Origin of the sequence: Paraburkholderia strydomiana (assembly GCF_031456815.1) — a bacterium.
Classification (GTDB): domain Bacteria; phylum Pseudomonadota; class Gammaproteobacteria; order Burkholderiales; family Burkholderiaceae; genus Paraburkholderia; species Paraburkholderia caledonica.
Genome location: NZ_JAVDVL010000013.1, coordinates 57,672 through 115,342 on the forward strand (window position 1 = coordinate 57,672; position 57,671 = coordinate 115,342).

At 63.7% G+C, this 57,671-nt stretch carries 51 protein-coding genes (1 of these 51 only partly in view); 39 read left to right on the forward strand and 12 right to left on the reverse strand.

All coding sequences use genetic code 11. The features are described 5' to 3' along the window. The 7 genes from J2W46_RS27715 to J2W46_RS27745 all read left to right on the forward strand — a co-directional run. Positions 1 to 392, forward strand: partial view of a tetratricopeptide repeat protein gene (locus tag J2W46_RS27715; RefSeq protein WP_310358181.1) — the final stretch only. Its footprint begins 3,505 nt before the window's first position; only the last 392 of its 3,897 coding nucleotides appear in the window; the start codon falls outside the window, past its left edge; the stop codon is at positions 390 to 392. A gap of 76 nt (positions 393 to 468) precedes the next feature. Further along, positions 469 to 1,020: a hypothetical protein gene (locus tag J2W46_RS27720; RefSeq protein ID WP_020069901.1), complete on the forward strand. Its 552-nt coding sequence runs from the start codon at positions 469 to 471 to the stop codon at positions 1,018 to 1,020. Positions 1,021 to 1,079: 59 nt separating this feature from the next. Next, entirely contained in the window at positions 1,080 to 2,483 is a 1,404-nt protein-coding gene (locus J2W46_RS27725) for a PelD GGDEF domain-containing protein (protein ID WP_310358005.1), read from the forward strand. Beyond that, positions 2,476 to 3,525, forward strand: a complete 1,050-nt coding sequence (locus tag J2W46_RS27730) for a tetratricopeptide repeat protein (protein WP_310358007.1) — start codon at positions 2,476 to 2,478, stop codon at positions 3,523 to 3,525. Before J2W46_RS27725 ends, J2W46_RS27730 begins: the two co-directional genes overlap by 8 nt. Further along, positions 3,522 to 5,159 (forward strand): GT4 family glycosyltransferase PelF, encoded by a 1,638-nt coding sequence (gene pelF, locus J2W46_RS27735; RefSeq protein ID WP_310358010.1) that lies wholly within the window; start codon positions 3,522 to 3,524, stop codon positions 5,157 to 5,159. The genes J2W46_RS27730 and pelF overlap by 4 nt, the downstream gene beginning before the upstream one ends. After that, positions 5,159 to 6,532, forward strand: a complete 1,374-nt coding sequence (gene pelG, locus J2W46_RS27740; protein WP_087753155.1) for an exopolysaccharide Pel transporter PelG — start codon at positions 5,159 to 5,161, stop codon at positions 6,530 to 6,532. The genes pelF and pelG overlap by 1 nt, the downstream gene beginning before the upstream one ends. Before the next feature lie 14 nt (positions 6,533 to 6,546). Next, on the forward strand, positions 6,547 to 7,449 hold the full coding sequence (locus J2W46_RS27745; RefSeq protein WP_310358015.1) for an endo alpha-1,4 polygalactosaminidase: 903 nt from the start codon (positions 6,547 to 6,549) through the stop codon (positions 7,447 to 7,449). Positions 7,450 to 7,509: 60 nt separating this feature from the next. Here the strand turns inward: J2W46_RS27745 and J2W46_RS27750 are convergent, their stop codons facing one another. Beyond that, a complete protein-coding gene (locus tag J2W46_RS27750; protein ID WP_088175111.1) occupies positions 7,510 to 8,130 on the reverse strand; it encodes a LysE/ArgO family amino acid transporter in 621 nt (206 codons plus the stop codon). A 97-nt stretch (positions 8,131 to 8,227) separates the two neighbouring features. On the opposite strand from J2W46_RS27750, the gene J2W46_RS27755 reads away from it, so the two are divergent. Beyond that, the gene (locus J2W46_RS27755) at positions 8,228 to 9,121 is read left to right on the forward strand and encodes a LysR family transcriptional regulator ArgP (RefSeq protein ID WP_310358020.1); all 894 of its coding nucleotides are present in this window, start codon (positions 8,228 to 8,230) and stop codon (positions 9,119 to 9,121) included. A 110-nt stretch (positions 9,122 to 9,231) separates the two neighbouring features. On the opposite strand, the gene J2W46_RS27760 is transcribed toward J2W46_RS27755, so the two are convergent. Continuing rightward, positions 9,232 to 10,488, reverse strand: coding sequence for an MFS transporter (locus tag J2W46_RS27760; RefSeq protein WP_020069893.1), 1,257 nt, complete (start codon positions 10,486 to 10,488; stop codon positions 9,232 to 9,234). Continuing rightward, positions 10,485 to 11,468, reverse strand: coding sequence for a PRC-barrel domain-containing protein (locus J2W46_RS27765; RefSeq protein ID WP_087753151.1), 984 nt, complete (start codon positions 11,466 to 11,468; stop codon positions 10,485 to 10,487). The genes J2W46_RS27760 and J2W46_RS27765 overlap by 4 nt, the downstream gene beginning before the upstream one ends. A gap of 466 nt (positions 11,469 to 11,934) precedes the next feature. Here J2W46_RS27765 and J2W46_RS27770 point away from each other — a divergent pair, with 466 nt between their 5' ends. The 3 genes from J2W46_RS27770 (at position 11,935) to J2W46_RS27780 (ending at position 14,859) form a co-directional block, all read left to right on the forward strand. After that, positions 11,935 to 13,317 (forward strand): NCS2 family permease, encoded by a 1,383-nt coding sequence (locus J2W46_RS27770; RefSeq protein WP_027804926.1) that lies wholly within the window; start codon positions 11,935 to 11,937, stop codon positions 13,315 to 13,317. Between the two features lie 251 nt (positions 13,318 to 13,568). Then, complete coding sequence (locus J2W46_RS27775) at positions 13,569 to 13,994, forward strand: ArsR/SmtB family transcription factor (protein WP_310358023.1); 426 nt, start codon at positions 13,569 to 13,571, stop codon at positions 13,992 to 13,994. Between the two features lie 91 nt (positions 13,995 to 14,085). Next, complete coding sequence (locus J2W46_RS27780; RefSeq protein ID WP_310358026.1) at positions 14,086 to 14,859, forward strand: DUF899 domain-containing protein; 774 nt, start codon at positions 14,086 to 14,088, stop codon at positions 14,857 to 14,859. Positions 14,860 to 14,893: 34 nt separating this feature from the next. Here the strand turns inward: J2W46_RS27780 and J2W46_RS27785 are convergent, their stop codons facing one another. Beyond that, positions 14,894 to 15,076: a hypothetical protein gene (locus tag J2W46_RS27785; protein WP_027777354.1), complete on the reverse strand. Its 183-nt coding sequence runs from the start codon at positions 15,074 to 15,076 to the stop codon at positions 14,894 to 14,896. Between the two features lie 129 nt (positions 15,077 to 15,205). Then, positions 15,206 to 16,117, reverse strand: a complete 912-nt coding sequence (locus tag J2W46_RS27790) for an NAD-dependent epimerase/dehydratase family protein (RefSeq protein WP_310358028.1) — start codon at positions 16,115 to 16,117, stop codon at positions 15,206 to 15,208. Between the two features lie 105 nt (positions 16,118 to 16,222). Here J2W46_RS27790 and J2W46_RS27795 point away from each other — a divergent pair, with 105 nt between their 5' ends. The 8 genes from J2W46_RS27795 to hutG all read left to right on the forward strand — a co-directional run bounded on the left by J2W46_RS27795 (position 16,223) and on the right by hutG (position 25,866). Beyond that, complete coding sequence (locus J2W46_RS27795; RefSeq protein ID WP_288827560.1) at positions 16,223 to 17,155, forward strand: LysR family transcriptional regulator; 933 nt, start codon at positions 16,223 to 16,225, stop codon at positions 17,153 to 17,155. A gap of 343 nt (positions 17,156 to 17,498) precedes the next feature. Beyond that, positions 17,499 to 19,022, forward strand: coding sequence for a histidine ammonia-lyase (gene hutH / locus J2W46_RS27800; RefSeq protein ID WP_020069885.1), 1,524 nt, complete (start codon positions 17,499 to 17,501; stop codon positions 19,020 to 19,022). Between the two features lie 103 nt (positions 19,023 to 19,125). Further along, entirely contained in the window at positions 19,126 to 19,821 is a 696-nt protein-coding gene (gene hutC / locus J2W46_RS27805; RefSeq protein WP_087753145.1) for a histidine utilization repressor, read from the forward strand. Positions 19,822 to 19,885: 64 nt separating this feature from the next. Next, positions 19,886 to 21,574 (forward strand): urocanate hydratase, encoded by a 1,689-nt coding sequence (hutU, locus tag J2W46_RS27810; RefSeq protein WP_310358031.1) that lies wholly within the window; start codon positions 19,886 to 19,888, stop codon positions 21,572 to 21,574. A 2-nt stretch (positions 21,575 to 21,576) separates the two neighbouring features. Beyond that, complete coding sequence (locus J2W46_RS27815) at positions 21,577 to 22,260, forward strand: HutD/Ves family protein (protein ID WP_310358033.1); 684 nt, start codon at positions 21,577 to 21,579, stop codon at positions 22,258 to 22,260. Between the two features lie 84 nt (positions 22,261 to 22,344). After that, positions 22,345 to 23,574, forward strand: a complete 1,230-nt coding sequence (gene hutI / locus J2W46_RS27820; RefSeq protein WP_310358035.1) for an imidazolonepropionase — start codon at positions 22,345 to 22,347, stop codon at positions 23,572 to 23,574. Positions 23,575 to 23,589: 15 nt separating this feature from the next. Continuing rightward, positions 23,590 to 24,987 carry a formimidoylglutamate deiminase gene (locus J2W46_RS27825; protein ID WP_310358039.1) on the forward strand — a complete coding sequence of 466 codons (1,398 nt, stop codon included), beginning with the start codon at positions 23,590 to 23,592 and terminating at the stop codon, positions 24,985 to 24,987. 66 nt (positions 24,988 to 25,053) lie between these two features. After that, positions 25,054 to 25,866: an N-formylglutamate deformylase gene (hutG, locus tag J2W46_RS27830; RefSeq protein ID WP_131321031.1), complete on the forward strand. Its 813-nt coding sequence runs from the start codon at positions 25,054 to 25,056 to the stop codon at positions 25,864 to 25,866. 326 nt (positions 25,867 to 26,192) lie between these two features. Here hutG and J2W46_RS27835 read toward each other — a convergent pair whose 3' ends face one another. Continuing rightward, positions 26,193 to 26,333, reverse strand: coding sequence for a hypothetical protein (locus tag J2W46_RS27835; RefSeq protein ID WP_164701943.1), 141 nt, complete (start codon positions 26,331 to 26,333; stop codon positions 26,193 to 26,195). A 308-nt stretch (positions 26,334 to 26,641) separates the two neighbouring features. On the opposite strand from J2W46_RS27835, the gene J2W46_RS27840 reads away from it, so the two are divergent. Together J2W46_RS27840 and J2W46_RS27845 are read left to right on the forward strand one after the other, a co-directional pair. Continuing rightward, positions 26,642 to 27,307, forward strand: a complete 666-nt coding sequence (locus tag J2W46_RS27840; RefSeq protein WP_020069878.1) for a hypothetical protein — start codon at positions 26,642 to 26,644, stop codon at positions 27,305 to 27,307. Between the two features lie 31 nt (positions 27,308 to 27,338). Continuing rightward, positions 27,339 to 29,258: a DUF3857 domain-containing transglutaminase family protein gene (locus tag J2W46_RS27845; protein ID WP_310358043.1), complete on the forward strand. Its 1,920-nt coding sequence runs from the start codon at positions 27,339 to 27,341 to the stop codon at positions 29,256 to 29,258. An 8-nt stretch (positions 29,259 to 29,266) separates the two neighbouring features. Here J2W46_RS27845 and J2W46_RS27850 read toward each other — a convergent pair whose 3' ends face one another. From J2W46_RS27850 to glgC, 5 genes are all read right to left on the reverse strand, one after another. After that, on the reverse strand, positions 29,267 to 30,418 hold the full coding sequence (locus J2W46_RS27850; RefSeq protein WP_020069876.1) for a branched-chain amino acid ABC transporter substrate-binding protein: 1,152 nt from the start codon (positions 30,416 to 30,418) through the stop codon (positions 29,267 to 29,269). A gap of 412 nt (positions 30,419 to 30,830) precedes the next feature. After that, a complete protein-coding gene (locus tag J2W46_RS27855) occupies positions 30,831 to 31,292 on the reverse strand; it encodes a hypothetical protein (protein ID WP_020069875.1) in 462 nt (153 codons plus the stop codon). A gap of 156 nt (positions 31,293 to 31,448) precedes the next feature. Further along, positions 31,449 to 32,315, reverse strand: a complete 867-nt coding sequence (pdxY, locus tag J2W46_RS27860) for a pyridoxal kinase PdxY (RefSeq protein WP_020069874.1) — start codon at positions 32,313 to 32,315, stop codon at positions 31,449 to 31,451. A gap of 262 nt (positions 32,316 to 32,577) precedes the next feature. Beyond that, positions 32,578 to 34,038, reverse strand: coding sequence for a glycogen synthase GlgA (gene glgA, locus J2W46_RS27865; protein ID WP_310358048.1), 1,461 nt, complete (start codon positions 34,036 to 34,038; stop codon positions 32,578 to 32,580). A 103-nt stretch (positions 34,039 to 34,141) separates the two neighbouring features. After that, positions 34,142 to 35,407 (reverse strand): glucose-1-phosphate adenylyltransferase, encoded by a 1,266-nt coding sequence (gene glgC, locus J2W46_RS27870; protein ID WP_027777340.1) that lies wholly within the window; start codon positions 35,405 to 35,407, stop codon positions 34,142 to 34,144. 640 nt (positions 35,408 to 36,047) lie between these two features. On the opposite strand from glgC, the gene J2W46_RS27875 reads away from it, so the two are divergent. Further along, on the forward strand, positions 36,048 to 37,184 hold the full coding sequence (locus J2W46_RS27875; protein ID WP_310358051.1) for an alpha/beta fold hydrolase: 1,137 nt from the start codon (positions 36,048 to 36,050) through the stop codon (positions 37,182 to 37,184). A 100-nt stretch (positions 37,185 to 37,284) separates the two neighbouring features. On the opposite strand, the gene J2W46_RS27880 is transcribed toward J2W46_RS27875, so the two are convergent. Continuing rightward, positions 37,285 to 38,280 carry an LLM class flavin-dependent oxidoreductase gene (locus J2W46_RS27880; protein ID WP_027805161.1) on the reverse strand — a complete coding sequence of 332 codons (996 nt, stop codon included), beginning with the start codon at positions 38,278 to 38,280 and terminating at the stop codon, positions 37,285 to 37,287. 289 nt (positions 38,281 to 38,569) lie between these two features. Here J2W46_RS27880 and J2W46_RS27885 point away from each other — a divergent pair, with 289 nt between their 5' ends. From J2W46_RS27885 to astE, 17 genes are all read left to right on the forward strand, one after another. After that, positions 38,570 to 39,685, forward strand: a complete 1,116-nt coding sequence (locus J2W46_RS27885; RefSeq protein WP_310358058.1) for an LLM class flavin-dependent oxidoreductase — start codon at positions 38,570 to 38,572, stop codon at positions 39,683 to 39,685. Between the two features lie 11 nt (positions 39,686 to 39,696). Then, a complete protein-coding gene (locus J2W46_RS27890) occupies positions 39,697 to 40,542 on the forward strand; it encodes a class II aldolase/adducin family protein (RefSeq protein ID WP_310358061.1) in 846 nt (281 codons plus the stop codon). A 259-nt stretch (positions 40,543 to 40,801) separates the two neighbouring features. After that, positions 40,802 to 41,410, forward strand: coding sequence for a cysteine dioxygenase family protein (locus J2W46_RS27895; protein ID WP_087750353.1), 609 nt, complete (start codon positions 40,802 to 40,804; stop codon positions 41,408 to 41,410). Then, entirely contained in the window at positions 41,407 to 43,008 is a 1,602-nt protein-coding gene (locus tag J2W46_RS27900) for a rhodanese-related sulfurtransferase (protein WP_310358066.1), read from the forward strand. Before J2W46_RS27895 ends, J2W46_RS27900 begins: the two co-directional genes overlap by 4 nt. Before the next feature lie 372 nt (positions 43,009 to 43,380). Next, entirely contained in the window at positions 43,381 to 44,367 is a 987-nt protein-coding gene (locus J2W46_RS27905) for an ABC transporter substrate-binding protein (RefSeq protein ID WP_204521056.1), read from the forward strand. Positions 44,368 to 44,952: 585 nt separating this feature from the next. Then, complete coding sequence (locus J2W46_RS27910; protein ID WP_310358071.1) at positions 44,953 to 45,504, forward strand: hypothetical protein; 552 nt, start codon at positions 44,953 to 44,955, stop codon at positions 45,502 to 45,504. Positions 45,505 to 45,542: 38 nt separating this feature from the next. Beyond that, positions 45,543 to 46,496: a patatin-like phospholipase family protein gene (locus J2W46_RS27915; protein ID WP_027777331.1), complete on the forward strand. Its 954-nt coding sequence runs from the start codon at positions 45,543 to 45,545 to the stop codon at positions 46,494 to 46,496. A 332-nt stretch (positions 46,497 to 46,828) separates the two neighbouring features. Further along, on the forward strand, positions 46,829 to 47,518 hold the full coding sequence (locus J2W46_RS27920; protein WP_027805164.1) for an ABC transporter permease: 690 nt from the start codon (positions 46,829 to 46,831) through the stop codon (positions 47,516 to 47,518). A gap of 4 nt (positions 47,519 to 47,522) precedes the next feature. After that, entirely contained in the window at positions 47,523 to 48,236 is a 714-nt protein-coding gene (locus tag J2W46_RS27925) for an ABC transporter permease (RefSeq protein WP_020071452.1), read from the forward strand. A gap of 78 nt (positions 48,237 to 48,314) precedes the next feature. After that, on the forward strand, positions 48,315 to 49,106 hold the full coding sequence (locus J2W46_RS27930; RefSeq protein WP_131321428.1) for an ABC transporter ATP-binding protein: 792 nt from the start codon (positions 48,315 to 48,317) through the stop codon (positions 49,104 to 49,106). A gap of 24 nt (positions 49,107 to 49,130) precedes the next feature. Beyond that, positions 49,131 to 50,180 (forward strand): GlxA family transcriptional regulator, encoded by a 1,050-nt coding sequence (locus tag J2W46_RS27935; RefSeq protein ID WP_027805165.1) that lies wholly within the window; start codon positions 49,131 to 49,133, stop codon positions 50,178 to 50,180. Between the two features lie 186 nt (positions 50,181 to 50,366). Continuing rightward, positions 50,367 to 51,602 carry an aspartate aminotransferase family protein gene (locus J2W46_RS27940; RefSeq protein ID WP_027777327.1) on the forward strand — a complete coding sequence of 412 codons (1,236 nt, stop codon included), beginning with the start codon at positions 50,367 to 50,369 and terminating at the stop codon, positions 51,600 to 51,602. Between the two features lie 82 nt (positions 51,603 to 51,684). Next, positions 51,685 to 52,743 carry an arginine/ornithine succinyltransferase subunit alpha gene (aruF, locus tag J2W46_RS27945; RefSeq protein ID WP_020071456.1) on the forward strand — a complete coding sequence of 353 codons (1,059 nt, stop codon included), beginning with the start codon at positions 51,685 to 51,687 and terminating at the stop codon, positions 52,741 to 52,743. Next, positions 52,740 to 53,777, forward strand: coding sequence for an arginine N-succinyltransferase (gene astA, locus J2W46_RS27950; protein WP_310358074.1), 1,038 nt, complete (start codon positions 52,740 to 52,742; stop codon positions 53,775 to 53,777). Before aruF ends, astA begins: the two co-directional genes overlap by 4 nt. A gap of 2 nt (positions 53,778 to 53,779) precedes the next feature. After that, on the forward strand, positions 53,780 to 55,243 hold the full coding sequence (gene astD / locus J2W46_RS27955) for a succinylglutamate-semialdehyde dehydrogenase (protein ID WP_310358076.1): 1,464 nt from the start codon (positions 53,780 to 53,782) through the stop codon (positions 55,241 to 55,243). Positions 55,244 to 55,252: 9 nt separating this feature from the next. After that, on the forward strand, positions 55,253 to 56,593 hold the full coding sequence (astB, locus tag J2W46_RS27960; RefSeq protein WP_020071459.1) for an N-succinylarginine dihydrolase: 1,341 nt from the start codon (positions 55,253 to 55,255) through the stop codon (positions 56,591 to 56,593). Further along, complete coding sequence (astE, locus tag J2W46_RS27965) at positions 56,577 to 57,629, forward strand: succinylglutamate desuccinylase (protein ID WP_310358077.1); 1,053 nt, start codon at positions 56,577 to 56,579, stop codon at positions 57,627 to 57,629. Before astB ends, astE begins: the two co-directional genes overlap by 17 nt. The last annotated feature ends 42 nt before the right edge of the window (positions 57,630 to 57,671 follow it).

Sequence of the window (57,671 nt, forward strand, 5' to 3'; positions counted from 1 at the left end):
CGCAGTACCCGGATTACACGCTGCGCGCGCTGATCACGCACGGCGGCTATGGGGCGAGCGGGCAGGCCGACGGCCTGATCTCGCGTCTGTTGCCGGTCGCGCTGCAACCGGCCACGCCGCGCGACTTCATGCCCGACACCTATACGCAATACGGCTTCTTCTTCGGCGCGGGCAACGATCTGCTCGAGCAGTACACGCACCGCTGGCGGCCTTTCTTCGACGTCGGCCTGCTGCACGATTCGATACAGGGCTGGGGGCCGCAAATGAGCGTGGGTATCGCGGGCACCGTGTTCGGCGGCGATCATGCCGCGGTGTTCCTGCAACACCAGCGCGTGTCGAAGATCGGCACGCCCGTCACGGTGCTGGGCGCGCGCTACAGCTGGTACTACTGATTACCGATTCTGTCCGACTGACACCGTGGGCGTATCGCGCCTGCGACGAATAACGACGTTACTGAGGAGTGGTTCGATGAACAACATGAAAAGATGGTCCGGCCTCATCAAATGGTCCGTGGCGGTGACGGCGACGGCACTCGTGCTCGGCGCGTGCGGTTCCATCCGCCAAACGGGCTCGCCGGCGCTCGGCGCCAAGGACTCGGTTGCGGTCGTGTCGATGGCGAACTTCACCGAAACGCCGGCGGCGGGCAGCAGCGCGGCTGCGATCGCGGCCAACACGCTGCGCGCGAACGGCCTGACGGATGTGCGGATCGCTCCCGCCGATGCATCGGCGAACGCGATGTTCGACACCGCGCAGCGCGATCTCGGCGAGAAGAAACTCGCCTGGGCGCGTGAACAGCATGTGAAATACGTGCTGACCGGCGCGGTGGAAGAGTGGCGCTACAAGGTGGGCGTGGACGGCGAGCCGGTAGCGGGCGTCACCTTCGAACTGATCGACGTCGCATCGGGTCAGGTGGTCTGGAGCGCCACGGGTTCGAAGAGCGGCTGGACGCGCTCCAGTCTTGCAAGCGTTGCTTCGTCGTTGATCGGCAGTCTGTTGTCGCCGCTGCGCTCGCGCGGTTGATCCACGCGCCGCGCAGGCACGCTGTCATTCGTATCTCGAGATGTCATGAGGAGTCGGCTGTGAATACCGTCACCGCGCAATCCGCCGCTAGTGCGGCGAAGCCGCGCCATTCGAATCCGCTCGGCAACCTGAGCGCGTTGCGGCGCATCGTTGCGCCCGCGGTGGCTCGGCCGTTTTCAATTGTCGAGACGATCGTGTTCGTTGCGGCGGCCGGCGCGTTGAGCTGGGCGCTCGACCGCAACGACCCGTTCCTGCTGCATACTGGTTTTCCGTGGCTATGGTTCGCGCCGCTGATCGTCGCGCTGCGCTACGGCACGCTGCTCGGCCTGCTCGCCTGCGCGATGCTGATCGGCGCGTGGCAGGTGCTGATGCGCGGCAGTCCCGACGCATGGCCGACGCTGTTCTTCACCGGCGGTCTGTTGCAGACCATCGTTGCCGGTCACTTCGGCGATACGTGGGGCAACCGGGCGCAACGGGCGAACGCGTTGAACGACTACCTGAACGACCGGCTCGTCGCGATTACGAACAGCCATTACCTGATGCGCCTGTCGCACGAGCGGCTCGAAAAAGATCTGTTGTCGAAGCCGACCACGTTGCGCGATTCGATTACCGAACTGCGCCGCCTGTCGGTCGCACATGGGCTCGATAGTGCGAAGGACGTGCCGTCGTACGATCTGCCGGGCGCGCACGCGCTGCTCGAATTCGTCGCGCAGGCATGTCAGATCGAAGTGGCCGCGCTGTACCCCGTGCACGGCGGCAAGCTCGGGCGTGAAACGCTCGCCCGGATCGGCGATGCGTTCGAGCTCGACCCGCGCGACGAACTCGTCGCCCGGGCGCTCGAAACCCAGGCCGTCGCGCATCTGAAGAGCGGCGAGCATCCTGTCACGAACACGGGCCTGCTCGTGTGTGCGCCAATGATCTCGGCGGACGGGCGGCTCATCGCCGTGCTGGCGATCAAGCGCATGCCGTTCCTGTCGCTGAACTTCGACAACCTGCAATTGCTGCTGGTGCTGCTCGGCTATTACGCCGACGGCGTCGAACACTCGCAGCAGGTACGCACGATTCTCGATGCATTGCCCGACTGCCCATACGAATTTGCGCTCGACGTGAGCCGCCTCACGCGCCTCGAACGCGCGGCGGGCATTACGTCGTCGCTCGTCGCGCTGGTGTTCCCGCACGACGACGAGGGCGACTCGTTCTTCGAACACGTGATGCGTCGCCGCCGTGCTCTCGATCTGATGTGGCCGGTCAAGGCCGCGGGGCAGTCGGTGCTGATCAATCTGATGCCGGCGACCGATGCGACCGGCGTGGACGGTTATCTCGCGCGGATCGAAGCCAGCCTGCGCGCGCAGTTCAATCTCGATCTCGAAGGCGCGCGCATCGGCGTGCATACGCTGCATCTCGGCGGCGAGCCGGGTCCGGCGTTGAAGCGTCTTCTCGTGCGCAGTGGCGTCGATGTCTGAAACCGTTCGCCCTCACTCCACAGGCCGCGCGTCGCGCGTACTTCGCGCTTTCGCCGCTTTCGCCGGCATCGTGCTCGTCGTGCTGGTGCAATGTGCGTTGGTCTGGCGCGTCGCGAACGGGCAGGTGGCGTTCGACCCGCTGCTGCCCGTCGTCGCGATCAATCTGATCGGCGGTGTATTGCAGGCGCTCCTGTTTCGCGCGCTGTTACCGCAGCACTATCGCGAGCCGCGCGGCTGGAGCTTGCTGTTGCTGTGGCTCGGATGCGCATTCGTGCCGCTGTTCGGCGGCCTCGTCGTACTCGTGAGTTGTGCGTGGGCCGCCTGCTGCCCGCGTTCACACAGCGGCGAGGAACTGGACGACGTGCCGGCGCCCGAATTCGTTACGCACCTGATGTCGCGCGTATCGCATGGCGGCGGCGCGCGCTTGCAGGCGCGCATCGTCAATACGCAGGTGAACGCGTCGGACCGCCTGTCGGCGCTCGTCGCGATCCAAAGCATGCCGACGCGCACCACGGGCACGCTGCTGCGCGAACTGCTTGCGGACCCGGTTGAAGACGTGCGCCTGATTGCTTACGGCACGCTGGACCAGGCGGAAAACGAAGTGACGCAGCGCATTTTCCAGACCGGGCAAAGCCTCGAGATGGCGAGCACCGACGATCAGCGTCACGCGATCAATCGTCAGCTTGCGGAGTTGTACTTCGAACTGATCTATCAGAACCTAGTGCAAGGCGCGGTCTACCGGCACACGCTCGAACAGGCCGATCGCCACGCACGCGCGGCGCTCGAGATCGACGACGGCGACGCCGCGCTGTGGATGATTCGCGGCCGCCTCGCTCTCGCGAACGGCGCCGCGGACGAAGCGGCCGACTACATGGCGCGTGCCCAGGCGCTGGGCTTCCCACGCGAACGCCTGGTGCCGTGGCTTGCCGAAGTCGAATTCCTGCGCGGGAATCTTGTGCGCGTATCCGAACTGTTGGCGTCGCTCGGCAATGCCGCGACGCTGCCGATGCTCAAACCTGTTGCGCGTTACTGGTCAACATGAAACCCTCACTGATGCGCCGCGCCACGGACGCCGATGTCTGCCTGCTGCTCGAAGGCACGTTCCCCTATGTGCGCGGCGGCGTATCGAGCTGGGTCAACGGCATGATCCGCTCGTATCCGGAGCTGCGCTTTTCGATCGTGTTCGTCGGCAGCCGCGAAGAAGACTACGAAGGCGCGGCGTATGCGCTGCCGGATAACGTCGTCCATTTCGAAGCCCACTATCTGTACGAAGCGGCCCATGCCGATAAAGACGCGTCGCGTGAAATTCCCGGCGACGCGCAGGCATTCGCGCGCTCGGCCGCGTTGCACGACGCATGGCGCAACCGCGGCAATTCCGTCGCGGCGTCGGACCCCGGCGCGCTGATGGCCGACATGGTGCAAATGATCGGCGACAATGGGCCGCTGAACGAGGAGCAGTTCCTGTCGAGCCGCGCCGCGTGGGACTTCATCGTCGACCAGTACGATCGGTATTGCACGGACCCGTCGTTTACCGACTACTTCTGGACCGTGCGCATCATGCACAGACCGCTGTGGCAGCTCGCGCGCGTCGCGGAGCAAGTGCCGCCGGCGAAGGTGTATCACACGGTGTCGACGGGCTATGCGGGTTTTCTCGGCGCGCTGCTGCATTACCGGAGCGGTCGGCCGCTGCTCGTGTCGGAACACGGCATCTATACGAAAGAGCGCAAGATCGATCTGCTGCAAAGCCAGTGGATACGCGACAACCGCGGCGCATTCGAGCGCGACATCTCGAAGATCAGTTACTTCCGCGAACTGTGGGTGCGCTTTTTCGAAGCGCTCGGCAAGCTCGCCTACGACGCCGCCGACGACATCGTCGCGCTGTACGAGACCAATCGGCAACGGCAGATCGCGGACGGCGCACTCGCTTCGCGCACGCGCAACATTCCGAACGGCGTGGATGTCGACGCACTGGCGCCGCTCGTCGAACAACGCGTCGCACGGCCGCGCAACGTAGTCGCGCTGATTGGCCGCGTGGTGCCGATCAAGGACATCAAGACCTTTATTCGCGCGCTCTTTATCGCGTCGCGAACCATGCCGGATATTGAAGGCTGGATCGTCGGACCGGAGGAAGAAGATGCGGCCTACGCGCTCGAGTGCCGCGCGCTGGTGCAAAGTCTTGGGCTCGCGAAGAACGTGAAATTCCTCGGCTTCCAGCGCATCGACGAAATCTTGCCGCAAGTGGACGTCATCGCGCTGACGTCGATCAGCGAGGCGTTGCCGCTCGTCGTGCTGGAAGGCTTCGCAGCGGGCGTGCCTTCCATTACGACGGACGTCGGCTCGTGCCGTCAACTGATCGACGGTTACGGTGACGAAGACCGCGCGCTGGGCTCGGCGGGCAGCGTCGTGCCTATCGCGAATCCGGCAGCGTTCGCGCAGGCCGTGCTCGATCTGCTCGGCGACGAACCGCGTTGGCTCGCGGCGCAGCAGGCGGGCCTTGCGCGGGTGCGGCGTTTTTACACGAAGAAGCAGATGATCGATCAATACCGCGTGCTGTACGAACGCCTGACGGCCGCGCCCACACGTGACGGTCGCGAGAGCGGCAACGCGGCCGCTGCGCGCGGCGGCTGCCCGATGCATCACGGCAACGCGCAAACCCAACCGCGAGAGGTGCGCTGATGGCCGGCATCGGTTTCGAGCTCCGCAAGATACTCAAGCACCAGACGCTCTTCGGCGTCGCGCGCGCCTATGCGTACGCGGGGCTGATCAGTTCCGGGCCGCTCATTCTGTCGATCTTCGGGATTCTGATTATTGGTGTGCTGAGCCTCGCGTTCGTGATTCCGAAGTACGCGATCGTGCAGTTCCAGGTGTCGGTGACGTACCTCGTCGCGTGCAGCCTGATTCTGACCGGGCCGCTGCAACTGTCGTTCACGCGCTTTATCTCCGACCGTCTGTTCGAAAAGCGCGACGACCTGGTACTGTCGAACTATAACGGCGTCGTGCTGATTTCAACGGCAGCCTCGGGCGTGCTCGGCGTGATCGCGGTCGCATTCGGCTTTCGCGGCGAGCCGCTGATCTACCGGCTGCTGATGGTGGCGGGATTCGTGGTCGTCAGCAATATCTGGATCGCGGTGATTTTCCTGTCGAGCGTCAAGCAGTATCGGCAGATTCTCTACGTGTTCGCGCTTGGCTACGGCTGCACCGTGGCGTTCGCGCTGATGCTCAACCGTCATGGACTGCCGGGGCTGCTCGGCGGCTTCGTGGCGGGTCATGTCGTGCTGCTCGCCGGGCTGTCCGGGCTGATCTATCGCAACTACCGCAGCGAGCGCTTCATCTCGTTCGAGGTGCTGCAAAAACGCTTTGCGTATCCGAGTCTTGCGCTCGTCGGACTGCTGTTCAACCTTGGCGTGTGGATCGACAAATTCATGTTCTGGTACGCGCCGGACACCGGCGCGCGCGTGATCGGACCGCTGCATGCGTCGGTGATCTACGATATTCCCGTGTTCATTGCATACGTGTGCGTGATGCCCGGCATGGCAACCTTTCTCGTGCGGATCGAAGCGGATTTCGTCGAGTACTACGACCGCTTCTACGACGCAGTGCGCAGCGGCGCCACGCTGCGCCACATCAACGACATGCGCGACATGATGGTCGGCAGCGTGCGGGCAGGGCTGTACGAGATCGTGAAGGTCCAGACGGTCGTGCTCCTGTTGATCCTCGCGTTCGGGCACCTCGTGCTGGAAGCATTGGGAATTTCAACGCTGTATTTGCCGCTGCTCATCGTGGATGTGATCTCGGCCAGTCTGCAAGTATTGCTGCTCGGCTTGCTCAACGTGTTCTTTTATCTCGACGCACGCCGTGCCGTGCTTAAACTCACGGCGGCGTTCGTCGTGCTGAACGCACTGTTCACGGGCATCACGCTCTGGCTCGGGCCTGACTTGTACGGCTACGGTTTCGCGCTCGCGCTGCTGCTCGTCGTGATGGCGGCCGTGACGCTGCTCGACCGCAAATTCGCGTCGCTCGAGTACGAGACTTATATGTTGCGCAACTAGGCGGGGATTCGCGGATGAGTATCGAAAAACGTCAGCGCCGCGACATGTGTGCGTTTTATCGGCGCGTAGTATGCGCGGCGCGTCTGGTGCTGGTGGGCCTGCTGTCTTCGATCGCACACGAACGCGCGTGGGCCGACGCAGGAGCGGGGCCCTCGATTGCGCTCTTTTATGGCACGCAGCCGCCGGTCAGCCAGTTGCGCAACTTCGACGTCGCGGTGGTCGAACCCGACAGCGGCTTCGAGCCACTGAAGCACAAGAATCCGGACACCGCGTGGTTCGCTTACGTGAGCGTGGGGGAGGTGGAGCCACAGCGTCCGTATTACGCTGCCATTCCGAAGGCCTGGCAACTGGGCGACAACACGGTGTGGGGCGCGAAGGTGATCGATCAGGACGCGGCGGACTGGCCTGCGTTCTACGTGGAGCATGTGATCGCTCCGCTGTGGAAGAAAGGCTATCGCGGCTTTTTCCTCGACACTCTGGATTCTTACCAGATCGTCGCAAAAACGGACGCGGCGAGGGCGCGGCAGGAGCGTGGTCTCGTTGCCGTGGTCCGCGCGATCAAGGCGCGCTATCCGCGTGCACGGCTGATTTTCAATCGCGGGTTCGAAATATTGCCGCAGGTTCACTCGCTCGTATATGCGGTCGCATTCGAATCGCTGTACCGAGGCTGGGACCAGGCGGGGAAGCGCTACACCGAGATCACGCAGGCCGACCGCGACTGGCTGCTCGCGCAGGCGAAAACGATTCGCGAGCAATACCGGCTGCCGGTCCTCGCAATCGACTATTGCGCGCCGGCCGACAGCGTCTGCGCCGCCGACACCGTCAACAGGATCAGCGCTGCGGGCCTTGTTCCATATGTCACGGACGGCGGCCTGCAGACGGTCGGCGTCGGGCCGGCTCGCGCAATGAGACAGTGAGGCAGTGAGGCAGTGAGACAGTGAGGCAGTGAGGCAGTGATCGGGCGAACGTAGTCCGTTTCAACGCAACTGCGTGACGGCCAGCAACAACACCATGCTGCCGATCGCGCCATCCAGCACACGCCATGCGCTTGCCCGGCGAAACAGCGGCGCAAGCGCTCGTGCGCCGTAGCCCAGCGCTATGAACCAGACGCAACTCACCGCCATCGCACCAACGGCGAACGCGACGCGTGCGCCGTCCGGTTCGCGTGCCCCAGCAGTACCCACCAGTAGAAAAGTGTCGAGATAAACGTGCGGGTTGAGCCACGTGAAGGCGAGCGTCATAAGCACGATCGGCATCGCGCGTTGCGCGGGCTGTGCGCCTCGGTTCGCGTCGGCGTCCATCACCGCATGCCCGGGCCGCACTGCGCGGCGCAATGCATTGATGCCGAACCACGCGAGATAGGCGAGGCCCACGTACAGCATGACATGCACGAACACCGGATAACGCTCGATCAGCACCGACGCGCCGCCGACACCCGCGCTAATCAGAATGCAGTCCGACACCGCGCATAGCGCGACGATCTTGCCCACATGCGAGCGCATGATGCCTTGCCGCAGTACGAAGGCGTTCTGCGCGCCGATGGTCACGATCAGCGACGCACATAACGCAGCGCCGTGAGAAAAAGACAGCCAGTTCATAGCGGATCCAGTAGACGGGAGAAGCGAACATGGCTAGTCTGCGGTTCTGTGCTTCATAAGAGAAGCTAATTTAGCTAACGCTGATTAAGGAACGCTAATGCTCGACTATGCGTTGCTCGACGCGCTCGCAGCCGTCGTGCGTCATGGTTCTTTCGACCGCGCAGCGAGTGAACTCAACGTCACGCCCTCGGCGGTATCGCAGCGGGTGAAGCTGCTTGAGGAGCGTGTGGGCAGTGTGCTCGTCAAGCGCGGTCAGCCGTGCGTCGCGACAACTTCTGGTGCGTTGCTGTGCCGTCATACCGAACGCGTGCAACTGCTGGAAGCGGAATTGACCGGTCGCGTGCCCGCGCTGCCGGGCGGTCTGGTCGAAGCATGGCCGACGCTGCGCGTGGCGGTGAACGACGACAGCGTCGGCACCTGGTTCATCGACGCAGTTGCGCCGTTTTGCGCCGAGCGTCAAATGCTGCTCGACCTCGTGATCGACGATCAGGATCACACCGCGCAGCGGATTCGCGACGGCAGCGTGCAGGGCGCGGTGACCACTCAGGCGGAGCCGGTGCAAGGGTGCCGCTCGACGCGTCTTGGGCGCATGCGCTATCTCGCGGTCTGCTCGCCGGCGTTTCTCGCGCGTCATTTCGCGGACGGCGTCACGCGCGACAGTTTGCGGCGCACGCCGTGCGTGGACTTCAATCCGAAAGACCAGTTGCAAAAACGCTTCATGCGCCGCATCACGCGAGCGGAGGTCGATCCGCCGTTGCACTGGATTCCGCATGTCGCCGGCTTTCTGCGCGCGTGCGTGACGGGTCTCGGCTGGGGCATGTGTCCCGAGCGCATAATCGCGTCGCATCTGGCGAGCGGTGAACTCGTGGACATGGCGCCAGGCAAGCATATCGACGTCGATCTCTACTGGCAGAGCTGGCGCCTGTCGATTGGCTGGCTGGACGACTTCAGCGCGGTGTTGCGCATGCGCGCGGCGGAGTTTCTGGATTGAGCGGCGTCGCCGCAACGGCCCGGCATGCGTCGCGCGGCGCACGGGCCGACTGAATCGGGAGTGCGGTTCTGCCTGCGGTGCAACAGCGCCGCAGGCAAAACCATCGCGACTTACCTGACCGCCGACCCGCCGCCGTCCGCCACCGGCGCGCTGTCTTCTGCCGCTGCCGCGTCGCGCGTCTCCGGCATCGCCGCCCACACCAGCAAGACAGCCAGCGCACCCGCGGCGGCGAGTCCGAAAAACGCGACCGCATTGCCGAAATGATCGGCGATGAATCCGGCCGCGGTCGTACTCAACGTCGCGCCGATACCCGCAGCGAGCCCGAACAGGCCGATGCAGAGGTTGTAGCGGCCCTTGCCGCCGGCCACATCGGCGGCGATCAGCGGCAGCATCACACCGAACACGGCCGCGCTCAAACCGTCGAGCATCTGCACGGGCACGAGGAGGTATGGGCTGCTGATTCCGGCGAACAGCAGCGCGCGGATCGGCAACGCCGAAAAGCCCAGCAGCAGGATAGGCCGGCGTCCCCAACGCTCGGCGGATCGGCCGACCCACGGGGACATCATTGCGACGATCGCCTGCGGCACGATGATGCACGCGGCGATCACGAGTTGCACGTTGTCGCCCATGCCGGCGGTCACTTCGCCGGCGGCGAGATTGAGCATCGCGGCATTGGACAGATGGAACAACACAATGCATGCAGCGAACAGCAGCATGCGCCGGTCGCGCAGCAACTCGCGCAGGCTTTCGCGGCGCTCGGTTTCTTGCGGCGTCGGCGCGGCTTTCGGCAACTGGATCGTGTCGGTGCGCTGGATCATCGCCAGCGCGAACAGCGCGGGCACGGCGAGCCCCGCAGTCAGCCAGAACACCGCGCGCGGCGAATAGTATTCGCCGAATACGCCCATGAGGCCGGCCGCAACCGCGCTGCCGATCGACGCCCAGCGCGCATTGCGCCCGAGCCGGTCGCCGAGATTCGCACGTCCGACGAGCGCAAACGAAATCGCGGCCAGTGCCGGCGTCAGCATGCAGCTGGCGAAGCCGTGAAAGACCTCGGCGGCGATCACCGGCAGCACAGTCGGACTGGTTGCCAGCAACACCGCGCTCAGGATGATCGCGAAGATCGCCCAGGCGGCCGCGCCTTTCTTGTTGCGCAACGCGTCGACGGCGGCGCCGCCCGGCACCTGACTCACCATTGCGCTGATCGTGCCGACCGACAACGCCATGCCGATCTCGCCCTGCGTCCACTTGTGCGACGCGAGATAGGACGCGATGAACGGTCCAAAACCCGTCTGCACATTGGCGACGAAGAAGTTCAGCCAATCGAGCGCGCGCAGACTTCGCGCAGTAACCAGAGTGCGGCCTGTCATCGGACCGCCCGTGCGTTGGAAGCGGCCGTGGCGGTCGGCCCGGACGCGGGCGCGGCAGCGGCAGCGGGCGCCGGCTGGGCAGGCGGCGCGGGCGGCGCGGGTGATACCGCGCGGATCGGCTTGTCGTTCGCGTAGGGCGGCGTCGCGTTGATCTGCGCATCGCTCAAATCGATTTGCGGATGCAGTTCCTTGTCTTTCGCGACGAATCGCAGCGCCGACCAGTTCGCCGCGATCGTGCGCCGCTCAGTGCTGACCATGCCGTTGACATCCAGCACGACTGCCTGCGGCTGCGCATTGGCGTCGATCAGCACGTCGATCACGCGGCCTACTTTCGCGCCGTTCGAGCGCTCGACCGTCGCGTCGATCACCGGCAACTGCATCGCGGCATTCGCTTTCGCCGGATTCACCGGAGTCGCCGACGGATTCAGCGTGATCGGCGCGGCTTTCGCGGTCGGCGTAAAGCGGAATGCGTTCCACGCGAAATTGACCTTCCGATCGCCGACCCCGAGGAAACCTTGCAGATTGACCACGACTTCGCGCGGCTTGCCGCTCGCGTCCGCAATCATGTCGATTGCTCGCCCGACCACTTTGCCGTCCGGTTTCTGCACCTCGCTGTCGAGCAGCGTATGCGCGTCGTTGCGCTCGATCGTGCGCAGCACGATCAGCGGCGGGGGCGGCGGCGGTGGAGGCGGCGCAGCGACGACGGGCGGCGGCGGCTCGACTTTGTGCGGCTTGACGACCGGCTTCTTCGGCTTCTTCGGCTGCTCGGGTTCGGCGGCTTCGGTCTCGACCGGCTCCGGCGCGGAAGCGGCCACGGGCGCGCTTGCGGCTTCGACCGGCATGACCGTGGCTTCGACGATCGGCGCCTGCTGCGTTCCCCACAGCAGGCTGCTGCAGCCGGACAGTGCAAGAAGCGCCAGCAGCGCGAACGCCGCGAGGATCGTATGACGCCAGGCAGGAAGCGAAAAGCCGCCACTCATCAGGAAGAACTCCATGGACCGGGTGCGGCTGTAGAGCGCCGCGATTAAACAGTACGGCCCAGAGTTTAACCCGCGACGTCGAGCGGTCCGCTTTTGAGGGCCATGTGAGGGGTATGCCGCAAGCACGCTTCATGCCGCGCCGCATACGACCGTCACGCGCAGCGGGCATCTCGCAGCGTCCATCAAGCTCTCAAAACGCTTTCATATGTGGACGAGATAGCGTGACGAGCCGTAGGTGTTAACGCGCGGATCGCACATGCGCTTTGCCGTCGCTTGGACGATATAACTGTCGCGACATGCCCGGCATGCCATTCATGCGATGGGCGATATATTTGGGTTGGCCTACATTTCGAGACAGAAACGGGACACGAAGCGCCCGAAGCACATTAAACCAACGCAAAGAGACGAACCTGATGACGGCCACTTCGACGGCCGTTTCAGCATGCTGATAAAGGAGGCACTCATCATGATGGAACCCCACGCCCAGCCGCTTTCCGAAGCCGGCGCCGAGTCATTCGACACCAAGGGCTTTCTCGACCGCTACTTCGAAATCTCCTCGCGCGGCAGTTCGCAGCGCCAGGAAATCGTCGCGGGCATCACGACCTTCCTCGCGATGGTCTATTCCGTGTTCGTCGTGCCGGGCATGTTCGGTAAAGCGGGCTTCGACACGAGCGCGGTGTTCGTGGCCGTGTGTCTCACGACCGCGTTCGGCTCGTTGCTGATGGGTGTGTGGGCGCGCCTGCCGATCGCGATCGGTTGCGCGATTTCGCTGACCGCGTTCACGGCGTTCGGCCTCGTGCTCGGCAAGGGCTTGCATCCGACAGTCGCGCTCGGCGCGGTATTTCTGATGGGTGTCGTGTTCACCGCGATCTCGGTGACGGGCGTGCGTTCGTGGATTCTGCGCAATCTGCCCACGGGCATCGCGCACGGCACGGGCATCGGCATCGGGCTGTTCCTGTTGCTGATCGCCGCCAACGACGTGGGGCTCGTCGTGAAGAATCCGGGCGCCGGTTTGCCGGTCTCGCTCGGCAATATCACCGCACTGCCTGCGCTGATGTCGGTCGCGGGGCTCGCCGCAATCTTCGGGCTCGTGCGCCGCCGCGTGCCCGGCTCGATCCTGATCGTGATCATTGGCATTTCGGCCATTGCGCTGCTCGTCGATCCGGCCGTGTCGTTTCATGGCGTATTCGCCGTGCCGTCGTTGAGTGCGCCGGGGCACGAGTCGCTGATCGGTGCGATGGACATCAAGGGCGCGCTGTCGATGGCAGTATTGCCCAGCGTGCTCGCTCTCGTGATGACCGCCGTGTTCGACGCCACCGGGACGATTCGCGCGGTCGCGGGCCAGGCGGGCCAGCTCGATGAAAACGGCCGCATCATCAACGGTGGCCGCGCGCTCACGGCCGACTCGGTTAGCTCGATTTTCTCCGGCCTGCTCGGCGGCGCGCCAGCCGCGGCATACATTGAATCGACGGTCGGCGTGGCGGCCGGCGCGAAGACCGGCATGGCGGCAGCAGTGGTCGGCCTGCTGTTTCTCGGTGTGATGTTCTTCTCGCCGCTCGCGAGCCTCGTGCCGTCGTACGCAACAGCGCCCGCGCTGATGTATGTCGGGCTGCTGATGCTGTCCAACGTCAGCAAGCTGCATATGGACGACATGGTCGACGCGATGTCCGGTCTCATGTGCGCGGTATTTATCGTGCTGACCGCGAATATCGTGACCGGCATCATGCTCGGTTTCGCAACGCTCGTGATCGGCCGCGTGGTGAGCGGCGAATACCGCAAGCTGAACGTGGGCACGGTGGCGATTGCGATCGTGCTGGTCGGGTTCTATCTCGGCGGATGGGCGATCTGATTCGCTCGGGACGTCGCGGCGCACCCGCGGCACGCTGAATTATTTGCTGTAACGCGAGCACGGCGGAGTATCCCGGCGTGCCGCGGTCTGGACCGTAGTCGGTTGTTCTCCCTGACGCGGCACGTCGCAATGTTCTATCTGCGACGTGCTGCGTTTCTTTTTGCTCTGTGCGGGCGCCGGTTTTCTGCGTGCTCCGGAGAAACTGCGTGCCTGTTCTTGACATTCGCGAGTTAGTTTCTAAACTTAACCGCATGGTTAAGTTTAATGAAGCGTTGCTCGACCGCACCTTTGCGGCGTTGTCGGACCCCACGCGGCGTGCGCTGCTCGCGCGTTTGTCCGAAACCGAGCTGTCGGTAAGTGAGCTTGCCGAGCCGTTCGCCATGTCCTTGCCGGCGGTGATGAAGCACCTCGACGTTCTCGCGGGGGCCGGCCTCATCACACGTAGCAAGAACGGCCGCACGGTTGCGTGCCGGCTTTGCGCCGGACCGATGGAAGAAGCCATGGCGTGGCTCGGCCGCTACGAGCGCTTCTGGGCGAAATCGCTCGATCGTCTGGCCGCTTTCGTCGAAGAAGACGAAGCGCCGCGCGCGTCAAAGCCAGCCCGCCGTATCGCTGCACTGTCTACACCCGGGCCGCGCAGATCTTCGCCGTCACGAGGGAAACGGCGCGGCTCGTGAGGCGCAGACCGGTCTGCCGTGCGCGAGTCGTCGATGAGTTGCACATGCCGCGTATTTACATGCCGTGTACGTCATTGTGAAGGAGCCGCAGATGGAACCGATGCAAACACCAAAGCAATCGCAGCAAGACCCGCAGCACCGGGTCGGCTCGCGGCAGGAATGGCTGGAGGCGAGCAGGGCGCTGCTGGTAGAAGAAAAAGCGCACATGCGCGCCGGTGACGAACTCGCCCGCAAGCGCCGCGAACTACCGTGGGTGAAGGTGGATAAAACGTATGTGTTCGATACGCCGCAGGGACGCAAGACACTTGCCGATCTCTTCGACGGGCGCAGTCAGTTGATCGTTTATCACTTCATGCTTGGCCCGGATTGGGAGGAGGGTTGTGTTGGCTGTTCGTTCCTGTCGGATCACATGACCGGGATCGTCACGCATCTGGAACATCATGATGTTTCGTACGTGACCATCTCGCATGCGCCGCTCGCCAGGATCGAAGCGTTTAGAAAACGCATGGGCTGGACGTTCCCGTGGGTGTCGTCCGACGGAAGCGATTTCAATTTCGACTATCACGTGTCGTTCACGCCCGAACAACTGGCGAGCAAGAAAGCCTTCTATAACTTCGTCGAGCAGGACGTCGGCATCGACGAGCTACACGGCCATAGCGTCTTCTATAAAGACGCGAACGGCGACGTTTATCACACGTATTCCTGCTATGGCCGCGGCGACGAGCGGTTCATCAACACATACGCGCATCTGGACGTCACGCCGAAAGGGCGCAATGAAAAGAGCAGTCTTATCGATTGGGTCAAGCACCACGACCGCTATGAAGAGAAAGAGGCGCACGGCGGCGGTCGTGCCGCTTGTGGCTAGTGAATTGCGAGAGGAGGAATGGAGCGCCGCGTGCCTACAGCGCCATGTCGAACCCCGGCTTGAGAAACAGTTCGATCGCCATTACGGCGAGACCCATTAAAGCTGCTGACAGCGTCAACGTGCCGTATTCGTCGTAGCGTGCATCGTAAAGGCACGCCACGACGAACAGGATCGCCAGCAGGTTGGTCAGCCAGTCGAAATTCAACGCCAAGGTCATCGATCAAATCCGGGCTCGTGTGCGGCTCGAGCATCGAGCCGCGCGGGTCAGATGAGCAGGATTCTATCGAGCCGAGCTTACGGATTCGCAACGCCGGCGCTTACACAAATTACGACGAAAACCGCGGACCTACGCCGCGTGGCCGGACATCATGTCGTGCTCGATCCAGTCGATTACCGACGTGCGTTTGGGCTGCCAGTCCAACAGCTTGCGTGCGCGCTCGCCGCGTACGCGGCTATTCGAGCCGAGCCCGTACGAAGCCATTTCGTAGCCCCATTCCTTTTGCGCTTCTTCGAGCGGCCAGTCTTGCGGCTCGCCGAGCTTCATCGCGCGCGCGATGGCTGCGCTCATTTCGCGGAACGACGCTTCGCCGCTTTCGACGAAATAGAACGTGCCGGCCGGGCTTTTCTCCAGTGCGAGACGATAAAGCTCGGCGACGTCGTCGATATGCACGTTCGACCATGTGTTGCCGCCGCTGCCGACGTGTCGCACGACGCCGCTCTTTTGAGCCTGTCGCACGAGGCGCGGCAACTGCACGCTTGCGCTGCCCGCTACCGCACCGTGGCCATAGATCAGCGTATTGCACAGCACCGCCGAGCGGATGTTCTGTTGCGCGGCTTCGAGGACCCGGCGGTCGATTGCGACGCGCGCGGCCTTGTCGGCGGTCGGCTCCGGCAGAGCGTCTTCTTGATAGATGCGCGCTTCGGCCGCTTCGCCGCCGGATGCGTCGCCGACGATGCTCGAACCGCTCGTGTGCAAGAACGGTTTGCCGGAGCCCGAGAGTCCTTCGATCAGCGCGCTCACCGCGCCTTCGTGATCGCTGCTGGCGGCGTTGATGACAGCGTCGGCGGCTTGCGCCTCGGCAATCAGCAACGCGCGGTCGTCGAGCGTGCCGATAACCGGCTCGATGCCGAGCCGTTTCAGTTCGTCGCTATGTTCGGGCTTGCGAATCAGACCGCGCACCTGATGACCGGCGCGCACGAGATGCGCCGCAATGGAACCGCCGATAAAACCGCCCGCGCCTGTAATGAATATCTTCAAGACCTTCTCCTGAGTGGAAATCTGATGACAGGCAAACAGTATCCGCCGTCTTCATTCTCGCAAAAAGCGTGTTAGTCTCAAATCAATCTTGACTGTGAATCAACAATGAAAACATCCACCGACGAGTTGCTGGTGTTCGTCAGCGTGATCGACAGCGGCTCGATCACGGCGGCCGCGGAAAAGCTCGGGCAGACCGTGTCAGGCGTGAGTCGCGCGCTCACTCGCCTCGAAAAGAAGCTGGACACGGCGCTGGTGAGGCGCACGACACGCCGTTTGCAATTGACCGAAGAGGGCGAAGGCTTCCTGCAGCGCGCCCGCGCGATTCTCGACGCGATGGAAGAAGCCGAGGAGTCGGTCACGCGCAAGCGCCGCAGGCCTTCGGGGCGCTTGCGCGTCGACGCGGCGTCGCCGTTCATGCTTCACTGCATTGCGCCGCATATGACGGCGTTCTCCGAGCTGTATCCCGAGATCCGACTGGAGTTGACCAGCAACGAGCGGATCGTCGATCTGCTGGAGCAGAAGGTGGATATCGCCATCCGGATCGGCGCGTTGCAGGACTCCACGCTGCATGCTCGCGCACTCGGCAGCAGCAAACTGCGCGTGGTCGCGAGTCCCGCGTATCTGGCCGAGCACGGCGAGCCCAGATCGGTCGATGCTTTGGCCGAGCATCGGCTGATCGGATTTACGGCGCCGGAGCATCTGAACCGCTGGCCGTTGCGCGAGCGAAGCACAGGCAAGGGGAAGGGGAGCCGCAACGGCAACCGCAACGCCAACGCAGAGCCGTTCAGAATCGAGCCGTCGATCACCGCATCGAGCGGCGAGACCTTACGGCAACTCGCGCTGTCGGGCTGGGGCATCGCGTGCCTCGCTGAATTCATGATAGCCGCCGACATCCGCGACGCCCGCCTCGTGCCGATTCTCGGCAATGTGCTACTCGACGAGCGCCAGCCAGTCAGCGCGGTGTATTACCAGAGCGCGTCGCTCGCGGGGCGCGTGCAATGTTTTCTGGATTTCATGGCGGCACGCGTGCAGTTGTAGCGCTGCATCCGGAGTCACCCGTTGTCGAAGGAAGCCCGCGGCTCGCATGAGTTGGCGGGCTTCGTTGCGTTATGGGGTGGGTTTTTCAGCGCTGCTCATCGATGCCGGGAGGGTTTTTGTCCGCGTGGCGGTCAGTATATTGGACGTGTATATACAAGTTGGCCGTTGGGGAAGGCAGCGACTTCGGTCCGCGCTGGCGGCGCGAGCCGATCAAGGAACGCCTTACGATGCGGTGCAGACGGCCTTAGTGGAAAGCCCTGGTCCCGAAAGCATTAAAAACAAGTTGTATATACAAGACGGCGCGGCTAGACTTCTCTCAAATTGTATAGACAGGACAACAACCATGATGACTCTGAAGCCCGGCCACCTCACTCTCCCGCAACTGCGTCAGATCGCGCGGGAACATGTGCCGCTGCGACTCGATCCCGCAAGCCACGCGGCTATCGACGCATGTGCGAAAGCGGTAGCGGACATCGCCGCGAAGGGCGAACCCGCGTATGGCATCAACACGGGCTTTGGGCGTCTCGCGAGCACGCATATTCCGCATGACCAGCTCGAACTGCTGCAACGCAATCTGGTGTTGTCGCACGCGGTCGGGGTAGGTGAGCCGATGTCGCGCCCGGTCGTGCGTCTGTTGATTGCGTTGAAGTTGTCGAGCCTCGGGCGCGGCCATTCCGGCATCCGCCGCGAGGTCATGGAAGCGCTGATCACGCTGTATAACGCCGACGTGTTGCCGGTGATTCCGGTGAAGGGTTCCGTGGGCGCATCGGGCGACCTCGCGCCGCTCGCGCATATGTCGGCGGTTCTGCTCGGCGTAGGCGAGGTCTTCGCGAAAGGCGAACGTCTGCCGGCCACCGAAGGTCTCTCGCTCGTCGGTCTGAAGCCGCTCACGTTGCAAGCGAAGGAAGGCCTCGCGCTGCTGAACGGCACGCAGGCGTCGACTGCGCTCGCGCTCTACAACATGTTCGCGATCGAGGACCTGTATCGCACCGCGCTGGTAGCGGGCGCGTTGTCGGTCGATGCGGCGGCCGGTTCGGTCAAGCCGTTCGACGCACGCATTCACGAATTGCGCGGACATCAAGGTCAGATCGACGCGGCATCGGCATATCGCTCACTGCTGCAAGGTTCGGGCATCAACGTGTCGCACGCCGATTGCGACAAGGTTCAGGACCCGTACAGCCTGCGCTGCCAGCCGCAAGTCATGGGCGCGTGTCTCGACCAGATGCGTCACGCCGCCGACGTGCTGCTGCTCGAAGCCAATGCCGTGTCCGACAATCCGCTGATTTTCCCGGACACCGGCGAAGTGCTCTCTGGCGGCAACTTCCACGCGGAGCCGGTCGCGTTCGCCGCGGATAACCTCGCGCTCGCCGCCGCGGAAATCGGCGCGTTGGCCGAACGCCGCATCGCGTTGCTGATCGACGCGACACTGTCCGGCCTGCCGCCGTTCCTCGTACGCGATGGCGGCGTGAACTCCGGCTTCATGATCGCCCACGTAACGGCTGCCGCGCTGGCATCGGAAAACAAGACGCTCGCGCATCCGGCTTCCGTCGATTCGCTGCCCACGTCCGCGAACCAGGAAGATCACGTTTCGATGGCCACATTCGCTGCGCGCAAGCTCGGCGACATCGCCGAAAACACGGCCAACATTCTGTCGATCGAATTGCTCGCCGCCGCGCAAGGTGTGGACCTGCGCGCGCCGCACAAGACGAGCCCGAGTTTGCAGAAAGTGATGGACGTGGTGCGCAAGGACGTCGCGCATTACGAACTGGATCACTACTTCGCGCCGGACATCGCGGCCGTGACGCGACTCGTGCAGAACGGCACGATCGCGAAGCTGAGCCCGTTTTCCTTCGTGTCCGAACAGTAAGCGAATTCGTGCGGGGCTACGTGCGATGAGGCGCCGCTCAGCATCCCTGCGCGGCGCTCAGCGCCCCTAGGCACCCCGACCGGACCATGAGACACAGCAGCCAATGAACGCACCCGCATATCAGGGCATCAAGGACTTCATCCTCGCGCGCATTCACGCGGGCGAATGGGGCGAAGGCGACCAGGTGCCCTCCGAAAACGAGCTTGCACGCGAATTCAACGTCGCTCGCATGACGGTGAACCGCGCGCTGCGCGAGTTGACCTCGGAGCAGGTGCTGACGCGTGTGCAAGGCTCGGGCACGTTCGTGGCCCGTCCCAAGTACGAATCGACGCTGGTGGCGATCCGCAGTATCTCCGACGAAATCGTCGCGCGCGGTCATCGCTATCAGGCGAAGGTGCTGCACATTGGCGCGAGCATCGCCGATGCGGCGCTCGCCGAAGAAATGCAGGTAAGCGCGGGTAGTCCGATATTTTATTCGCGCGTGCTTCATTTCGAAAACGACGAGCCGGTGCAGCTTGAAGAGCGCTGGGTCAATCCGGCTGTCGCCCCCGAATACGCGTTGCAGGATTTCACGAACACCACGCCGAACCAGTATCTCGTGCGAGTCGCGCCGTTGCAGCGCGTCGAATATCGCATCGAGGCATTGGCGGCGGACGGCGATACCCGCGAGCTGTTGACCATGGACGAACTGGAGCCTTGCCTCGTGCTGCATCGGCGAACCTGGTCGCAAAGCCAGGTCGCTTCGATCGCGAATCTGTGGCATCCGGGCAGCCGTTACCGTTTCACCGGACATTTCTGATTTTTGCTTTCCCTGATTCTTCCCTGACATATCCCGATCATCTTCAGGCATTCCGAGGGCCACCATGAACAACCCGAAACACATCGACCCGCGTCTCGACCCCACCCGCACGATCCGTGCGCCGCGCGGTGCTGAGAAGACCTGCAAGACCTGGATCGCGGAAGCCGCGTACCGGATGATCCAGAATAATCTGGACCCCGAAGTAGCCGAGCATCCTCACGCGCTCGTGGTGTATGGCGGCATCGGCCGTGCGGCGCGCAACTGGGATTGCTTCGACCAGATCCTTATTTCGCTCAAGGACCTGAACGAAGACGAGACGCTGCTGATTCAATCGGGCAAGCCGGTCGGCGTTTTCCGCACGCATGCAGACGCGCCGCGCGTGCTGCTCGCGAATTCGAATCTGGTCCCGCACTGGGCGACATGGGAGCATTTCCACGAGCTCGATCGCAAGGGCCTGATGATGTACGGCCAGATGACGGCGGGCAGCTGGATCTACATCGGTAGCCAGGGCATCGTGCAGGGCACGTACGAAACGTTCTTCTCGGTGGCCAACCAGCATTTCAACGGCGATCCGGCGGGCCGCTGGATCCTGACGGGCGGTCTGGGCGGCATGGGCGGCGCGCAGCCGCTCGCCGCGACGATGGCCGGCTTTTCGATGATCGCAGTGGAATGCGACGAGACGCGCATCGACTTCCGTTTGAAGACGCGTTACGTGGACAAGAAAGCCAAGACACTCGACGAAGCACTCGCCATGCTCGAAGAAGCGAAGCAGGCGGGCAAGGCAGTGTCTATCGGTTTGCTCGGCAACGCCGCCGACGTGTTTGCCGAGTGCGTGACGCGCGGCATCACACCGGACTGCGTGACCGATCAGACGAGCGCGCACGATCCGATTCACGGCTACCTTCCTCAAGGCTGGAAGGTCGAAGACTGGCGCGAGCGTCAGAAGACCGCGCCGGATTCAATCGTCGTGCCGGCGAAAGAGTCTATGGCCAAGCAGGTGCAAGCCATGCTGACGCTGCAGGAACGCGGTGCCGCCACGCTCGATTACGGTAACAACATTCGTCAGATGGCGCTCGAAATGGGCGTGAAAAACGCCTTCGATTTCCCTGGCTTCGTGCCGGCGTACATCCGCCCGCTCTTTTGCGAAGGCAAGGGGCCGTTCCGCTGGGTCGCGCTGTCGGGCGATCCAGAGGACATCTACAAGACGGACGCTAAGGTCAAGGAACTCATTCCCGACGATCCGCATCTGCACAACTGGCTCGACATGGCGCGCGAACGCATCGCGTTCCAGGGATTGCCGGCGCGTATCTGCTGGGTCGGCGTGAAGGATCGTTACCGTCTCGGCCAGGCATTCAACGAGATGGTGAAGAACGGCGAACTGAAGGCGCCGATCGTGATTGGCCGCGATCACCTCGATACCGGTTCGGTGGCGAGCCCGAATCGCGAAACCGAGTCGATGAAAGACGGCTCGGACGCAGTCAGCGACTGGCCGTTGCTCAACGCGTTGCTGAATACGGCAGGCGGCGCCTCGTGGGTGTCGCTGCATCATGGCGGCGGTGTCGGCATGGGCTTCAGCCAGCATTCGGGTGTCGTGATCGTCGCGGACGGCACGGACGCCGCGAAAGAACGCCTCGGCCGCGTGTTGTTCAACGACCCGGCGACCGGCGTGATGCGTCACGCGGACGCGGGCTATGAACTCGCGCAGCAAACCGCGCGCGAAGCGGGCCTCAATCTGCCGATGCTGGGCCGCTGAGCATGACGTTAGCGGGCAGCACAGGCGCTGTGGAAAGCGGCTCCGCGCGCGGCGTTACATTGATCCGCGGTGCGGAGCTCGTAGCCGTACCGTGGAAAAACGGCGGCGGGCTCACACGCGAAGTCGCGGCGTTTCCTGCGGATGCGGGGCTCGACACGTTCGTGTGGCGCGTGAGTGTGGCGGATGTCGCGCAAGCGGGGCCGTTCTCGCGATTTGCGAGCATCGATCGCACGCTCGTGTTGTTGTCCGGCGCGGGCATGTTGCTCGATGAGACCCATCCGGACCACACGTTGAAGACCCACGCGCTGACTCGGCCGCTCGACATTGCGCGCTTCAGTGGTGAGACGGCGATCGACGCGCGGCTTGTCGACGGTGCGACGCGCGACTTCAATCTGATGGTGCGTCGCGACTCGGCGCAGGGCGAGCTGGCAGTGTGGCGCGCGGCGGCCCCGCACGAGACGCAGCCCGAAAGAAGGTTGTCCGCCGACGTCGTGCTGCTTTACTGCGCGAATGGGCCGCTTGCCGTCACATTGGGCAATGCACACGATGATGCAAACCGAAGTGCGCACCCGCAGTGGCTGCAAACTGGCGACGCGTTGCGCATCGACACGCCGAGCGCGTTGCGATGCAAACTGGAAGGCACGGGCGCGCTTCTCGCAATCAGCATTCGCTACACGCAACGATGACCATGGTTCACGCGTGCGTGACGTTGCACGGCAGCGCATGCGCGGGGACCTCCTTACACACGCAACGAGCTGCAAGAGCACGCGATGAAGCAAACCGTCTGGCATCAACTGAACTTGTGCCCTCAGGGCGATCCCGAACACACGCTGCGCGATGCCGCGATCGCGGTTGAGAACGGCAACATCGTGTGGCTCGGCGCGGCCGCCGGTTTGCCTGCGGAATACGCAGATTGGCCGCGCGAAAATCTGCATGGCGCGTGGCTGACGCCGGGGCTCGTCGATTGCCACACGCATCTCGTGTACGGCGGGCAGCGTGCCGATGAATTCGCGCAGCGCCTCGCGGGCGTCAGCTATGAAGAGATCGCGCGGCAGGGCGGCGGCATCGTGTCCACGGTGCGCGCAACGCGTGCCGCGACCGAAGACGAGTTGTTCCGGCAATCGGCCGCGCGACTCGAACCGTTGCTGGCCGAAGGCGTGACGGCAGTCGAAATCAAATCCGGTTACGGACTGGATCTGGAGAGCGAGCGCAAGATGTTACGCGTCGCGCGCCAGCTGGGCGAACGTTATCCGGTGACGGTCTACACCACGTTCCTCGGCGCGCACGCATTGCCGCCCGAATTCGCAGGCCGCGCCGACGCGTATATCGACGAAGTCTGCAACACCATGCTGCCCGCGCTCGCAGACGAAGGTCTGGTCGACGCGGTCGATGTGTTTTGCGAGCGCATAGGCTTTTCACTCGAACAGAGCGAGCGTGTGTTCAATGCCGCCGCGCGCTACAAACTGCCGGTGAAAATGCACGCGGAGCAGTTGTCCAACGGCGGCGGCACGGCCCTCGCGGCGCGTCATCGGGCGCTGTCCGCGGATCACCTGGAGTTTCTCGACGAAGCCGGCGTCGCGGCAATGAAAGAAGCCGGCACGGTGGCCGTGTTGCTGCCGGGCGCGTACTACTTCATTCGCGAAACGCAATTGCCGCCGCTCGATCTGCTCCGGCGTTACGAGGTGCCGATTGCAATTTCCACCGACATCAATCCCGGCACTTCACCCACCACCTCGTTGCTGCTGATGATGAACATGGCGAGCACGCTGTTCCGCATGACCGTGCCTGAAGTACTGAAGGGCGTGACGTCGCATGCGGCGCGCGCGCTCGGCAAGGCGGACCGGCACGGCTCGCTCGAAGTGGGCCGCGCAGCTGACTTCGCGGTATGGTCGGTCGATTCGCTCGCGGAATTGGCTTACTGGATAGGGCGTCCGTTGTGCGCGCGGGTCGTGCGCGCGGGCGAGACTGTTTATCGTCCTTCGACACGCGACGCGAACTGAGCCGGGACCTGAGAGATGACACAAGCAAAACAAACGCTATTCGCGGAACACGCGTACCTGCCGGGCGGCTGGCGCCGCGACGTACTGCTGGAATGGGACGTCGACGGAAACCTGACGACGGTCGAGCCCGACACACGCGACGTGCCTGCGTCAGTGGCCAGAGCGGCGGGTCCGATAATGCCTGGCATGCCGAATCTTCATTCGCATGCGTTCCAGCGCGCAATGGCCGGCCTGACCGAATATCGTGGCTCATCGGCTACAGGCGCCACCGACAACTTCTGGAGCTGGCGCGATCTGATGTATCGCTTTGCCGCGCGTATCTCACCCGAGGGCCTCGCCAGCGTCGCACAATGGCTCTACATCGAAATGCTGAAGGCGGGCTACACGTCGGTGTGCGAGTTCCATTACGTGCATCACACGCCGGACGGCGGGCGGTATGGCAACCCGGCGGAACTCGCGCAACGCGTGGTGGATGCAGCATCGGCCAGCGGCATCGGCATGACGATGTTGCCGGTACTGTATCAATACAGCGGCTTTGGCGCGCGCGCGCCGCGCGACGACCAGCGGCGCTTCATTAATACGCCCGGTAGCCTGCTCGAACTGCTCGGTGCATTGCGCGCCGCGCGGCCTGAAAATGCGGCACTGCGCTACGGTGTGGCGCCGCACTCGTTGCGCGCCGTCTCCGAGCAATCGTTGCGCGAACTGCTCGGCGGGCTGGACGGCAGTGCGCCGGTTCACATCCATATCGCCGAACAGACTGCCGAAGTCGACGCGTGCGTGGAAACAGAGGGCGCGCGTCCGGTCCAATGGCTGCTGGACCGTTTCGACGTCGACAGCCGGTGGTGCCTCGTGCACGCCACGCATGTCGATGCCAACGAGACGCTTGCGCTCGCGAGGAGCGGCGCGGTGGCCGGCTTGTGCCTGACCACCGAAGCGAATCTTGGCGACGGCCTTTTCCCCGCGCAAGAATATCTCGACGCGAAAGGGCGCATCGGCGTCGGCTCGGACAGTCATATCGGCGTGGACTGGCGCGCGGAATTGCGTCTGCTCGAATACGGGCAGCGTTTGACGCGCCGGCAGCGCAACGTGCTCGCGTCCGCGCAAACGCCGTATGTGGCAGACCGTCTTTTCGATGCGGCGCTCGAAGGCGGCGCGCAGGCAACGGGCCGCGCGACAGGCGCATTGCAAGTGGGTCATCGCGCAGACTGGCTGGTGCTCGACCCGAATCATGCGAGCATTGCCGAGCATGCGCCGAGCGCGTGGCTCTCGGGCGTTGTATTCTGCGAGCACGGCGAGACGCCCATCCGCGATGTGTACGCAGGCGGCGACAAGGTGGTCGACAATCGCCGGCATCGCGACGAAGAGGGCGCTTACGCGCGCTATCGCGTGGCGCTCGCCGACCTGCTGAAATGACGTAAAGCAGCGCATCGTGCATTACGTGGCTGCGTCACTGCAAAGATCCTGCGAAAGAGAACTGACATGACTGCTTCGAATACTCCGCCGGTTTTCACGCTGCATCAAGGAAGCCTGCCGTTGCTGATCTCGATCCCGCATGTAGGCACCGAAATCCCCGCCGACATCGCCGGAACGATGACGCCCGTAGCGTTTCGCACCGACGATTGCGACTGGCATCTCGACCGGCTCTATGCGTTCGCGAAACGCATGGGCGCGTCGATTCTCATGCCTACTTACGCGCGCTATGTGATCGACCTGAACCGTCCGCCCGACGGAGCGAACCTCTATCCGGGCCAGGACACAACGGGACTCTTGCCCGTCGATACCTTCGACAAGGAGCCGTTGTATCTGGAGGGCCATCTGCCGGACGAGGCCGAAGTGGCCCGCCGTCGCGATGCTTACTGGGTGCCGTATCACGACGCTCTGGCGGGCGAACTTGCCGCGCTCAAAGCTCGCCATGGCAAGGTGCTGCTATGGGAGGCGCATTCGATCCGCTCGCATGTGCCGCGCTTCTTTGACGGACGCTTGCCGGACTTCAATTTCGGCACCTCGAACGGCGCAAGCGCGGTGGCGGGTTTGGGCGAGGAACTGGCGGCTGTCGTCGAGCGACATGGTGGCTATTCGGCTGTCGCTAATGGGCGCTTCAAGGGCGGCTACATCACGCGGCATTACGGGCAGCCTTCGCAAGGGGTGCACGCGGTGCAGTTGGAGTTGTCCCAGATCACCTATATGCAGGAACAGCCGCCGTACGCGTACGACGAAGCGCTCGCAGCGAAGGTCGAGCCGCTGCTCGAGCAACTGGTCGCAACGGCATCGGAGCGCGTCAAGGCCGGTTGACCGCGGCCTCTCACTTGCAGGCCTGCTGTTTTACCGGACCTCATCCATCATTTCCACGCGCTTTGCGGAGTTGCGCTAAGTCTCGCGCCGCTTCCCCGCGTCGGCCCAGACCGCGAAGGTGTAACAGCGTGTGTCCGCGATTGCGCGCCACGCCTTTCGCGCACAACGTATGGCGTTATGGCGTCCGCATCTGACGAATCACTTTACGCCGCGCGAATCCGTCGATAAAAAAAGCCCCGCAAGTAGCGGGGCTTTGCGATGCGCGCGACGCGTGCGATGCGAGGCGTTCGCGGCGGCCGTCGTGTCCCTCGATGTGAGGGCAACGATTAGCGGCAGTGGCGTTCCCAGTGATGATGCACGCGCACCTTATGGCACACCTGGTGGTGGTGATGCTCATAAGCTTGTGCGGGAGCGATTGCGCTGAGAGCAGCGGCGGCTGCGGCAATGGCCAGAACAATTTTCTTCATTACAAAACCCTTAATCAATGTTGGGAAACTCGCGGTGCAGCACGACCTATGCCGCACGGTTTGCAAGCATGCCACATCGGCGCGCGCGGAGCAGGAACGTCGTCCCGATGCAACGTGTCGAACAGCGCGGCGAAGGTAAAACGGCTACGTGCATTGACATTGAGCGATGCAAGCCGGGTCGATTCACGGCTCCGTGTGCGATCGCGTGCGCCGCTTGCCAGTGAGGCCGTGCAACGGCTACCCTTTCAAAACGATGACGCCCGCAATGGCGTCGTCTTTACATCGGGCAAAAGATGGAAGACCCAGCGATGGAAGATTCCGACGAATTGCTGCTCCCGGTCTGGCGCGCGAATCTCGTGCTGTTGACGCGCGAGGTCGGCGCGGCCAGTCGTCTCGCACGCATGATGACTTTCTCCGCGAGCTACCTGAAGTTGATGTTGTCCGGCCAGCGCGAATTCAGCGAGGAGTTCGTACGTGGCATAGAAGCGGTGACGGGTCTGCCGAATGGCTGGATGAACACGCCGCATACCGAAGCCGAGATCCCGCCCAACGCGCGCGAGGCAATCGACAATGAACAGCCCCTCGCGCGGTTTCGCGGCACCGCGCATCCCGTGCGGAAGAAGACCGTGCTGCGGCCACCTGAGCCGATTTTCGGCCAGGCGTCGCCTGCCAGACGCATCGAAGACGAAAGCATCGACGCTGAAGCGCATCGACGCCAGGCGTATTTTCGCAAGGTCCGTGAACTCGCGGTGCAGGAGGTTCGGCGTTTTGAGCGGCACATCGTGCATGCGCCGGTTGAACTCGCGTCGTTGCGATCGAGAGTGGAAGACGTGATTGCCGCCGCCGATGCGGACGATCCGATCCAGGCGGATCTTGCGGGGCGGCTCGAGCAGATCGAGAAGCATCGGCATCTGCTGCTCAGGCATGTCGAGAGATTGCAGGCTCTGCTCGGCCAACTCGGTGAAGGCGATTGATGATTGATTGGCGGCGCGGGGAACATTGTTGATGATGCGCTACCGGGCGTGCCTGCACATCGCCGCCGCGCTTGCCTTGTTCGCGGCGGCCGCTACCGCTTTTGCCGCAGACACGCGATCGGACGCATCCGGCGACGACCGTGCGCCTTACACGACTGAGCGCGACGTCCATCTCTTCACGATCCAGAAAGACGGCTCGATCGAAGAACACGACGACAGCGTGCTGCGTGCGAATACGACGAGCGGCGTGGACGACATCGCGCAACGCTATGTATGGTTCAACAAGGACATCGAGCAGGTGCAACTGCTCGCGGCCGAGACGATCGACGCCGACGGCGCGACGCACGCGGTCGGTCCAGAAGCGATCCGCGATATTCAGGAGCCGCGCTCGGCGGGCGCGCCGAGCTTTCAGGACGGCGTGTTGCGAACCGTGATTTTTCCCGGCGTCGAGCCCGGTTCGCGCGTGCATCTCACGTTTCGCAAGACGCGCGCGAAGCCGTTGCAGGCGGGTACCTTCGCCTACCTCGTAGAGCCGACGAGCGAACCCGTCGAGGAACAGCGCCTGATCTTCGATCTTCCCGCCGACGTGCCGCTCTACGCCGACGCGCGCGGCTATACCGCGTTGCCGCCGGTCACGGCGAACGGCCGCACACGCTACGAATTCGACTACCGGCACGGACCGTATGCGCGGCTCGAAGCGGGCGCCGTCGGCTACGCGAATTGGGGCGATCGTCTGATGGTGTCGACCGTGCCCGACTTCGCGAGCTTCGCCGCACGTTACCGGGGACCCGCGGCCGACGCCACCTTCAACGATCCGTCCATCGTGCAGCTTGCACAGTCGCTCACCGCGCGTGCCGCCGATCCCCGCGAGAAGGCGCACATCCTTTACGACTGGGTACGCATGAATATCCGCTACGTCGCGCTTTTTCTGGGCGAGACGGCGGCGATTCCGCACAAGGCGGCTGACATCCTACGTAACCGTTATGGCGACTGCAAGGATCACGTCGCGCTTTACAGCGCGCTGCTGGCCGCCGTCGGCATCCGCAGCGAGGCTGTGCTGCTCAATCTCGGGCCGTACTATAGATTGCCGGACGTGCCGGGCTATGGCGCGAGCGCGATCAATCATGCGATCGTCTGGATTCCTGATCTTTCACTGTACGCGGACACGACGGCGGGCGGCGTGGGCTTCGGTTATCTGCCGGCGGCGGCGATGGACAGGCCGGTGCTGCTGGTCGGCGAGGGCGTGCTATCGCGCACGCCGGCCACTCAGGTGCGCGAGCGGCGCGCGCGCGTGCAGATCGACGTCGACGAAAACGGCACTGCCGACTACGCGTACCGGGTCGAAGACGCGGGCTTTACTGCGGAGATCGAACGCAATGTCTTTCGACGCGCTTCGCGTCAGCGCACGCAACAGATTGCCGCCAACCGTCTGTTGCAGACCGGCCTGCATGGCACCGCGCAGTTACGCACCGGCGAGGTTGCGGTAACCGACGGGCCGTTCGCGACGTGGATGCAAGGCAAGGTCGAGCATTTCGTATGGACCGACGGCACCACGGCGATGCCGACGCTTACGAGCTTCTCGGGCGGAATGGGCTCGCAGGTGCAGGCGTGGCTCGCGGAGCCGGTGCGCACGCAGCCGTGGGCATGCATTGGCGGAGACTTCGACGAGACACTGGAAATCACGCTGCCGCGCTTCGCCAACGTGACCGACACGCCCGCCGACACCGACGTGCAGAACCGGTTTCTGATTTTCTCGTCGCGCTATGTGTTCGACCGCGGGGCACGCGTGCTGCAGATCAGGCGGCAACTGCACGCCGCCTTCGGACACCAGATGTGCTCCCCCGCAGAGTTTGCCCAGATCAAAGACGATCTCGTGCGGATCGAGCGCGACCTCGACGCGCAAATCGTCGTCAAGGCCGCGAAGCTTGCGGGGGGCGTAAGCGCGAAGTAGCGCCGCGCTCAGGAGCCGCTCTTGGTCACGATCGGAACCCACGTGCCGTTCTTGACCTGATAGAGCGTCGACGCGCCGCTTTTCAGCGCGCCGGTGTTGTCGAACGAGATCTTGCCGGTCACGCCTTCGAAGTCGATTGCCTTGAGAACCGGCCGGTAATCGGCGGGCGAGGTCGATTTGGCCTGCTGCATGGCCTTGATCGCGGCCCACGCTCCGTCGTAGCCGAACGGCGCATACGACAGGATCTCGCCGCCAAAGCGCTTCTTGAACTTCGCGGAGAAGTCCTTGCCGCCGGGCAGTTGCGCGAGCGGACGGCCGTATTCCCAGGCCATCACGCCTTCGGCTGCGTCGCCGGCAAGCTTGATGAACTCCGGATCCTCCACGCCGCCGCCGCCCACCAGTTGCGCCGTCACGCCGAGTTGCTTCATGCGCCTCGCGAAGCCCGCGGCCTGCGTGTCGAGGCCGCCGAAGAAGATCAGGTCCGCGTTCGCCGCCTTGATCTTGGTGATCTGCGTGCTGAAGTCGACTGCGTGATTGTCGGTGTATTCGCGCGCGACGATGTTGCCGCCATGTGCCTTGACGGCCTTCTCGAATTCGTCGGCTTCGCCCTGGCCAAATGCGGTGCGGTCGTCGATGATCGCAATGCGTTTCGCCTTCGACACCTCGACCGCGTAGACGCCTGCATTGCCGGCATTTTGCGCGTCCGTGGAAATCACCATGAAGGTGTTTGCAAAGCCTCGGCCGGTAATGATCGGGTTTGTCGCGGCGGGGTCGATGACCGGGATGCCGGCCTGCTCATAAACCTGCGAGGCGGGAATCGTCGTGCCCGAGTTGAAGTGGCCGACCACCACCGAAACGCCCGCATCCACCAGCTTCTGCGCGACCTGCACGCCGATGCGCGGGTCCGCCTGGTCGTCCTGCGAGACGATCTGGAACTGCGCGACCTTGTCGCCGATCTTGATCTTCTGTGCGTTGGCTTCCTCGATAGCGAGCCGGACTCCGTTCTCGAGATCCTTGCCGTAGCCGGCATTGGCCCCGGTCATCGGCGCGGCGAAACCGATCTTCACCGGCAGGTCGTCGGCGAAACTGGCGAGCGGCGCGGCTGCGATCATGGCGCCAACGAACAGAGCAAGCGGTTTGAGCGTGTTGTTAAAACTCATGGTCTCTCCTTACTTCGACAGTTCCAGGTTATGAAAGCGGCAAGGCTGTGATGTGTGTCCGGCTTGCAACGAGAGACTAAAGAGGATGGCTCGCGATACACAATGCTGGAATACGCGCACTCGGGTTTGCACGCCGGTCATGTGGCGCGAATATAGAAAGCCAATATGCCGCCGTCTTGGCAGTTCGCTGCGCTTTGGATGAGAATTTCGGCATAAGCCGCGCGCGTGCGGACGGGGCGCGTGACGCGCGGCAGGGCGGGGGTGCGGATTACCGCACATGCTTAAGAGACGTAGGGGAAACGTTTAGGGCATGTGCGGGCGTGGTGCCGCGTGTGGGCGGCATGCGGCGGCGGTGAGTAAAGACAGACTCAACGCAATGCAACGCTTGTTGCGTCGAGCGGTGGGCCCGGCTCTAGCGCTCGCCTTGCTGGCGCAGCACTTCTTCGCGCAGACGCAGCAGGGGCGCCTTGGTTTCGTCGTCAGCCCATGTGTCGAGATCGTCGATCGCGCGCTGGCAGCCGTCGAGCACAAGGTCGAGATCGACCGGCACGCCGTTGTTCAGCGCGAACTCGATGGTCTCGGCAAACTGCTCGCACTCGTCTTCGCCATAGGAGATGTCGAGGTTGTCGGCAATCACTTCGGCGATGTTGCTGCGCGCCTTGTCGTCGGGCGTCACCATGTCGATGATGCCGCGCGCCACGGCTGGCGAGTAGTAGAGCGCGATGTCGAGCCACTGCGTGGGATCGAAGTCAGCCTGGTCGAACTGGTTCTCGAAGAACTCGATGGCTTCCTGTTCGTGCACCTCGTCCGCGTCGACGCTGATACACAACTGCTCGAAATACTCTTCCCGCTCGCTGCGGATATAACCGTCCATCGATGCCTCGTCTGCTGAATGCCGGTGCCTGAAAAAGTTGCTGCGCGCGTGAGGTGTTGCTTCGCGCACGCGGCACGCATTATAGGACGACCGGCAGGCCGCCAAGGTTCCGTGCGGCTCAAAGCATCGCGTTGCCGCCTGCGGCAAGCGCAGCGGCTATGCGGTCTCCGCCACCCATGCGTCGAACCACTCACGGGGTTGCGCGATTTCGTTTTGCGCAGCCACCAGTTCGAGCTCGTAGCGCCCGGCTTGCCAGGTCAGCTTGACGACGGCGTTGACTGCCGCGAGCGTGTGCTCGAACGCCGCGCGAATCGTATCGCCCAGCAGCGTGCGAGCGACGAACACCGCGCTCGTCAGATCGCCGACGCCTACCGGTTGCCGCGCGAACGGATAGAGCGGGCGCTGGCACATCCACGCCTCGCGCTCGGTCACCACCAGCATGTTGAAACGGTCGGCGGGACTGTTGCGATCGAGCAGGTGTTTGACCAGCACGAGCTTCGGCCCGCGCGCGATGATCTCGCGGCACGCGGTGACGGCTTCTTCGAGCGTCTCGATCTCGCGGCCAACGAGCCGCTGCAACTCGGTATGGTTCGGCGCCATGGCGTCGGCCATCTCCGGCATGGTGTTCACGAGGAATTCCTGGATGCCCGGCTCGACCTTGCAGCCGCTCGCCGCACCCATCACCGGATCGCAGAAGTACCACGCGCGGGGATTCGCGGCCTTTACGGCCTTGACGATTTCCAGTACCGATTGTGCCTGTTCCGGCGTGCCGAGGTAGCCCGAGAGCACGGCGTCGCAACGTGGCAGCATGCCAATGGCGCCGATGCCCTCGGCAAGCTCTTCCATCTGCGCGGCATTGATCGCCGTACCGGTCCAATGGCCGTACTGCGTGTGGTTCGAGAACTGCACGGTGTTCAGCGGCCACACGTTCACGCCAAGCCTACGCATCGGGAAGACGGCGGCGCTGTTGCCCGCGTGCCCGAAAACGACATGTGACTGAATGCTCAGAACGTTCTTCGTCATGGTATGGCTCGCGCAGTTGTTCGTGCGCGATCGGTGAAAACGGGAGGGATGCGCGGCGACGGTGCCTCGGCATGAGCCGAATGCCGCGCGCGCAGGACTGCTTCAGACGCTGCAAGAATAATGCACGGTCTGCATCGTCAGGAAACAATACATGAGTTTGACGCGGGGCAGTTGATCCGTCCCCGTGCTGTTGCGCCGAACCATCACCAAAGATGTGCGGCGCCGCGCTGTTTGCGGCCCGGCCATTCAGGCAGGCACCGCCTCAGCAAAGCTCGCGATACAGCGCCAGGTAACGGTCTGCGGAAGCGCCCCAGCCGAAGTCCTGGCGCATCGCGCGCCGCTGCGCCGCTTTCCATTCGGTGCGCCGGCCATAGAGCGCGAACGCCCGGCGAATCGCGGCGGTGAGCCCGCGCGGCTGGAAGTGCTCGAAGACAAAACCGGTGGCGAGATCTTCGGCGAGATTTTCGAGCGATGCGTCCACCACGGTGTCCGCGAGACCGCCAACGCAATGCACGAGCGGCAGCGAACCGTAGGCGAGCGCGTAAAGCTGTGTCAGCCCGCAGGGCTCGAAACGCGATGGCACGGCGACCACGTCGCTGCCCGCGATGATCGTATGCGCGAGCTTTTCATCGAAGCCAAGCTCCACCGCGACCGAATCGGGATGCGTCTGCGCGACACGTTTCAGGCCGTTCTCGAGCGCCGGGTCGCCGGTGCCGAATACGACCAGTTGGCCGCCGCGTTTGACGATTTCCGGCACGGTTTCGAGCAGCAGGTCGAGGCCTTTTTGCTCGGTGAGGCGGCTCACCACGCCGAACAGCAGCGCGTCGGATTTCTGCGCGAGACCGAAGCGTTTTTGCAACGCCTCCTTGCATGCCAGTTTCCCGGCGAGCCGCGTGGAGGTGTAGCGATTCTCGAGGAGCGCGTCGCTCGCCGGGTTCCACACCGTATAGTCGACGCCGTTCAGAATGCCGGACAGGTCGTGCGAGCGGTTGCGTAAAAGAGCGTCGAGCCCGCCGCCTTGAGCCAGCGTCTGAATTTCGCGGGCGTACGTGGGGCTTACGGTCGTGATGCGGTCGCTGTAGTAAAGCCCCGCCTTCAGAAACGACAGCTGTCCATAGAATTCGACGCCATACATGCTGAAAAAATCGTCGGGCAGGCCGAGCTGGCCGAACTGATGCGCGGGGAAAACGCCTTGATACGCGAGGTTGTGCACCGTAAAGACGCTGCGCGCGAGCGCCCGGCCATGCTGCCTTTCGGCGGCTTTCAGATAGGCGGCGGCGAGTCCCGCATGCCAGTCGTGCGCGTGGATGATCTGCGGCGACCAGGCCGGATCGAGCTGTTGCGCGAGTTGCGCGGCGACCCAGCCGAGCAGTGCGAAACGCTGCGCGTTGTCGCCGTATGGCACGTGCTCGTCGTTCAGATAGGGGTTGCCGGGCCGGTCATACAGCGAGGCCGCACGGATCGTGTAGACGATCAGTCCGTTGGACGGCAGCGTGCCCTGTTCGAGTGTGACGCCCGGCGCACCGAAACGGGTGCCTAGCTGGGCGACCGGCCGCACGTCGTGCAAGCCGGCAACCACCGACGGGAAGCCGGGCAGCAGCACGCGGACATCGGCGCCGCGCTCGACCAGCGCGGACGGCAACGCGCCCGCGACGTCGGCGAGACCGCCTGTTTTCAGGAGGGGATACAGCTCGCTTGCGACGTGCAGGGCGCGAATCGTCATAGGCTAAATTGGATTCCTTGATTGATGGTCGGGGAATGCTCGTAATACTGGCCGCGCGCCGCGCCGGGTGAAGCTACGGCAATTGGCACGCAGCCGGTCGGACTCAACTCGCTTCCTGCCGCAGCGATTCGGGCGTGACGAGCACGACGCCGTCGTCGGTGCGATAAAAACGCTCGGCGTCAGCCACCGGATCTTCGCCGATCACCGTGCCGTCCGGGATCGCGCAGCCGCGGTCCACCACCACTTTCTGCAAGCGGCAACTCGCGCCGACCGTGACCTGCGGCAACAAGACTGCCTCATTGATGTTACAGAACGAACTCACTTTCACATTCGACGACAACACCGAGCGCGAAATCTGCGAACCCGAGATCACACAGCCGCCGCATGCGAGCAGATTGTTGCCGGAACCTTGCAGACCCTTCAGATCCCGCACGAACTTGGCGGGCGGCAGCTGTTCCTGATACGTCCAGATCGGCCAGCTGCGGTCATAGAGGTCGAGCGTCGGAATCGTGGACGCGAGATCGAGGTTGGCGGCCCAATAGGCGTCGATGGTGCCGACGTCGCGCCAGTACGGCTCCACGTTCGGGTCCGACGATACGCACGACATGCCGAACGGATGCGCGATCGCCGTGCCTTGCGTGACGACGCGCGGCAGGATGTCCTTGCCAAAGTCGTGATCCGTATCGACGGTCGAGATGTTTTCCTCCAGCAGCGAGTACAGGTAGTCCGCGTTGAACACGTAAATGCCCATGCTCGCCAATGCGGTGTCCGGGCGGCCAGGTATTGCGGGCGGGTCGGCGGGTTTTTCCACGAAGCCGACCACGCGACGGTTTTCGTCGACGGCCATGACGCCGAAGGCCACCGCGTCCATGCGCGGCACCTCGATGCAGCCGACCGTGCAATCCGCGCCGCTATCGGCGTGATCCGCGATCATGCGCGTGTAGTCCATCTTGTAGATGTGGTCGCCCGCCAGCACGACCACGTACTTGGGGCGGATGGAGCGGATGATGTCGAGGTTCTGGAACACGGCGTCGGCGGTGCCGCGATACCAGTGCGCGCCTTCCACGCGCTGCTGCGCGGGCCACAGGTCGATGAATTCGCCGAATTCGCCGCGCAGGAAGCTCCAGCCGCGCTGCAGGTGGCGCAATAGCGAGTGGGCCTTGTACTGTGTAACGACAGCGATACGCCGGATGCCCGAGTTCAGACAGTTCGACAGTGCGAAGTCGATGATCCTGTACTTACCGCCGAAGTGCACGGCGGGTTTGACGCGTTTGTTGGTGAGCGGTCCGAGCCGCGTGCCTCGTCCGCCGGCGAGGACGATGGCGAGGGTGGTGCGTTGAAGGTCGTTCAGCCGTGCCGGAGTATCCATGTCCGTCTCCTTTGTCGACCGGACTTGGCGCTTTAGCGCTTAGTCCGGTCCCATGCAGTTTTATCGCGGTCGACCGGACTTGGCGCTTTAGCGCTTGGTCCGGTCCCATGCAGTTTTATCGCGGTCGACCGGACTTGGCGCTTTAGCGGTTACTCGGGCCCATGCGCTTTCCCCACGATGGACCAAACTTCGCGCTTTAGCGTACTCCGGTCACATGCCCGTCCTCTTTACGGCGCGATGCAATCCGTTACTTGCTACTTGTTACCGTTCCCCGCTGATGCCGGTTGCCCGGTCTGCATATCCAGTCCCACTGCCGGGCCGCTGCACTGGCGAGCCCGTCCCGTAGTTCTAGCACCGATTCGCCTCGCGCGGGCGACGTTTGTCGTGCGCGAGGCGCCTCGCGCCCAACTGCGAACGATCGACCGTTGGGCGCCCGCGCTCCGTACGCCACGCCACATAGCCTGCGAGGTTCGCCGCGCAATATGCGTGCCACTTGGCGGCGCGCTGTGGCGCGGCTGGCGCTGCGTGCGCCGCTGCGCCGCTGCGCGGCTGACGGAGCCGTCGTAGAATCGTCGGCGGCCGGCGAGCAAGCCTGTGGGTGCTTGCAGCGGCCCGTGAACGTAAAACCAACCATGCAAAAATGTCGATGACCTTTCACCGCCTTTCCCTGCTTGCCGCATTGAGCGCCGCCACGTTCTGCGTTGCACCGGTCGCGGTACGCGCTGCTTCCGACGCATCCCCGAACAATGCGTCTACGGCCCCGTCCGTTATGTCGCAACCCGCACCGGCCAGCGTCGCCAGCGAGTCCGCTCAGCCGGTCGGCAAGGACGGCCCGGCCTACGGGCCCGAGTTGGAAGGCTTCGACTATCCCGCGCCGGTCCAGCAATATGCGTTCACTTCGCAAGGCGTTGCGTTGCACATGGCGTATATGGACGTTAAACCGGCGCACGCGAACGGCCGCACAGCAGTACTTCTGCACGGCAAGAACTTTTGCGCGGCGACGTGGGCCACGACGATTCATCGTCTGAGCGACGCCGGCTATCGCGTGATCGCGCCGGACCAGATCGGCTTTTGCAAGTCGAGCAAGCCCGAGCATTACCAGTACAGTTTTCAGCAACTGGCGCGCAACACGCATGCGTTGCTCGAATCGCTGGGCGTGAAGGACGCGACCATCATTGGTCATTCCACCGGCGGCATGCTTGCCGTGCGTTACGCGCTCATGTATCCGCAGGAGACGCAGCAACTGGTGCTTGCCAATCCGATCGGTCTCGAAGACTGGAAGGCGAAGGGTGTGCCGTCGCTGTCGGTGGACCAGTGGTACCAGCGCGAGTTGAAGACCACCGCCGACGGCATTCGCCGGTACGAACAGTCGACCTATTACGCAGGCCAGTGGCGCGCGGACTACGAGCCGTGGGTGCAGATGCTGGCGGGCATGTATCGGGGACCGGGTAAGCAGATCGTCGCGTGGAATTCGGCGTTGCTTTACGACATGATCTACACGCAGCCTGTTGTCTATGAATTCGGCCAGTTGCAGATGCCGACGCTGCTGCTGATCGGCCAGAAGGACACGACGGCCATCGGCAAGGACGCGGCGTCACCCGAGGTGCGTGCGAAGATCGGCCACTATCCCGAGTTGGGTAAAGCCGCGGCCAAAGCGATCCCTCATGCGACGCTGGTTGAATTCGCCGAGCTGGGCCATGCACCGCAGATGCAGGACCCACAGGCTTTTCATAAGGCGCTGCTCGACGGAATGGCGGCGCTAAAGGTGAACCGTTGAGCCGGTAAAGGTTGAAGCAGACCCGACGGGTCACAAGAAAAGTGCAATAAAGAAAAAGGGCGGTCGCGTATGCGCCGCCCTTTGTTCATCCAGTTGCGGTTTACTTTCCGCCGGCGAGTTCCTCATGAATTTCCGCGCCGATCTCGAACGACCGCAGTCGCGCCTTGTGATCGTAGATTTGCGCGGTGAGCATCAGCTCGTCGGCGCCGGTTTGATCGATGATCGACTTCAGCCCCTCGCGCACCGCATCGCGATCGCCGATCGCCGTGCATGCGAGCGAATGCGCAACCGAGTTCAATTCCATCTCCGAAGCCGCTAGCCGCTCCACCGGCGGCTGCAATTGCCCCGGCGTGCCGCGCCGCAAGTTGATGAACTGCTGCTGAAGCGACGTGAAAAGACGCTGCGCTTCGTCGTTGGTATCCGCTGCGAAGAGGTTCACGCCGACCATCGCGTAGGGCTTGTCGAGCGTCTCCGATGGCCGGAACTGCGAGCGATAAACCTGCAGCGCTGTCAGCAGGTAATCCGGTGCGAAGTGCGACGCGAACGCAAAAGGCAAGCCGAGCGCTGCGGCGAGCTGCGCGCTGAAGAGCGACGACCCCAGCAGCCACAACGGCACATGCAGACCCGCGCCGGGCACCGCGCGAATCCGTTGGCCTGAGACGGGGTCCGCGAAATAGCGCTGCAATTCGGCGACGTCGTCGGGGAAAGAGTCCGCGCTGTTCTGCAAATCGCGGCGCAGCGCGCGTGCCGTGGATTGGTCCGTGCCCGGCGCGCGGCCAAGGCCGAGATCGATCCGGCCGGGATACAACGACTCGAGCGTGCCGAACTGTTCCGCGATCACGAGCGGCGCGTGATTCGGCAGCATGACGCCGCCGGAGCCGACGCGAATCGTCTTCGTGCCGCCGGCCACATAACCGATCACGACCGAGGTCGCCGCACTCGCAATGCCGGTCATGTTGTGATGCTCCGCGAGCCAGAAGCGGCGGTAGTTCCACCGTTCCGCATGCTGCGCGAGATCAAGGGTGTTCTTGAAGGCATCTGCGGGCGTTGCGCCCGCGATGACCGGCGAGAGGTCGAGGACCGAAAAAGGGATCATTGTCTGTTCGCTTGCTGTTTCTGGCGCTTTCACGCGATGGGACATTCTCCCAAAGCTTTCGGCTTTCTGCTGATGGCGGCGCGATGCCCACGTTCGCGAAAGGGTTTGTCTGCGCAATGCGGACCGAGGCGACGGCGCCGCCGTTACATGCAAAGTCGATATAGATATGGACGATCGATATTTAACAAGCGCATGACGCGCTGCTACCTTGAACGCCTCCAGAGAGCACGGCATTTTGCGTGCGATGCCGCTGCCCCGCCGGGCAGCAACCATTCACGGAGGCACTCGCGTGTCCATCGAATTCATCGGCATGATCCAGACCCGGAAAGTATCGGAAACGCATGCGCCGCAAGGGCCCGCTGTCGACGTCGGCTATGTCGCGCAGTTCGCCCGCGCGCATGAGGCGGCGGGCTTCGACCGCATTCTCGTGCCGCACCATTCCACGAGCCCCGATGCGCTGCTTACCGTCGCGCATGCCGCCAGTGTGACGAGCAGGGTGCACTTCATGCTCGCCCATCGCCCGGGCTTTGTCGCGCCGACTCTCGCCGCGCGCCAACTGGCGACGCTCGACCAGTATTCGGGCGGCCGGCTCGCCGTGCATATCATTTCGGGCGGCGACGACGCGGAACAGCGCCGCGACGGCGACTTCCTCTCGCACGATGAACGCTATGCGCGCACCGACGAGTATCTGAACATCGTGCGTCGCATCTGGACCGACGCGAAGCCATTCGATCACCACGGGCAGTACTATCGTTTCGAACAGGGCTTTTCCGAAGTGAAGCCGGTGCAGCAGCCGCACATTCCGGTGTATTTCGGCGGCGCGTCGGCGCCTGCGCTCGAAATTGCCGGACGTCATGCGGATGTCTACGCACTGTGGGGCGAATCGAAGGCGCAAGTGCGCGAGCAGGTGACGCGCGTGCGCGCCGAAGCCGCGAAGCACGGTCGCACAGTGCGCTTCTCGGTGTCGTTCCGGCCGATTCTCGCCGCGACAGAAGCTGCCGCGTGGGAGCGCGCCGATCACATCCTCGCTGAAACGAGACGGCTGCGCGCGGCGCAAGGACTCGGGGTAGGCGGGCCCGCGCAAAGCGAAGGCGCGCGGCGTTTGCTGGCGGCATCCGGCGATTCGGATCGTGCCGACGAACGCCTGTGGACCGGCATCGCGAAGGAAATTGGCGGACGGTCGAATTCGACCGCGCTGGTCGGCACGCCGCAACAGGTCGCCGACACGCTCACCGAGTACTACGCGCTGGGCGTCTCCACCTTTCTCGTGCGTGGCTTCGATCCGCTCGAAGACGCGATCGACTATGGCCGCGAGCTGATTCCCGCGACGCGCGAACGCATTGCGCGCTCGCGTAGCGCCGAGGGAGCCCAGGGCGCCGCGACGACCGAGACTTTGGCCGCATGACCGGAGTTGCGATGACCGATCTTTCTCACGCACGTCCGGCCGCCGAACGCTCGGCGTTCGACGGCGAATCATCGACATTCAGGCGCCACGCGCCGCTGCGCAAATTCTGGTTCGACGACGTGCCGCCGCGCGAAGGCGTCGCCGAAGAGCGGCGTTACCGTCAGGAGCGGCTCGCGGTCGCGTTTCGGCTCTTCGCACGCTACGGCTTCGATCAGGGACTCGCCGGTCACATCACCGCACGCGATCCGGAATGGCCCGATCACTTCTGGGTCAATCCGTTCGGCAAGCACTTTGGTCGCATCCGCGTATCCGATCTGTTGCTCGTCAATTCGCAAGGCGAGATCGTGGTCGGCGAGGGGCCCGTGAATCAGGCCGCTTTTGCGATTCATGCGGCGATTCACGAGGCACGCCCCGAGGTGGTCGCGGCCGCGCATACGCATTCGTTGTACGGCAAGGCGTGGTCCACGCTCGGCCGCAAGCTCGATCCGCTGACGCAGGATTCCTGCGCGTTCTACCAGGACCACGCATTGTTCGACGATTTCCACGGCGTCGTGCTCGATACCGAAGAGGGCGCGCGCATCGCTGCGGCGCTCGGAGGCAACAAAGCGGTGATTCTGAAGAATCACGGCATCCTGACGGCGGGTCCGAGCGTCGAAGCGGCGGCCTGGTGGTATATCGCGCTCGACAACGCCTGCCACGCGCAATTGCTCGCCGAAGCGGCCGGCGCGCCGCAAGCCATTCCTCACGAGATGGCGGCGCTTACGCACGAGCAGGTCGGCCGTGCGAACGGCGCTTTGTTCGCCTTTCAGAGCCTGTTCGAAGGCCTCGTGGAAGCGGAGCCCGACGTGCTGACCTGAGCGCTTTTGCCGGAATCTCGCGGGAATCTCGCGGTTGATCGCAGCGCTGCTGCGGCGCCGCCGCGATGTCGCGGCTAAATGGCACAACGGCGGGCGAAGGTACGCAACGCCGGGCGACGGGCGGGCAACCATAGTCGAGCAGCGTGCCGAACTCGCACCGCTTTGGACCCGATTCTTCAACGCGGCGCTCGCTGCAGGTGCGCGAAGCGACCAGTGCCGCCCGCGCGCCGAACTTCCACATTATTCTGTCAAGCTATCCATGACCCAGACCCTGAGGCATGACCGGCTGCGCGCGTTCGTCGGCCGGATTGCGTCGCTCGTCGACGACGAAACGCCCGAAGCCGCGCTGCTCGAAGCGGGCGCTGTTGCGCTACGCGAACTGATTGCGCACGACGACTGGCTGCCCGATGCTTTCGCGCGGCCCGACCCCGAGCGCTACCAGCAGTTTCTATTGCATGCGGACTCGCGGCAGCGTTTTTCGATCGTCAGTTTTGTCTGGGGGCCGGGGCAATCGACGCCCGTGCACGATCATACGGTTTGGGGGTTGATCGGCGTGCTGCGTGGCGCGGAAATTGCGCAGCATTACCGTGCCGCGCCGCATGGCGATCTGGTCGAAGAGGGCGCACCGCAGCGCCTTGATACCGGTGCCGTGGCTGCGGTGTCGCCGCGCATCGGCGATATTCATCGCGTGCGCAATGCTTTTGGTGACCGTACGTCGATCAGCATTCACGTGTACGGTGGAAATATCGGAGCGGTAAGCCGCTCCGTTTATCCGTGCGGCGGTGGCCGCAAAAATTTTGTGTCCGGCTACTCGAACGACGTGTTGCCGAACATCTGGAATGTGTCAAAGGAGTCTCCGATCTCATGACATTCGAAAAAGATTTACGTACCCGATCTTATTCAGACGTGCGCCGCGCACTGCTCGAACGCGAGGAAATCGCGCTCGTCGATGTGCGCGAGGAAGATCCGCACGCGCGCAGTCATCCGTTGTTCGCCGCGAACCTGCCGCTGTCGCGGCTCGAACTCGATGCACCGGTGCGCCTGCCGCGCCGCGACGTGCCCATTGTCGTGCTCGACGACGGCGAAGGGCTCGCCACTCGTGCGGCGGAGCGCCTGGCAAGCCTCGGCTACACCAGGGTCGCGCTGCTCGAAGGCGGTTTGCAAGGCTGGCGCAAGGCCGGCGGTGAGCTGTTCCAGGACGTCAACGTGCCGAGCAAAGCGTTCGGCGAACTGGTGGAAAGCGTGCGCCACACGCCGTCGCTGCCGGCGCAGCAAGTGCAGGCGCTGCTCGATCGCGAAGAAAACGTGGTCGTTCTCGACGCACGCCGTTTCGACGAATATCAGACGATGAATATTCCCGGCAGTATCAGCGTGCCGGGTGCCGAACTGGTGCTGCGCGCGCGTGAACTGGCGCCGGACCCCACGACGCGGATCATCGTCAATTGTGCGGGGCGTACGCGCAGCATCATCGGCGCGCAGTCGCTCATCAACGCGGGCGTGCCGAACCCGGTCGCCGCGCTGCGCAACGGCACCATCGGCTGGACTCTGGCGGGGCAGCCGCTCGCGCACGGCAGTTCGCGCCGGCCGCATCCGGTCGTCGACGATACGCTGCGCCTCGTCGCGGCCGACGGCGCGCGGGCGGTCGCCGATCGCGCGAAAGTGGGGCGCACGTCGCGCGACGAAGCGCGCCGCTGGGCCGACGAAGCGGTACGCACCGTGTACCGCTTCGATGTGCGCACGCAAGAGGAATATGAAGCGGGCCATGTGCCGGGCTTTCGCCACGCGCCCGGCGGCCAGCTCGTGCAGGAAACCGAGATGTTCGCGCCGGTGCGCGGTGCGCGCGTGATCTTGGCGGACAGCGACGGCGTGCGTGCGAACATGACCGCGTCATGGCTCGCGCAGATGAACATCGAGGTGTACGTGGTGGACGGTCTGACCGCCGCCGACTTCGCCGAAAAGGGTCAGGCGCCTGCCTCGCGCCTCGCGCCCCAGCCACCCGCCGCCGACGAAATCGCGCCGGCGGAACTCGCCGCGCTCCTGCAGTCGCCCGGCACTGTCGTACTCGATGTCACGAGCAGCGCGAACTATGTAAAGCGTCATATTCCAGGCGCGTGGTTCGCCATTCGCAGTGACCTGGAGAGGGCGGTGCACAAGCTGCCGGACGCTCAGCGTTATGTGCTCACATGCGGCAGCAGTCTGCTCGCGCGCTTCGCGGCGCCCGAGTTGGCGGCGTTGACCGGCAAGCCGGTACAGGTGCTGACGGGCGGCACGGCGGCGTGGATCGAAGCGGGTCTGCCCGTGGAGAGCGGCGAGACGCGGCTGGCGTCGCCGCGCATCGATCGATATCGGCGTCCATATGAAGGCACCGACAACGCGCGAGAAGCAATGAACGCCTATCTCGAGTGGGAGTATGGGCTCGTCGCGCAACTGGCTCGCGACGGCACACATGGATTTCATGTGATCTGACGTTGGCGTTCAAGCCCGCGCTGCGGTTGCCGTAGCGCGGGCTAAACCACCAACTAGCGACGAACCAGCGGCCACAGTGAGAACCTGGACGCGCCGCGCGCCGCAAGACGCGCGTTGCGTGCGCGCACTCCTTGAAGTGCCGTTCGATCGCTGCGCCGAACCTCTCGACCGACTGCTGCGATTCATCAAGCAGACGCGGGTGTCTTCATGACGATCCGCGAGGTGCTTCGTGCGTCTGACAACGCGCGCGAGCCCATTTTTTCAGACCCCGCGCGCAATTAAAATTCGCATATTTGCATAGCAGAATAAGGCGTTTGTCTTATATGAGCCGCTCGCTTATCGTCGCTGGAATCTCATTCGCAGGCCTTCCACATGACGCTACCCGGTTCTCTTTTCGCGACGTTCTCCGCGCTGCAACGCGCGCTTGTCAAAGCGCTCACAGCCGCTGTGCTGGCGATTCCCGCTTTGCTATTTGCAAGCGCATCAAATGCCGCCGATCTGCCCGTGCTCAAGGTCGGCGATCAATCGCTGCAAACGCGCGGCATTCTTGAGGCCTCGGGCCAGTTGAAAGACCTGCCGTACAAGATCGAATGGTTCAACTTTCCGGCAGCGCAACCGCTTGGCGAAGCGTTGAATGCCGGTGCCGTGGATGTCGGCGGACTCGGAGACGCGCCGCTCGTGTTCGCGCTCGCTGCCGGCGCGCGCGTGCGGGCCGTCGCCGCGACGCGGTCCAATCCGCTCGATCTCGCGATCGTGGTCGGTCCGCAATCGCCGCTCACCGAGGTCGCAAACCTCAAGGGAAAGCGCGTTGCCACGACGCGCGGCTCTATCGGTCATTACCTCGCGCTCGCCGCACTGAAGAAGGCGAATGTGCCCGCGAGCGACGTCACGTTTGTGTTCCTCGCACCGGCCGACGCCAAGGCCGCGCTTGCTTCGGGCAGCGTCGATGCGTGGTCGGTCTGGGACCCATACACCGCGCTTGGCGAGTCGCGCGATCACGACCGCATCATCGCGAACGGCGTGGGTCTGTCCGAAGGGCTCAGCTATCAGGTCGCGACCGAGACCGCGATTGCGGCCAAGCGGGCACAGTTAGCCGACTTTCTGCGGCGCGTGGCGACGGGGCAGCGTTGGGCGCTCACGCATCCCGATGAAGTCGCGGCGATGCAGTCGCGCGTCACCGGCTTGCCGACCGACGTGTTGAAGACGGTCTATCAGCGCGGCCAGGTGCATCCGGTCGCCATCGACGATAGCGTCGTGGCCGCGCAGCAGCGCACGGCCGACACCTACGAAGCAGCCAGCGTGATTCGCGCGCATCTGGATGTGCGTGCGAGTTTCGATCGCAGTTTTCCACTGCCCTGAGCGCCCTGGTGCAACGAAATCCTCTGCAAATTCGGTGTAAACGCGCTCTCGTCTAAACCGTCCGATCCCGTTAGATTAACGTCACCTGAAGGCTTATCGAGGGACCAGGACGGCCATACAAGCAGCGGTTCGCCACTTCCGGCGATGGCGCAAGGTGAGCGGCCAAGGTCGTTCATCGCCGCGCTGGAACCGGACCGCTGCGCGTCGTCCACGCACTGATCCCGGTCTTTCGCAACTTCTGAAGTCCCTTTTTTCTCCGCGTCACCTCCCGTATCGGTCGCGAGCACCTCATTGCCGCCACGAGACATGCCGACGCTTTCCACGGCGTCGCCTGTTTGCTTTCTGTTGCGTCTGTTGCTGTTTGCAATAAACCTCGCTCAGACAGCCTGATCCTCCAGAAAACGCCTGACGTCCCACGTTTTTCGCATGCGAGCACCGGCATCGCCCGGTTTCGGCGCGCCGGCGCGCGCTCGCGGTTTTTGCCGCACGCGGTTATCCTGTAGCGCGTTCCAAAGTATTCCCTTTGGTGAATCACTACACGAGCGGTGCGCACAGTCGCGCTCGCATCGATACAGGAATTTCGCTGTGAGCCTGAAATTGCCTATTGCCGCCATGCTGGCCGCGTGCATCGCGCTCACTGCGTGCGACGACCAACAGAGCGAGCGCGCCGTGCAAAAAATCAAGGAACTGTTCAACGCGGTGAAGCCCGACGCGCTGCTGCTGAGGAACATGACGCCGGGCGTCACGACCGAAGCGCAGATCCGTGAGCAGATGGGTAAGCCCGAAACCGAGCGCACCTATACGGACGGCTCGAAACGCTTCGAGTATCCACGTGGTCCGCAAGGTTTGAATACGTACATGGTCGACATCGACCGTGACGGTAAGCTTCAGGCAATCACGCAGGTACTGACCGCTGCGAACTTCGGCAAGATCCGCATCGGCATGAGTGAGGACGAAGTGCGACGCCTGCTCGGCAAACCGGGCGAAATCGCGGTGTTCCCCCTCAAGCCGGAGACGGTGTGGAGCTGGAAGTGGCGCGAGGGCGGTGTGACGGAAGAAGGCATTTTCAACGTGCACTTCGACCAGAACAGGAAGGCGTACACGACATCGCGCTCGGACGTGATGCGCGGGCGCTAGAAGCAACGACAAGACAGACGAATGGAAGGCGGGGAATCATGATACGTCGACGTCGATACAGCCGTATCGGGCTGGTGTTGGGGGGCGGCGCGGCTCGTGGCTGGGCGCATATCGGTGCGATTCGCGCGTTGCACGACGCGGGCATCAAGCCCGACGTGGTGTGCGGCACGTCGATCGGCGCGCTGGTCGGCGCCGTTTATGCGAACGGGGACCTCGACTGGCTAGAGGAGTGGGTGTCGCGCCTCACGTGGCAGACGGTCGTGCGACTGCTCGACTTGCGCCTCTCAGGCGGCCTGCTCGGCGGGCGCAAGGTCATCCAGCTTTTCGCCGACAAGTTTGACGGCCGCTCGATCGCGCAGCTGAACATGCCGTTCGCGGCGGTCGCCACCGAACTCGATTCGGGCCGCGAGAGCTGGCTGCAGGACGGCAGTGTGGTCGACGCGGTGCGCGCGTCGATTGCGATTCCCGGCATCTTCACGCCCGTTTGGCACAACGGCGTATGGCTTGTGGACGGCGGGCTCAGCAATCCGGTGCCGGTGTCGGTCGCGCGCGGCATGCGGGCGGACTGTGTGATCGCCGTCGATCTGAACAACGACATTCTCAACGGCCGCGATTTCGGCGGCGCGGTGGTGGACACCCCGGCAATCGATCCCACCGCACCGCCGCCCGTGTCGCTTCGCCGTAACGGCAAGCCCTGGCCGCGCTGGCTCGCGCCCGCCGAAGAGCGCGTCACCGACGACGTTCGCGTGCCGCCCGCACCGAGCGCACGTGTCCCTTCCATGCTGAGTTCGATCGCGCAAAGCATCGACATCATGCAGGTTCGGATTACCCGAAGCCGTCTCGCCGGCGAGCCTGCGGACATTCTGATCCAGCCGCGTCTCGGCGGCATGGGCATTTTCGACTTTCACCGCGCGGCGCCGGCCATCGAGGAAGGGCGCGCGGCAGTCGAATATATGCTGCCGGCGATTCGCGCCCGGCTCGGCATCGAATAGAGGCGGCTCGCGGTACGCCTTCGCGCTACGTTAAGTGCGACCTTGCGCCCCGCGCGAACCCCGCGCCCGTCTATCGAAAAAGCGACCTCAAACTTGCGAAATCGCAGCGGCCACGGTTGCCCGCGTGGCGGCCCGTATCGCCCGACGCGCCCCCGTACCAAGCGCCGTCAGCCGTACCAAGTTGTCATTGCCGGTTTGCTGCGTCGCAGCAAATGTCGCGCGGGCCTTTGAGAATTTAATTTTCGCTTGCGAGACTCCGCGCCATGCAGGATGAGTCGGGGCGTTAGCCGACGACATCCCTAGGGATTCAACGAACCTGGATGGAGACACGCGTGGTGCTATACGGCTTTGGTCCGGTATTACTGGCCGGCACGATCCAGACAGTCGAACTGTCGGTCCTCTCGCTCGCGGCCGCCGTGGTGCTCGGCCTCGCGGGCGCCGCGGCGAAACTTTCGTTCAACCGGCCGTTGCGCGCGCTCGCCACCGGCTACACGACATTGATCCGTTCGGTGCCGGACCTCGTGCTGATGTTGCTGCTGTTCTATAGCATCCAGATCGCGGTCAACAATCTGACCGACGCGCTCAATCTGCCGCAGTTCGACATCGACCCGTTCGTCGCGGGCGTGCTGACGCTCGGTTTCATTTACGGCGCGTACTTCACCGAGACCTTTCGCGGCGCCTTTCTCGCGGTGCCGCGCGGGCAGCTGGAAGCGGGCAGCGCTTATGGCATGAGCGGCGTCCGCGTGTTCGCACGCATCCTGTTTCCGCAGATGATGCGTTTCGCGCTGCCGGGCATCGGCAACAACTGGCAGGTGCTCGTGAAAGCGACGGCGCTGGTGTCGATCATCGGTCTCGCCGATGTCGTGAAGGCTGCGCAGGACGCGGGCAAAAGCACGTTCAACATGTTCTTCTTCATTCTGATCGCCGCGCTGATCTATCTGGCGCTGACGACTGTCTCGAACCTCGCGCTGATCTGGCTGGAACGCCGCTATTCGATCGGCGTGCGGCACGCGGAGCTTTAAGACCATGATCGACATTCTCAATCAGTTCTGGCGTGCGTTCCTCTACTGGGACGGTCAGCGCATATCCGGCCTTGCGGTCACGTTGTGGCTGCTGGTGGCATCCGTCGGTATCGGCTTCTGTCTCGCGATTCCGCTGGCGGTGGCCCGCGTGTCGAAGAAGCGCTGGCTTTCCACGCCGGTGCGTCTTTACACTTACGTGTTTCGCGGCACGCCGCTGTACGTGCAATTGCTGCTGATCTATACCGGCATGTACAGCCTCGAATTCGTGCGCTCGCATCAACTGCTCGATGCGTTCTTTCGCAGCGGTTTTCACTGCGCGATTCTGGCGTTCGCGTTGAATACCTGCGCATACACCACGGAGATTTTTGCCGGCGCGATCCGCTCGACGTCGCATGGTGAAGTGGAAGCGGCACGCGCCTACGGTATGAGCTGGTTCACGATGTATCGCCGCATTGTGATACCGTCCGCGCTGCGCCGCGCTTTACCGTTGTACAGTAACGAAGTGATCCTGATGCTGCATGCCACGACGGTCGCGTTCACGGCCACCGTGCCGGACATCCTGAAAGTCGCGCGCGACGCGAACTCGGCCACTTATCAATCGTTCGACGCGTTCGGTCTGGCCGCGCTGATTTATCTCGTGGTGTCGTTCGCCCTCGTTGCGCTGTTTCGCCGCGCCGAGCGTCACTGGCTCGGTTACCTGGCGGTGCGCACGCATTGAGCGCGCCTTGTTTGCAGCAGGCGGTGCGATCAAAGCGCGCCGTCGACGTTCGATCCGTATCTTCACAGGGAGAGCATCTTGCTCCACACCACGCAAACCGAAGCTTGCAAGCTCGCCGTGCAGGACATCCACAAGCGCTATGGCGACAACGAAGTGCTCAAGGGCGTATCGCTCAATGCGAACAAGGGCGACGTGATCAGCATCATCGGCGCGAGCGGCTCGGGCAAGAGCACCTTCCTGCGCTGCATTAATTTTCTCGAGCGGCCGAACGCCGGGCAGATCGTCGTCGACGGCGAAACGGTCAAGACGAAAGCCGACCGCGCCGGCAATCTGGAAGTGGCCGATCACAAGCAATTGCAGCGCATCCGCACGAAGCTCGCGATGGTGTTCCAGCACTTCAACCTGTGGGCGCACATGAACGTGATCGAGAACATCGTCGAGGCGCCGATTCATGTGCTCGGTTTGCCGCGTCGCGAAGCCGAGGAGCGCGCGCGCGAATATCTCGAGAAAGTGGGCCTCGCGCCGCGTCTGGAAAAACAATATCCGTCGCATCTGTCGGGCGGTCAGCAGCAGCGCGTGGCGATCGCCCGTGCACTGGCAATGAACCCTGACGTCATGCTGTTCGACGAGCCGACTTCCGCGCTCGATCCCGAACTGGTCGGCGAGGTGTTGAAAGTCATGCAGAAGCTCGCCGAAGAAGGGCGCACGATGATCGTCGTCACGCACGAAATGGGCTTTGCGCGCAACGTGTCGAACCATGTGATGTTCCTTCACCAGGGCCGTACGGAAGAAGAAGGTCTGCCCGCCGAGGTGCTGAGTTCGCCGCGCAGCGAGCGGCTCAAGCAGTTCCTCTCCGGCAGCCTCAAGTAACGCTTGCCGTCTTCTATCTGATCGATGGCTCGCACGTCCAGCCCCGCACGCACCATGCAGGTTGCAATCGTGGCATTGCCGCCTGTGTCGATGTCGGGCGTCGGGCCGATTGTCGACGCGCTCAATCTCGCCAATGAGATCGACGGCCGCGCGCTGTACCGCGTGCAGGTGTGCTCGTGGGACGGCCGCGCTGTGCCGCTTGCGGGCGGCGCGCAATGGCCGGCCGACGTGGCCTTCGGCGACGCGGTGGTCTGCGACTGGCTGATCGTGGTCAGCGAACGGTTTCAGCAATTCGCCGACTACCGGCTGTTTCTCGCAAGTTTGTCGCGCGTCGGGCAACGCACGCCGCTTGTCACCGGCATTCATCACGGCGTGTGGTGGCTTGCAATGGCGGGCCAGTTGTCGGGCTATCGCGTCAGTGTGAACTGGGAAACGTATCAGCAGTTCTCCGAGCAGTTCGAGCGCTCCATCGTCACCCAGCAGATTTTCGAAATCGACCGCGATCGCGCCACCTGCGCGGGCGGTCAGGCGACCGTCGACTTCATGCTCGCGATGATCGGCCGCGAGCACGGCCCGGAACTCGCGGATCGCATCGCGGATACGCTTGGCGTCGGCGTGTTGCGCGCGGGCGAAGAGCGTCAGCGCATACCGTTCGTGACGGCGCCCGGCGAGCGTCATCCGCGCCTGAACGATGCGTTGTTGCTGATGGAAGCGAACATTGAAGATCCGCTCACCACCGACGAAATCGCGGGGCTCGTCGGCGTTTCGCGACGCCAGCTTGAGCGCCTGTTTCGCCAGTATCTCGGCTCGATGCCGTCCAAATACTATCTCGGCTTGCGCCTTTCGAAGGCGCGCACTCAATTGCAGCGCACCAGCAAGTCGGTCGTGCAGATCAGTCTCGCTTGCGGGTTTTCGTCGGCGGCGCATTTTTCGAATGCATATCGCGAACGCTTCGGCGTGACGCCGCGCGAGGACCGCCGCAACTGGATCGACAAACAGACCGGCGCAAGCGGCGCCGCGGCCAGCGAGCCGCGCGCGGGTGCGCTGATCGAGCCGCCGGATAGGGGCGACTGAAGGGCAACTGAAGGGCGGCAAGCAGGCGGCAAGTGTCGGCGTCGGTTGGCGATGCAACGGGTCAGCATGCGTGAGGCCCCGCATGCCGCGCGGAAGCTCATAGAAAGCGTCGCGTATGCGCAAGACGTAACGCGTGCGGTTTCCTACACTATCTGTACTACCTCTCACCTGTAACGAGGATTTGCCATGAACGACCTGACTGTGACACGCAAGACCTTCGACGAAGTCATGGTGCCGGTATTCGCACCCGCCGCCTTCGTGCCGGATCGCGGTCTCGGCTCACGCGTCTGGGATACGCAAGGCCGCGACTATATCGACTTCGCCGGCGGTATCGCCGTCACCGCGCTCGGTCATGCGCATCCCGAACTGCTGAAAGTCCTGCACGAGCAGGGTAGCAAGCTCTGGCACATCGGTAACGGCTACACCAACGAGCCGGTGCTGCGTCTCGCGAGGCGTCTCGAAGAACTGACGTTCGCCGACCGCGCATTCTTCGCGAACTCGGGCGCGGAAGCGAACGAAGCCGCGTTGAAGCTCGCGCGCCGCGTCGCATTCGAGCGTCATGGCGCCGACAAGTACGAAATCATCTCGTTCACGCAGTCGTTCCATGGCCGAACGTTTTTCACCGTCAGCGTGGGCGGTCAGCCGAAGTATTCGGAAGGCTTCGGGCCGGTGCCGCAAGGCATCGTTCACCTGCCGTACAACGACATTCAGGCTGCGCAAAAGGCGATCGGCGCGAAGACCTGCGCGGTTATCGTCGAACCGATTCAAGGCGAAGGCGGTGTGATCCCCGCCGATCCGGCGTTCCTCAAAGCGCTGCGCGAAGCCTGCGACCAGCACGGCGCGCTGCTGATTTTTGATGAGGTACAAACAGGTGTCGGCCGCAGCGGCTACTTCTACGCGTATCAGGACACGGGTGTTACGCCCGACATCCTCACCACGGCGAAGGCGCTTGGCAACGGCTTTCCGATCGGCGCGATGCTGACCACGAACGAACTCGCCGCGCACTTCAAGGTTGGCGTGCATGGCACGACTTACGGCGGCAATCCGCTGGGTTCCGCCATCGCGGAAAAAGTGGTGGAACTGGTCAGCGATCCGAAGCTGCTCGAAGGCGTGCGCACCCGCAGTGAAGTGCTGAAGGGCCATCTCGCCAAGCTCAACGAGCGCTTCGGTCTTTTCGACGAGGTGCGCGGCAAGGGCCTGTTGATCGGCGCGCAACTGACCGACGCGTACAAGGGGCGCGCGAAAGACTTCGTCACGGCGGCCGGCCAGCATGGCGTCATCATGCTGATGGCAGGACCGGACGTGCTGCGCTTCGTGCCGTCGCTGATCATGCCGCTGGACGACATGAACGAAGGCTTCGAGCGTCTCGCCAAAGCTATTGCGGACGTGGTCGGCGTGAAGGCCGAAGCTGCGTCCAGGTGAACGGCGGTTCTAACGGTTCCAACGGTTCCAACGGTTCCAGCGCTCCGCATTCGCTCATGCGTCACATTGAACAGGAACGATGATGCTCTTCGTACGCCCCGGCCGCCTCGCCGATCTCGATGCGCTCGAACATATGGCGCGCACCGCGCAACCGGTGCTGCATTCGCTACCGCACGACCGGCGCGCGCTCGAAGCACGCGTCGCGTTGTCAGAAGACTCGTTTCGCGCGGAGGTCGATTTCCCGGGCGAGGAGTTCTATCTGTTCGTGCTCGAAGATTCGGAGAGCGGCAAGCTGATGGGCACGGCGAGCATCGTTGCCGCCGCGGGTTACTCCGATCCGTTCTATGCGTTTCGCAACGACGCGCTGATCCATGCATCGCGTGAACTGCACGTGAACCGCAAGATTCACGCGCTCACCATGTCGCACGAGCTGACCGGCAAGAGCCGGCTCGCGGGCTACTACATCGACCCGTCGCTGCGCGGCGACGCCGCCGCGCATCTCATGTCGCGTGCACGAATGATGTATATCGCGGCCAATCGCAAGCGCTTCACGCCCGAGGTGTTCTCGCTGCTGCTAGGCGTCACCGACGAGAATGGCGTGTCGCCGTTCTGGGAAGCAGTAGGGCGCAAGTTTTTCGGCCGCAATTTCGCCGACATCGAAATCGAGTCCGGCGGGCGTAGTAGAACGTTCATCGCCGAAGTCATGCCGACGTACCCGATCTATGTGCCGTTGCTGCCGGAAGCGGCGCAGCGTGTACTCGGCGAGCCGGATTCGAAGGCTCTGCTCGCTTATGAAATACACCTCGAAGAAGGGTTCGAGACGGATCGCTTCATCGACATCTTCGACGCGGGGCCGGTGCTTACCGCGCAAGTGGACCGCAGTGCCTGCGTGACGCTCAATGAAACACGGGTGGCGCACGAGGCGGCGGCCGGGGCGAACGGCTCGACATATCTGATCGCCCACAACGGCGCGGACGGTCAATTCCGCTGCGTGCTCGGCGAGTTGCCTACGGCGAGGAACGAAGGCGCGCCGCTTGCCCAGCCGGCGCGTGCGGCGCTCGGCGTGCAGGACGGCGATACGGTGCGCTGCGTGCCGTTGCATCGACCGGAAACGAATGAACAATCGGGAGACGCGCAATGATCGTCGTTCGCGTGGTGCAACGAGGCGATGTCGACGCGTTGATGCGGCTCGCGCAGGAAACCGGGCCGGGGCTCACCACTTTCAAGCCGGACCGCGACGCACTTGCGGCGCGAGTCGAACGCGCGCGCCGCACGATGGAAGACAAGGCCGAGCCGCATGAAGCGGGCTACTTCTTCGTGATGGAGGACACCGCAACCGGCGACGTGGCCGGCGTGTGCGGAATCGAAACGGCGGTCGGTTTGCAACAGCCGTTCTACAACTATCGCGTGAGCACCGTAGTACACGCGAGCCAGGACCTGGGCATCTGGACGCGCATGCGCGCGCTGAACATCTCGCACGACCTGACCGGTTATGCCGAAGTGTGTTCGCTGTTTTTGAGCCCGCGATATCGCACGAGCGGTGTGGGCGGCTTGCTGTCGCGCTCGCGCTTCATGTTTCTCGCGCAGTTTCGTGAGCGTTTTCCGCAGCGCCTATGCGCGGAATTGCGCGGGCATTTCGATGCGGAAGGCACGTCGCCGTTCTGGCGCGCGGTCGGCTCGCACTTCTATCAGATCGATTTCAATGCGGCGGACTATCTAAGCTCGCACGGACGCAAAGCGTTCCTTGCCGAACTGATGCCGCGCTATCCGGTGTATGTCGAGTTGTTGCCGCAAGAGGCGCAGGAATGCGTCGGCCTCACGCATAACGACACGATTCCGGCGCGCCGCATGCTCGAAGCGGAAGGGCTGCGCTACGAAAACCATGTCGATATTTTCGATGCCGGTCCGGTGCTCGAATGCCATATCTCCGACTTGCGCACGGTGCGCGAAAGCGTGTTGGTGCCGGTCGAGATTGCCGACGTACCGGAGGGCGCGGCGCAGGACGCACCGCGCTCGATGGTATCGAACACGTCCCTCGGCGATTTTCGCGTTGGCGTGGCGGCGGGCGTGCCGCAAGACGGCGTGTTCCGCATGAATGCGACAGAAGCTGCGGCGCTGGGCGTCCAAGCAGGCGACCCGGTTCGGGTGCTGGCGCTGAAACACAAACAAGGATGATCATGAGCGAGCTTTTCATCGACGGCGAATGGGCCGCCGGCACAGGACCCGCATTCGCGTCGCGCAATCCGGGCACGGGCGCGACGGTGTGGGAAGGCAATAGCGCCTCCGCAGACGACGTGGACCGCGCGGTGCGCAGCGCGCGCCGCGCGTTCGCAGCATGGTCCGCATCGAGCCTCGACGAGCGGTGCGCGGTGGTGCGCCGCTTCGCCGCGCTCGTTACCGAACGCAAAGAGGCGCTCGCCGAAGCGATTGGCCGCGAAACCGGCAAGCCTCTGTGGGAAGCGCGCACCGAAGCGGCTTCGATGGCTGCGAAAGTCGAAATTTCGATTCAGTCATACAACGAGCGCACGGGCGAAAAGCGTTCGGCAATGGCGGACGGCACCGCGGTTTTGCGGCATCGTCCGCACGGCGTGGTGGCGGTGTTCGGGCCGTATAACTTCCCCGGCCACTTGCCGAACGGGCATATCGTGCCGGCGCTGATCGCGGGCAACGCCGTTGTCTTCAAACCGTCGGAACTCGCGCCGGGCGTGGCGGCACTCACCGTGCAGACGTGGCGCGACGCGGGCCTGCCCGCCGGCGTGCTCAATCTCGTGCAGGGTGAGAAGGACACGGGCATTGCGCTCGCGAACCACCGGCAGATCGACGGTCTGTTCTTCACAGGTAGTTCGGACACCGGAACATTGTTGCACAAGCAGTTCGGCGGACGTCCGGAGATCGTGCTGGCGCTGGAAATGGGCGGCAACAATCCGCTCGTGATCGGCCCGGTGGCGGACCTCGACGCCGCCGTGCATCACACCATCCAGTCGGCGTTTTTGTCAGCGGGACAGCGTTGCACCTGCGCGCGCCGCATCTTTGTGCCGAACGACGCGTTCGGTGAGCGCTTCCTGGCGCGACTCGTCGAAGTGACGTCGCGCATCAGCGTCGGCGAATACAACGCCGAACCGCAGCCTTTCATGGGCGCGGTGATTTCGGCGCGCGCGGCTTCGCGGCTCGTCGCCGCACAGGAGCGTTTGCTTGCCGACGGCGCGCGCGCGTTGCTGGAGATGGAGCAACGCGATCCGAAACTCGGTTTCGTCACTCCGGCCATTCTCGACGTGAGCGCTGTAAAGAATCTGCCCGACGAGGAGCATTTCGGACCGCTTGCGCAGATCATCCGTTACGACAGCTTTGACGAAGCGCTCGACAAAGCCAACGACACCGAGTTTGGCCTGTCGGCAGGACTGCTCGCCGACGACGAATCGCTATGGACGCACTTCCAGCGCACCATCCGCGCGGGTATCGTCAACTGGAACCGGCCGACTAATGGAGCATCGTCGGGTGCGCCGTTCGGCGGACCGGGCCGTTCGGGCAATCACCGGCCAAGCGCCTATTACGCGGCCGACTACTGCGCGTACCCGATGGCTTCCGTCGAAAGCGCGCAACTGCAAATGCCCGCGAGCGTCTCGCCGGGCCTCCAATTCTAAGGATCGACGATGCAAGCCACTGAAGCCAATTTCGACGGTCTGGTCGGCCCGACGCACAACTACGCGGGGCTGTCGTTCGGCAACGTCGCGTCGCAGAACAACGAGAAGTCGGTTGCAAATCCGAAGGCGGCCGCGAAGCAGGGCCTGCGCAAGATGAAGCAGTTGGCCGATCTCGGCTTTCATCAGGGCGTGTTGCCGCCGCAGGAACGCCCGTCGATGCGTCTGTTGCGCGAGCTGGGATTTTCCGGCGACGACGCGACGGTGATCGCGCGCGTGGCGAAAAACGCGCCTGAGTTGCTGGCCGCGGCAAGTTCGGCGTCGGCGATGTGGACCGCGAATGCCGCGACGGTGAGTCCGTCCGCCGACACGCACGACGGCCGCGTGCATTTCACGCCGGCCAACTTGTGCAGCAAGCTGCATCGCGCGATCGAGCACGAATCGACGCGCCGCACGTTGCGCGCCATTTTTAGCGACGCCGATCGCTTCGCGGTGCACGAAGCGCTGCCCGGCACGCCTGCGCTCGGCGACGAAGGCGCGGCGAATCACACGCGCTTCTGTTCCGAATATGGCACCCGTGGTGTCGAATTCTTCGTGTATGGCCGCAGCGAGTACCGTCGTGGGCCGGAGCCGAAGCGCTTCCCCGCGCGTCAAACGTTCGAGGCGAGCCGCGCGGTTGCGCACCGTCACGGCTTGCTGGACGAGGCCACGGTGTATGCACAGCAGAACCCGGAGGTGATCGACGCGGGCGTGTTTCATAACGACGTGATCGCGGTCGGCAATCGCAATACGTTGTTCTGTCATGAGCTTGCGTTCGTCGAGCAGAACGCGGTGTATGACGAATTGCGCGCGAAGCTCGCGGGTCTGAAGGCTCAGTTCAATGTGATCGAAGTGCCCGACGCGCAAGTGAGCGTGGCAGACGCGGTCTCGTCGTATCTGTTCAACAGCCAGTTGCTGACGCGGCCCGACGGCAAGCAGGTTCTGGTGGTGCCGCAGGAGTGCCGCGAGAACCCGCGGGTGGCTGCTTACCTGGACGATCTGACATCGCATACGGGTCCTATCGACGACGTGCTCGTGTTCGACCTGCGCGAAAGCATGAAAAACGGTGGCGGTCCTGCCTGCCTGCGCCTGCGTGTCGTGCTGAGCGACGCAGAGCGCGCGGCGGTCACACAAGGCGTGTGGATCGACGACACGTTGTTCGGCCGGCTCGATTCGTGGATCGAAAAGCATTATCGCGACCGTCTCGCCCCGGCCGATCTGACCGATCCGCAACTGCTCGTCGAATCGCGCAGCGCGCTCGACGAACTGACCCAGATTCTCGGACTCGGGTCGCTTTATGACTTCCAGCGCTGAGCGCCACGCGCAGCACGCGATGCTGGACGATTTCCTCGCGTACACGCTCGCGGGCACGCGGCCTTCCGCGAACGAAACACACGGCACGTGTGGCGGCGGCGTGCGCTGGTCGTGGCTCGACGACGGCGTTCTGTTGATGGAGCCTGCGGCAATTACGGCGGACACGCGCAGCGTGCTGGCGTCGGCGGGCGTGCATGGCGACGAGACCGCGCCCATCGAACTGCTGTCTCACCTCGTGCGCGACATAGCGCGCGGCGAGGCCGCGCTGACGTGCCGCCTGCTCGTGATTCTCGGCAATGTCGATGCAATGCGCGACGCATGCCGTTATCGCGACGACGATCTCAACCGCCTCTTCAGCGGCCGGCATCTGCAGTTGCCGCACAGCTACGAAGCGCCGCGCGCGGCCGCGCTCGAACAGGCGGCCACGCAGTTCTTCGCCACCGCATCGCGGCAGCCTGGAGCACGGTGGCACATCGACATGCACACGGCAATCCGCGCGTCCGCGTTCGAGCGCTTCGCGTTGCTGCCGCATACCGGCAGGCCGTTTTCGCGTGCGATGTTCGAGTGGCTTGCAGAGGCGCGCATCAGTGCCGTGCTTTTGCACACCACGAAGGGCAATACGTATTCGCATTTCACCGCGCAGGCGTGCGAAGCCGAAGCATGCACACTCGAACTGGGCAAAGTGCGCCCGTTCGGCCAGAACGACCTGACGCGCTTTGCCGGCGCGGACGAGGCCTTGCGTCATCTGCTCGCGGGCACGAGTGGCCGCGAGCAGGCGGAACTGCCTCGCGCCTTCACGGTGATCGACCAGATCACAAAGCCGAGCGAAGCGTTCGAATTGCTGGTCGCGCCCGACGTCGCCAACTTCACGCCGTTCGGCAAGGGCACGTTGCTCGCGCGTGATGGCGACTATCGGTACGTCGTGCAACACGACGAGGAGCGGCTCGTGTTTCCGAACGCGACGGTCAAGCCCGGCTTGCGTGCCGGGTTGATGGTGATAGAGACCACGCACGACACGTTGGCCAAGCTCGTCTAACGGCGCGATCCGCATGAACGGCGGCTGCATCGGTGCAGATGT

Bases quoted from the DNA above. Each gene is read 5' to 3' on its own strand.
- J2W46_RS27720 (WP_020069901.1), top strand. From the start codon at position 469: ATGAACAACATGAAAAGATGGTCCGGCCTCATCAAATGGTCCGTGGCG.
- J2W46_RS27730 (WP_310358007.1), top strand. From the start codon at position 2,476: ATGTCTGAAACCGTTCGCCCTCACTCCACAGGCCGCGCGTCGCGCGTA.
- pelF (WP_310358010.1), top strand. From the start codon at position 3,522: ATGAAACCCTCACTGATGCGCCGCGCCACGGACGCCGATGTCTGCCTG.
- pelG (WP_087753155.1), top strand. From the start codon at position 5,159: ATGGCCGGCATCGGTTTCGAGCTCCGCAAGATACTCAAGCACCAGACG.
- J2W46_RS27745 (WP_310358015.1), top strand. From the start codon at position 6,547: ATGAGTATCGAAAAACGTCAGCGCCGCGACATGTGTGCGTTTTATCGG.
- J2W46_RS27750 (WP_088175111.1), bottom strand. From the start codon at position 8,130: ATGAACTGGCTGTCTTTTTCTCACGGCGCTGCGTTATGTGCGTCGCTG.
- J2W46_RS27755 (WP_310358020.1), top strand. From the start codon at position 8,228: ATGCTCGACTATGCGTTGCTCGACGCGCTCGCAGCCGTCGTGCGTCAT.
- J2W46_RS27760 (WP_020069893.1), bottom strand. From the start codon at position 10,488: ATGACAGGCCGCACTCTGGTTACTGCGCGAAGTCTGCGCGCGCTCGAT.
- J2W46_RS27765 (WP_087753151.1), bottom strand. From the start codon at position 11,468: ATGAGTGGCGGCTTTTCGCTTCCTGCCTGGCGTCATACGATCCTCGCG.
- J2W46_RS27770 (WP_027804926.1), top strand. From the start codon at position 11,935: ATGATGGAACCCCACGCCCAGCCGCTTTCCGAAGCCGGCGCCGAGTCA.
- J2W46_RS27775 (WP_310358023.1), top strand. From the start codon at position 13,569: ATGGTTAAGTTTAATGAAGCGTTGCTCGACCGCACCTTTGCGGCGTTG.
- J2W46_RS27780 (WP_310358026.1), top strand. From the start codon at position 14,086: ATGGAACCGATGCAAACACCAAAGCAATCGCAGCAAGACCCGCAGCAC.
- J2W46_RS27785 (WP_027777354.1), bottom strand. From the start codon at position 15,076: ATGACCTTGGCGTTGAATTTCGACTGGCTGACCAACCTGCTGGCGATC.
- J2W46_RS27795 (WP_288827560.1), top strand. From the start codon at position 16,223: ATGAAAACATCCACCGACGAGTTGCTGGTGTTCGTCAGCGTGATCGAC.
- hutH (WP_020069885.1), top strand. From the start codon at position 17,499: ATGATGACTCTGAAGCCCGGCCACCTCACTCTCCCGCAACTGCGTCAG.
- hutC (WP_087753145.1), top strand. From the start codon at position 19,126: ATGAACGCACCCGCATATCAGGGCATCAAGGACTTCATCCTCGCGCGC.
- hutU (WP_310358031.1), top strand. From the start codon at position 19,886: ATGAACAACCCGAAACACATCGACCCGCGTCTCGACCCCACCCGCACG.
- J2W46_RS27815 (WP_310358033.1), top strand. From the start codon at position 21,577: ATGACGTTAGCGGGCAGCACAGGCGCTGTGGAAAGCGGCTCCGCGCGC.
- hutI (WP_310358035.1), top strand. From the start codon at position 22,345: ATGAAGCAAACCGTCTGGCATCAACTGAACTTGTGCCCTCAGGGCGAT.
- J2W46_RS27825 (WP_310358039.1), top strand. From the start codon at position 23,590: ATGACACAAGCAAAACAAACGCTATTCGCGGAACACGCGTACCTGCCG.
- hutG (WP_131321031.1), top strand. From the start codon at position 25,054: ATGACTGCTTCGAATACTCCGCCGGTTTTCACGCTGCATCAAGGAAGC.
- J2W46_RS27835 (WP_164701943.1), bottom strand. From the start codon at position 26,333: ATGAAGAAAATTGTTCTGGCCATTGCCGCAGCCGCCGCTGCTCTCAGC.
- J2W46_RS27840 (WP_020069878.1), top strand. From the start codon at position 26,642: ATGGAAGATTCCGACGAATTGCTGCTCCCGGTCTGGCGCGCGAATCTC.
- J2W46_RS27845 (WP_310358043.1), top strand. From the start codon at position 27,339: ATGATGCGCTACCGGGCGTGCCTGCACATCGCCGCCGCGCTTGCCTTG.
- J2W46_RS27850 (WP_020069876.1), bottom strand. From the start codon at position 30,418: ATGAGTTTTAACAACACGCTCAAACCGCTTGCTCTGTTCGTTGGCGCC.
- J2W46_RS27855 (WP_020069875.1), bottom strand. From the start codon at position 31,292: ATGGACGGTTATATCCGCAGCGAGCGGGAAGAGTATTTCGAGCAGTTG.
- pdxY (WP_020069874.1), bottom strand. From the start codon at position 32,315: ATGACGAAGAACGTTCTGAGCATTCAGTCACATGTCGTTTTCGGGCAC.
- glgA (WP_310358048.1), bottom strand. From the start codon at position 34,038: ATGACGATTCGCGCCCTGCACGTCGCAAGCGAGCTGTATCCCCTCCTG.
- glgC (WP_027777340.1), bottom strand. From the start codon at position 35,407: ATGGATACTCCGGCACGGCTGAACGACCTTCAACGCACCACCCTCGCC.
- J2W46_RS27875 (WP_310358051.1), top strand. From the start codon at position 36,048: ATGTCGATGACCTTTCACCGCCTTTCCCTGCTTGCCGCATTGAGCGCC.
- J2W46_RS27880 (WP_027805161.1), bottom strand. From the start codon at position 38,280: ATGATCCCTTTTTCGGTCCTCGACCTCTCGCCGGTCATCGCGGGCGCA.
- J2W46_RS27890 (WP_310358061.1), top strand. From the start codon at position 39,697: ATGACCGATCTTTCTCACGCACGTCCGGCCGCCGAACGCTCGGCGTTC.
- J2W46_RS27895 (WP_087750353.1), top strand. From the start codon at position 40,802: ATGACCCAGACCCTGAGGCATGACCGGCTGCGCGCGTTCGTCGGCCGG.
- J2W46_RS27900 (WP_310358066.1), top strand. From the start codon at position 41,407: ATGACATTCGAAAAAGATTTACGTACCCGATCTTATTCAGACGTGCGC.
- J2W46_RS27905 (WP_204521056.1), top strand. From the start codon at position 43,381: ATGACGCTACCCGGTTCTCTTTTCGCGACGTTCTCCGCGCTGCAACGC.
- J2W46_RS27915 (WP_027777331.1), top strand. From the start codon at position 45,543: ATGATACGTCGACGTCGATACAGCCGTATCGGGCTGGTGTTGGGGGGC.
- J2W46_RS27925 (WP_020071452.1), top strand. From the start codon at position 47,523: ATGATCGACATTCTCAATCAGTTCTGGCGTGCGTTCCTCTACTGGGAC.
- J2W46_RS27935 (WP_027805165.1), top strand. From the start codon at position 49,131: ATGGCTCGCACGTCCAGCCCCGCACGCACCATGCAGGTTGCAATCGTG.
- J2W46_RS27940 (WP_027777327.1), top strand. From the start codon at position 50,367: ATGAACGACCTGACTGTGACACGCAAGACCTTCGACGAAGTCATGGTG.
- aruF (WP_020071456.1), top strand. From the start codon at position 51,685: ATGCTCTTCGTACGCCCCGGCCGCCTCGCCGATCTCGATGCGCTCGAA.
- astA (WP_310358074.1), top strand. From the start codon at position 52,740: ATGATCGTCGTTCGCGTGGTGCAACGAGGCGATGTCGACGCGTTGATG.
- astD (WP_310358076.1), top strand. From the start codon at position 53,780: ATGAGCGAGCTTTTCATCGACGGCGAATGGGCCGCCGGCACAGGACCC.
- astB (WP_020071459.1), top strand. From the start codon at position 55,253: ATGCAAGCCACTGAAGCCAATTTCGACGGTCTGGTCGGCCCGACGCAC.
- astE (WP_310358077.1), top strand. From the start codon at position 56,577: ATGACTTCCAGCGCTGAGCGCCACGCGCAGCACGCGATGCTGGACGAT.